Origin of the sequence: Pelosinus baikalensis (assembly GCF_020819555.1) — a bacterium.
GTDB classification, from domain to species: Bacteria; Bacillota; Negativicutes; order DSM-13327; family DSM-13327; genus Pelosinus; species Pelosinus baikalensis.
Genome location: NZ_JAJHJB010000034.1, coordinates 1 through 52,721 on the forward strand (window position 1 = coordinate 1; position 52,721 = coordinate 52,721).

The 52,721-nt window shown below is 40.7% G+C and carries 62 protein-coding genes; 8 read left to right on the forward strand and 54 right to left on the reverse strand.

Annotated elements, in window-relative coordinates; all coding sequences use genetic code 11:
- Nucleotides 1-155: 155 nt before the first annotated feature.
- From glyA to rpmE, 10 genes are all read right to left on the reverse strand, one after another.
- Nucleotides 156-1,391 carry a serine hydroxymethyltransferase gene (glyA, locus tag LMF89_RS19030; protein WP_229536461.1) on the reverse strand — a complete coding sequence of 412 codons (1,236 nt, stop codon included), beginning with the start codon at nt 1,389-1,391 and terminating at the stop codon, nt 156-158.
- Between the two features lie 18 nt (nt 1,392-1,409).
- A complete protein-coding gene (locus LMF89_RS19035) occupies nt 1,410-1,958 on the reverse strand; it encodes a TIGR01440 family protein (protein WP_229536462.1) in 549 nt (182 codons plus the stop codon).
- 20 nt (nt 1,959-1,978) lie between these two features.
- The gene (rpiB, locus tag LMF89_RS19040; RefSeq protein WP_229536463.1) at nt 1,979-2,416 is read right to left on the reverse strand and encodes a ribose 5-phosphate isomerase B; all 438 of its coding nucleotides are present in this window, start codon (nt 2,414-2,416) and stop codon (nt 1,979-1,981) included.
- Nucleotides 2,417-2,491: 75 nt separating this feature from the next.
- On the reverse strand, nt 2,492-2,974 hold the full coding sequence (locus tag LMF89_RS19045) for a low molecular weight protein arginine phosphatase (protein ID WP_229536464.1): 483 nt from the start codon (nt 2,972-2,974) through the stop codon (nt 2,492-2,494).
- A 48-nt stretch (nt 2,975-3,022) separates the two neighbouring features.
- A complete protein-coding gene (locus LMF89_RS19050) occupies nt 3,023-3,622 on the reverse strand; it encodes a manganese efflux pump MntP (protein ID WP_229536465.1) in 600 nt (199 codons plus the stop codon).
- Nucleotides 3,623-3,672: 50 nt separating this feature from the next.
- Entirely contained in the window at nt 3,673-4,722 is a 1,050-nt protein-coding gene (locus LMF89_RS19055; RefSeq protein WP_229536466.1) for an L-threonylcarbamoyladenylate synthase, read from the reverse strand.
- Between the two features lie 186 nt (nt 4,723-4,908).
- Entirely contained in the window at nt 4,909-5,775 is an 867-nt protein-coding gene (gene prmC / locus LMF89_RS19060; RefSeq protein ID WP_229536467.1) for a peptide chain release factor N(5)-glutamine methyltransferase, read from the reverse strand.
- A 1-nt stretch (nt 5,776) separates the two neighbouring features.
- Entirely contained in the window at nt 5,777-6,844 is a 1,068-nt protein-coding gene (gene prfA, locus LMF89_RS19065; RefSeq protein ID WP_229536468.1) for a peptide chain release factor 1, read from the reverse strand.
- A 149-nt stretch (nt 6,845-6,993) separates the two neighbouring features.
- Entirely contained in the window at nt 6,994-7,860 is an 867-nt protein-coding gene (locus LMF89_RS19070; RefSeq protein ID WP_229536469.1) for a DUF1385 domain-containing protein, read from the reverse strand.
- Nucleotides 7,861-7,941: 81 nt separating this feature from the next.
- Nucleotides 7,942-8,145, reverse strand: a complete 204-nt coding sequence (rpmE, locus tag LMF89_RS19075) for a 50S ribosomal protein L31 (RefSeq protein ID WP_007958807.1) — start codon at nt 8,143-8,145, stop codon at nt 7,942-7,944.
- A 404-nt stretch (nt 8,146-8,549) separates the two neighbouring features.
- Here rpmE and LMF89_RS19080 point away from each other — a divergent pair, with 404 nt between their 5' ends.
- The 4 genes from LMF89_RS19080 to LMF89_RS19095 all read left to right on the forward strand — a co-directional run bounded on the left by LMF89_RS19080 (nt 8,550) and on the right by LMF89_RS19095 (nt 12,201).
- Nucleotides 8,550-9,341, forward strand: a complete 792-nt coding sequence (locus LMF89_RS19080; protein ID WP_229536470.1) for a DeoR/GlpR family DNA-binding transcription regulator — start codon at nt 8,550-8,552, stop codon at nt 9,339-9,341.
- Nucleotides 9,334-10,281: a 1-phosphofructokinase gene (gene pfkB / locus LMF89_RS19085; RefSeq protein WP_229536471.1), complete on the forward strand. Its 948-nt coding sequence runs from the start codon at nt 9,334-9,336 to the stop codon at nt 10,279-10,281. Before LMF89_RS19080 ends, pfkB begins: the two co-directional genes overlap by 8 nt.
- Before the next feature lie 6 nt (nt 10,282-10,287).
- Nucleotides 10,288-10,734, forward strand: coding sequence for a PTS sugar transporter subunit IIA (locus tag LMF89_RS19090; protein ID WP_229536472.1), 447 nt, complete (start codon nt 10,288-10,290; stop codon nt 10,732-10,734).
- Nucleotides 10,735-10,836: 102 nt separating this feature from the next.
- On the forward strand, nt 10,837-12,201 hold the full coding sequence (locus LMF89_RS19095) for a fructose-specific PTS transporter subunit EIIC (RefSeq protein ID WP_229536473.1): 1,365 nt from the start codon (nt 10,837-10,839) through the stop codon (nt 12,199-12,201).
- Between the two features lie 136 nt (nt 12,202-12,337).
- Here the strand turns inward: LMF89_RS19095 and pth are convergent, their stop codons facing one another.
- From pth to LMF89_RS19150, 11 genes are all read right to left on the reverse strand, one after another.
- Nucleotides 12,338-12,895 (reverse strand): aminoacyl-tRNA hydrolase, encoded by a 558-nt coding sequence (gene pth / locus LMF89_RS19100; RefSeq protein ID WP_229536474.1) that lies wholly within the window; start codon nt 12,893-12,895, stop codon nt 12,338-12,340.
- Nucleotides 12,892-13,719, reverse strand: coding sequence for a polysaccharide deacetylase family protein (locus LMF89_RS19105; RefSeq protein ID WP_229536475.1), 828 nt, complete (start codon nt 13,717-13,719; stop codon nt 12,892-12,894). Before LMF89_RS19105 ends, pth begins: the two co-directional genes overlap by 4 nt.
- On the reverse strand, nt 13,712-14,374 hold the full coding sequence (locus tag LMF89_RS19110) for a GNAT family N-acetyltransferase (RefSeq protein ID WP_229536476.1): 663 nt from the start codon (nt 14,372-14,374) through the stop codon (nt 13,712-13,714). The genes LMF89_RS19105 and LMF89_RS19110 overlap by 8 nt, the downstream gene beginning before the upstream one ends.
- A 338-nt stretch (nt 14,375-14,712) precedes the next feature.
- Complete coding sequence (locus LMF89_RS19115) at nt 14,713-15,660, reverse strand: ribose-phosphate diphosphokinase (RefSeq protein ID WP_007958798.1); 948 nt, start codon at nt 15,658-15,660, stop codon at nt 14,713-14,715.
- A gap of 113 nt (nt 15,661-15,773) precedes the next feature.
- Nucleotides 15,774-17,135, reverse strand: coding sequence for a bifunctional UDP-N-acetylglucosamine diphosphorylase/glucosamine-1-phosphate N-acetyltransferase GlmU (gene glmU, locus LMF89_RS19120; RefSeq protein WP_229536477.1), 1,362 nt, complete (start codon nt 17,133-17,135; stop codon nt 15,774-15,776).
- A gap of 371 nt (nt 17,136-17,506) precedes the next feature.
- On the reverse strand, nt 17,507-18,718 hold the full coding sequence (gene ilvA / locus LMF89_RS19125) for a threonine ammonia-lyase (RefSeq protein WP_229536478.1): 1,212 nt from the start codon (nt 18,716-18,718) through the stop codon (nt 17,507-17,509).
- Between the two features lie 79 nt (nt 18,719-18,797).
- Nucleotides 18,798-19,607, reverse strand: coding sequence for a pur operon repressor (gene purR, locus LMF89_RS19130; protein WP_229536479.1), 810 nt, complete (start codon nt 19,605-19,607; stop codon nt 18,798-18,800).
- A 323-nt stretch (nt 19,608-19,930) separates the two neighbouring features.
- Complete coding sequence (locus LMF89_RS19135) at nt 19,931-20,689, reverse strand: nucleotidyltransferase family protein (protein WP_229536480.1); 759 nt, start codon at nt 20,687-20,689, stop codon at nt 19,931-19,933.
- A 99-nt stretch (nt 20,690-20,788) separates the two neighbouring features.
- On the reverse strand, nt 20,789-21,484 hold the full coding sequence (locus LMF89_RS19140; RefSeq protein WP_229536481.1) for a GntR family transcriptional regulator: 696 nt from the start codon (nt 21,482-21,484) through the stop codon (nt 20,789-20,791).
- Nucleotides 21,484-22,353 (reverse strand): 4-(cytidine 5'-diphospho)-2-C-methyl-D-erythritol kinase, encoded by an 870-nt coding sequence (ispE, locus tag LMF89_RS19145; RefSeq protein WP_229536482.1) that lies wholly within the window; start codon nt 22,351-22,353, stop codon nt 21,484-21,486. The genes LMF89_RS19140 and ispE overlap by 1 nt, the downstream gene beginning before the upstream one ends.
- A 6-nt stretch (nt 22,354-22,359) precedes the next feature.
- Nucleotides 22,360-22,830: a chemotaxis protein CheW gene (locus tag LMF89_RS19150; protein ID WP_229536483.1), complete on the reverse strand. Its 471-nt coding sequence runs from the start codon at nt 22,828-22,830 to the stop codon at nt 22,360-22,362.
- A 230-nt stretch (nt 22,831-23,060) separates the two neighbouring features.
- On the opposite strand from LMF89_RS19150, the gene LMF89_RS19155 reads away from it, so the two are divergent.
- Nucleotides 23,061-23,696, forward strand: coding sequence for a L,D-transpeptidase family protein (locus tag LMF89_RS19155; protein ID WP_007958788.1), 636 nt, complete (start codon nt 23,061-23,063; stop codon nt 23,694-23,696).
- Here the strand turns inward: LMF89_RS19155 and LMF89_RS19160 are convergent.
- The 3 genes from LMF89_RS19160 to LMF89_RS19170 all read right to left on the reverse strand — a co-directional run bounded on the left by LMF89_RS19160 (nt 23,658) and on the right by LMF89_RS19170 (nt 26,479).
- A complete protein-coding gene (locus tag LMF89_RS19160; RefSeq protein WP_229536484.1) occupies nt 23,658-24,449 on the reverse strand; it encodes a HipA family kinase in 792 nt (263 codons plus the stop codon). The genes LMF89_RS19155 and LMF89_RS19160 overlap by 39 nt on opposite strands.
- A gap of 305 nt (nt 24,450-24,754) precedes the next feature.
- A complete protein-coding gene (locus LMF89_RS19165) occupies nt 24,755-25,747 on the reverse strand; it encodes an SPOCS domain-containing protein (RefSeq protein ID WP_229536485.1) in 993 nt (330 codons plus the stop codon).
- A gap of 39 nt (nt 25,748-25,786) precedes the next feature.
- On the reverse strand, nt 25,787-26,479 hold the full coding sequence (locus LMF89_RS19170; RefSeq protein ID WP_229536486.1) for a DUF3794 domain-containing protein: 693 nt from the start codon (nt 26,477-26,479) through the stop codon (nt 25,787-25,789).
- A gap of 273 nt (nt 26,480-26,752) precedes the next feature.
- Here LMF89_RS19170 and LMF89_RS19175 point away from each other — a divergent pair, with 273 nt between their 5' ends.
- Entirely contained in the window at nt 26,753-27,067 is a 315-nt protein-coding gene (locus LMF89_RS19175; RefSeq protein ID WP_007958780.1) for a hypothetical protein, read from the forward strand.
- A gap of 223 nt (nt 27,068-27,290) precedes the next feature.
- Here the strand turns inward: LMF89_RS19175 and LMF89_RS19180 are convergent, their stop codons facing one another.
- The 11 genes from LMF89_RS19180 to LMF89_RS19230 all read right to left on the reverse strand — a co-directional run bounded on the left by LMF89_RS19180 (nt 27,291) and on the right by LMF89_RS19230 (nt 37,284).
- Nucleotides 27,291-27,989: a CAP domain-containing protein gene (locus LMF89_RS19180; RefSeq protein ID WP_229536487.1), complete on the reverse strand. Its 699-nt coding sequence runs from the start codon at nt 27,987-27,989 to the stop codon at nt 27,291-27,293.
- Nucleotides 27,990-28,354: 365 nt separating this feature from the next.
- On the reverse strand, nt 28,355-28,588 hold the full coding sequence (locus tag LMF89_RS19185) for a hypothetical protein (RefSeq protein WP_229536488.1): 234 nt from the start codon (nt 28,586-28,588) through the stop codon (nt 28,355-28,357).
- 102 nt (nt 28,589-28,690) lie between these two features.
- Nucleotides 28,691-29,518 (reverse strand): HAD family hydrolase, encoded by an 828-nt coding sequence (locus tag LMF89_RS19190; protein ID WP_229536489.1) that lies wholly within the window; start codon nt 29,516-29,518, stop codon nt 28,691-28,693.
- Complete coding sequence (locus LMF89_RS19195; protein WP_229536490.1) at nt 29,518-32,025, reverse strand: phosphoribosyltransferase; 2,508 nt, start codon at nt 32,023-32,025, stop codon at nt 29,518-29,520. The genes LMF89_RS19190 and LMF89_RS19195 overlap by 1 nt, the downstream gene beginning before the upstream one ends.
- Nucleotides 31,991-33,073: an HpcH/HpaI aldolase/citrate lyase family protein gene (locus LMF89_RS19200; protein WP_229536491.1), complete on the reverse strand. Its 1,083-nt coding sequence runs from the start codon at nt 33,071-33,073 to the stop codon at nt 31,991-31,993. The genes LMF89_RS19195 and LMF89_RS19200 overlap by 35 nt, the downstream gene beginning before the upstream one ends.
- An 86-nt stretch (nt 33,074-33,159) precedes the next feature.
- Complete coding sequence (locus LMF89_RS19205) at nt 33,160-33,885, reverse strand: TerC family protein (RefSeq protein ID WP_229536492.1); 726 nt, start codon at nt 33,883-33,885, stop codon at nt 33,160-33,162.
- 37 nt (nt 33,886-33,922) lie between these two features.
- Nucleotides 33,923-34,600 (reverse strand): TIGR00266 family protein, encoded by a 678-nt coding sequence (locus LMF89_RS19210; RefSeq protein ID WP_007938758.1) that lies wholly within the window; start codon nt 34,598-34,600, stop codon nt 33,923-33,925.
- Nucleotides 34,601-34,644: 44 nt separating this feature from the next.
- A complete protein-coding gene (locus LMF89_RS19215; protein WP_229536493.1) occupies nt 34,645-35,280 on the reverse strand; it encodes a tellurium resistance protein in 636 nt (211 codons plus the stop codon).
- A 176-nt stretch (nt 35,281-35,456) separates the two neighbouring features.
- Nucleotides 35,457-36,032, reverse strand: coding sequence for a TerD family protein (locus LMF89_RS19220; protein WP_229536494.1), 576 nt, complete (start codon nt 36,030-36,032; stop codon nt 35,457-35,459).
- 31 nt (nt 36,033-36,063) lie between these two features.
- A complete protein-coding gene (locus LMF89_RS19225; RefSeq protein WP_007958769.1) occupies nt 36,064-36,645 on the reverse strand; it encodes a TerD family protein in 582 nt (193 codons plus the stop codon).
- A gap of 21 nt (nt 36,646-36,666) precedes the next feature.
- The gene (locus tag LMF89_RS19230; RefSeq protein WP_007958768.1) at nt 36,667-37,284 is read right to left on the reverse strand and encodes a TerD family protein; all 618 of its coding nucleotides are present in this window, start codon (nt 37,282-37,284) and stop codon (nt 36,667-36,669) included.
- A gap of 279 nt (nt 37,285-37,563) precedes the next feature.
- On the opposite strand from LMF89_RS19230, the gene LMF89_RS19235 reads away from it, so the two are divergent.
- On the forward strand, nt 37,564-38,172 hold the full coding sequence (locus LMF89_RS19235; protein WP_007938753.1) for a DUF1836 domain-containing protein: 609 nt from the start codon (nt 37,564-37,566) through the stop codon (nt 38,170-38,172).
- A 230-nt stretch (nt 38,173-38,402) separates the two neighbouring features.
- Here LMF89_RS19235 and LMF89_RS19240 read toward each other — a convergent pair whose 3' ends face one another.
- The 10 genes from LMF89_RS19240 to LMF89_RS19285 form a co-directional block, all read right to left on the reverse strand.
- Nucleotides 38,403-38,537, reverse strand: a complete 135-nt coding sequence (locus LMF89_RS19240; RefSeq protein WP_369412648.1) for a sporulation peptidase YabG — start codon at nt 38,535-38,537, stop codon at nt 38,403-38,405.
- Between the two features lie 185 nt (nt 38,538-38,722).
- Entirely contained in the window at nt 38,723-39,154 is a 432-nt protein-coding gene (locus LMF89_RS19245; RefSeq protein ID WP_229536495.1) for a hypothetical protein, read from the reverse strand.
- Entirely contained in the window at nt 39,155-39,709 is a 555-nt protein-coding gene (locus LMF89_RS19250) for a type II toxin-antitoxin system PemK/MazF family toxin (protein WP_229536496.1), read from the reverse strand. It abuts the gene before it with no gap.
- Nucleotides 39,694-39,960, reverse strand: a complete 267-nt coding sequence (locus tag LMF89_RS19255; RefSeq protein ID WP_229536497.1) for a hypothetical protein — start codon at nt 39,958-39,960, stop codon at nt 39,694-39,696. The genes LMF89_RS19250 and LMF89_RS19255 overlap by 16 nt, the downstream gene beginning before the upstream one ends.
- Before the next feature lie 395 nt (nt 39,961-40,355).
- Nucleotides 40,356-40,493: a hypothetical protein gene (locus LMF89_RS19260; protein WP_229536498.1), complete on the reverse strand. Its 138-nt coding sequence runs from the start codon at nt 40,491-40,493 to the stop codon at nt 40,356-40,358.
- A 275-nt stretch (nt 40,494-40,768) separates the two neighbouring features.
- Nucleotides 40,769-41,269 (reverse strand): hypothetical protein, encoded by a 501-nt coding sequence (locus LMF89_RS19265; protein ID WP_229536499.1) that lies wholly within the window; start codon nt 41,267-41,269, stop codon nt 40,769-40,771.
- A gap of 745 nt (nt 41,270-42,014) precedes the next feature.
- Nucleotides 42,015-42,578 (reverse strand): YfgM family protein, encoded by a 564-nt coding sequence (locus LMF89_RS19270; protein WP_229534001.1) that lies wholly within the window; start codon nt 42,576-42,578, stop codon nt 42,015-42,017.
- 1 nt (nt 42,579) lies between these two features.
- On the reverse strand, nt 42,580-43,158 hold the full coding sequence (locus tag LMF89_RS19275) for an N-acetylmuramoyl-L-alanine amidase family protein (protein WP_229534002.1): 579 nt from the start codon (nt 43,156-43,158) through the stop codon (nt 42,580-42,582).
- Nucleotides 43,159-43,160: 2 nt separating this feature from the next.
- Complete coding sequence (locus tag LMF89_RS19280) at nt 43,161-43,499, reverse strand: hypothetical protein (protein WP_229534003.1); 339 nt, start codon at nt 43,497-43,499, stop codon at nt 43,161-43,163.
- Between the two features lies 1 nt (nt 43,500).
- Nucleotides 43,501-43,812, reverse strand: a complete 312-nt coding sequence (locus LMF89_RS19285; protein ID WP_229534004.1) for a hemolysin XhlA family protein — start codon at nt 43,810-43,812, stop codon at nt 43,501-43,503.
- Between the two features lie 488 nt (nt 43,813-44,300).
- On the opposite strand from LMF89_RS19285, the gene LMF89_RS19290 reads away from it, so the two are divergent.
- The gene (locus LMF89_RS19290; RefSeq protein WP_229534005.1) at nt 44,301-44,966 is read left to right on the forward strand and encodes a class I SAM-dependent methyltransferase; all 666 of its coding nucleotides are present in this window, start codon (nt 44,301-44,303) and stop codon (nt 44,964-44,966) included.
- A gap of 26 nt (nt 44,967-44,992) precedes the next feature.
- Here LMF89_RS19290 and LMF89_RS19295 read toward each other — a convergent pair whose 3' ends face one another.
- The 9 genes from LMF89_RS19295 to LMF89_RS19335 all read right to left on the reverse strand — a co-directional run.
- The gene (locus LMF89_RS19295) at nt 44,993-46,069 is read right to left on the reverse strand and encodes a hypothetical protein (RefSeq protein ID WP_229534006.1); all 1,077 of its coding nucleotides are present in this window, start codon (nt 46,067-46,069) and stop codon (nt 44,993-44,995) included.
- A 3-nt stretch (nt 46,070-46,072) separates the two neighbouring features.
- Nucleotides 46,073-46,690, reverse strand: coding sequence for a putative phage tail protein (locus tag LMF89_RS19300; RefSeq protein WP_229534007.1), 618 nt, complete (start codon nt 46,688-46,690; stop codon nt 46,073-46,075).
- 1 nt (nt 46,691) lies between these two features.
- The gene (locus tag LMF89_RS19305; RefSeq protein ID WP_229534008.1) at nt 46,692-47,861 is read right to left on the reverse strand and encodes a hypothetical protein; all 1,170 of its coding nucleotides are present in this window, start codon (nt 47,859-47,861) and stop codon (nt 46,692-46,694) included.
- 3 nt (nt 47,862-47,864) lie between these two features.
- Nucleotides 47,865-48,911: a baseplate J/gp47 family protein gene (locus LMF89_RS19310; protein WP_229534009.1), complete on the reverse strand. Its 1,047-nt coding sequence runs from the start codon at nt 48,909-48,911 to the stop codon at nt 47,865-47,867.
- Nucleotides 48,912-49,313 (reverse strand): DUF2634 domain-containing protein, encoded by a 402-nt coding sequence (locus LMF89_RS19315; RefSeq protein ID WP_229534010.1) that lies wholly within the window; start codon nt 49,311-49,313, stop codon nt 48,912-48,914.
- Between the two features lie 12 nt (nt 49,314-49,325).
- Nucleotides 49,326-49,712 (reverse strand): DUF2577 domain-containing protein, encoded by a 387-nt coding sequence (locus tag LMF89_RS19320; protein ID WP_229534011.1) that lies wholly within the window; start codon nt 49,710-49,712, stop codon nt 49,326-49,328.
- A gap of 6 nt (nt 49,713-49,718) precedes the next feature.
- On the reverse strand, nt 49,719-50,711 hold the full coding sequence (locus LMF89_RS19325; protein ID WP_229534012.1) for an XkdQ/YqbQ family protein: 993 nt from the start codon (nt 50,709-50,711) through the stop codon (nt 49,719-49,721).
- Entirely contained in the window at nt 50,712-51,200 is a 489-nt protein-coding gene (locus tag LMF89_RS19330; protein WP_229534013.1) for a hypothetical protein, read from the reverse strand.
- Nucleotides 51,193-52,721: phage tail tape measure protein (locus LMF89_RS19335; RefSeq protein ID WP_229536500.1), on the reverse strand; the 1,529-nt coding region annotated here is incomplete at its 5' end. The genes LMF89_RS19335 and LMF89_RS19330, both read right to left, overlap by 8 nt.

Below are 52,721 nucleotides of genomic sequence, written 5' to 3' on the forward strand. Positions count from 1 at the left end.
ATTGTGCCTTTGTGGTTCATAAAATCTCATCTTTTCCGCACCTAAAAACTTATACTTCTATGCTTATTAAAAAACCGAGATTATATTTTCATATAACCTCGGTTTTTAATAACATTATATAATTGTTCTATAAAACTTACCTTTGCTTGTCCATCTTAAGCGTACAGGGGATGTTTCTTACACAGTTCGCTGATTAGCTTCACTGCTTTTGCTTTCACAGCATCATCTGTAGGATGATTCAGCACCATGGCAATAATATCAGCCACGATCTCCATATCAGCTTCTTTCATACCGCGAGTCGTAAGTGCTGCTGTACCAATCCGAATGCCGCTTGTAATAAAAGGACTGGCTGGATCATAAGGAATCGCATTTTTATTTACAGTAACGCCTACTTCATCTAGTATTTTCTCGGCCTCTTTGCCAGTCATGCTCTGGGGACGTAAATCGACTAGCAATAAATGATTATCGGTACCACCTGAGACTAAGGTAAACCCTGCCTTTTTTAACCCCTCTGCTAGTGTCGCTGCATTTTTAACAATTTGCTGCTGATACACTTTAAATTCTTCTGATAAAGCCTCTTTAAAAGCAACAGCTTTTGCTGCAATGACATGCATCAAAGGTCCGCCCTGAATTCCCGGGAATATAGCTTTATCAACTTTAGCAGCCAATTCACTGCGGCACATAATCACGCCGCCGCGAGGCCCGCGTAAGGTTTTATGAGTCGTTGTTGTAATAATATCAGCATGTCCTACAGGAGTCGGATGCAGCCCTGCCGCTACCAAGCCAGCAATATGAGCCATGTCCACCATTAACATGGCCCCTACATCACGAGCAATCTTGCCGATACGTTCAAAATCAATAATCCGGGAATAAGCGCTGGCACCTGCAACAATCATTTTGGGACGGTGCTTTGCAGCAAGTTCTGCCACTTCATCATAATTAATTAAATGAGTTTGCGCATCTACACCATAAGGTACAATATTGAACCATTTGCCTGAGATGTTCACAGGACTGCCATGAGTCAAATGTCCGCCATGAGCTAGATTCATGCCCAGAATGGTGTCACCTGGCTGCAGAAACGCAAAATATACTGCAGTATTGGCTTGAGCACCGGAATGAGGCTGTACATTTGCATGTTCTACACCAAAAAGTTCTTTCACTCTGTCAATTGCCAGCTGTTCCACCACATCTACATGCTCACAGCCACCATAATAACGTTTTCCTGGATATCCTTCAGCATATTTATTCGTCAAGACGGATCCTTGAGCTTCCATGACTGCTTTACTAACAAAATTCTCAGAAGCAATCAATTCAAGCTTGTTTTCCTGACGCTGTCCTTCCAATTGAATAGCTTTAGCAATCTCTGGATCAAAATTAGTAAGTACACTCATTTTATTTCCCCCATATTTTTATTTATAGACAGACCGCGGACCACCAATCAGTTTTGGACGAGTGAGAGCTGCGGTCAAGAATGCTTTTCCAATATTCTTTAGCTGCAAACGCACTGGTACAGCTACTGCTTTTAAGTGCATACCAATCAAAGTATTGCCAATATCTAAACCAACATGGGCCTGAATATGCTCTACTACCACCGGACAGTCAAAAGAACTCATAGCCATAGCTGCTAATGCGCCTCCCGCTTTAGGAACAGGCATGACCATTACAGGCTCTAACCGATATGTTTCGGCAACGCACCTTTGCACCACCAATGCCCTATTTAAATGTTCACAGCACTGCACTGCTAAATGTACATCAAATTTTGCACAAACAGTCATTAGGCCGCTTAAAATAGCTTGGGCCACATCGGAAGACCCCGATGAACCAATTCGAGCGCCCATTACCTCGCTCGTACTACAACCAACGATCATAAGCTGCCCCGAAGCAGTTCCTGCTATTTGCAGCAACTCTGTAGCGGCTTCCATAGTCTGGCTTCGTATTTCCTCTATTTCGCTGCTCATGTCTTTCCCCCTAAGGATCATTATGATTCTAACTGAGAAATTTTTGCGACTCGATCACCATGACGACCACCGACAAAATCCGTTGCAAGCCAAGTTGAAACAATCATACGTGCCAATCCTGGTCCGATGACTCTCTCTCCCATTGCTAACACATTCGTATCATTATGTTCTCTAGTCATTTTAGCTGAAAAAACATCATGACAAAGAGCCGCCCGAATTCCTTTTATTTTATTTGCCGCAATGCTGATGCCAATGCCTGTACCACAAATCAAAATACCTCTAGTATATTGACCAGCCGCTACAGCTTCTCCCACTTTTTTTGCAATGTCAGGATAATCAACTGACGCTATGGAATGAGTTCCGAAATCTTCGAATGCAATGTTTTCTTCTGCTAATAATTTTTTAATCTCTTCCTTCAGCAGAAAACCACCATGATCACTACCAATTGCTACCAACATGTATAAACCTCCAGATTTTTTTTGCATGCAGAGTATCGATTCAGTCAAACACTCTCTTCGTCATTTTTTCTATACTCAACTCATTTTTCCTGCAAGTTCCAAGATTCTTCCCCAAGACTTTTCCAGAATCTTTTCTATTTCAACGGCACAGGCCTCATAAATAGCAGTATCTCCACCGTAAGGATCAGAGATATCTTTCTTTTCACCAGCAAACTCAGCCAATGTAAATACCTTATTCCATGCCTCAGGCATGATGGAAAGCACTGCTTCTTTATGACTGGTCGTCATGGTCAGCAACAAATCTGCCCTTACAATATCTTCTCTTGACAGACGACGGGAGCGGTGACCTAAGATATCAATTCCCCGCTGTTTCATGACACATTGTGCTCCCTTTGATGCCCGTCCCTCATTCCATGCGGCGATACCAGCAGACGCCACAGCAATCTGTTCCGCAACATTGCATTTTTCTATTTTGTCTTTTAGCAATACCTCTGCCATAGGGCTTCTACAAGTATTACCCGTACAAATAATTAATATCTGCAGCATTTTAATTTCCAACTGCCTTTCTGCTATATTATCGCACTACCTAACCAAGCTATTTTATTATCAATGCAGCATCGTCCATAGAATGTGCATCCCTAATAAAGCGAGTACAATTCCTCCGATACACTCCGCCTTGCCACCTATATAACGTCCTACTTTACGTCCTAAACTCAGCCCAAACAAGGCAATTAAAAAGATAACGCTTCCCAAAATAAAACTTAGCCTGACCAAATCAACATCCATCATACCCATACTAAATCCTGCGGCTAAGGCATCAATGCTTACGCTAGTTGCCAGCACCAACAAGGAAATACCTTGCAAGGGATGGGCTTTATTCTGATTTGGCTCAACAGCAAATAGGTTTTCTCTAATCATATATATACCCAAACCAATTAAAATCAATGCTCCTAAAATGCTGGCCCAATTTTCCATAACCAACAGAGGATATTCACTATGATAGCTGCCGAATCGTTCTACTACTGACCCCAGAAAATTACCAATATAATAACCTGTCAATATGAGAACAATATGAAATAAAGCAAAGACAACTGCTGCACGAAAGATAATCTTACGTCTCATAGGATTCATGCCAATAGGAACAGCCACTGAGAATAAATCTGTACCCAGGGCTGCACTTAACATCAATAATTCTAAACTCGTCATCAACCCCCACCTCCATTTATAATATATATGTGGGGGATATAGTGGATATGTTACCCTTTGATGATCCGATAGCCACTAGCCTTTCGCAGGCGATTCATGACTGCCAATCCTAAGCCCTCTTCGGAAATACCCTCTGCAAAAATCACATCCACAGAATGATCATCATAACTGCGTAGAGCCAGATATAAATTAGCAGCTATTTCTTCTACATTCTCCCGCATGCCATATACAAAAGGTATGGTGCCTATAGGCAATTTGTCAGCTGTCTGGGCAGAGATTAAGGCGCCCACTCTTTTTCCTTCTGCCAATGCTGCCGCAACTTCCTTTAAAAGCAATTCTAGCACTTGAGGGTATTCGCCTTCCACTAACACCATTGGTGCATCAGGAGCGTAATGAGTATATTTCATCCCCGGTGAGCGAGGTGCAAGTTCAAAACTCCCGCTAAGAATCGGGTCCATTTCTACTTCCCCTAATGTCTCCATCAGCATTTCCAAAGTGATGCCTCCCGGCCTTAGCAAGGTGGGCACTGGCGTTGTGCAATCGATAACCGTTGACTCCACTCCAATCTGACAATTGCCAGCATCCACTACAGCATCAATTTTGCCCTCCAGATCAACTAATACAGCTTGAGCATTAGTTGGACTCGGCCTTCCTGAAGTGTTTGCACTAGGCGCGGCAATCGGCGTACCCGCCAAAGCGATCAGCTCACGAGCAACAATAGAATCAGGCAGACGAATCCCTACAGTCTCTAACCCTCCAGTAACAATATCTGGCACAATTGCAGCTCTTCGAAATACAATGGTAAGAGGGCCTGGCCAATACGCATTCATCAAAACTTTCGCATTATTAGGAATATGGGCAGCAAGCTGTTTTAGTTCTTCTATGTGAGATATATGTAAGATTAAAGGATTATCTGAAGGTCTTCCCTTTGCTACATAAATATTGGCTACTGCCTTTTCATCCAGACCATTTGCACCTAACCCATAAACGGTTTCTGTCGGAAAAGCTACCAACTTGCCTTGTTTTAAGAGTTCCGCTGCCTGCCTTAGCACTCCCTGATCCGGCTTATCCTTATCCACTACAAAATATTCAGTATGCATAATAATCCCTACCTTTATGAAATAAAACATTTACTATACAAGGAAGAAAACACTAACGCATTCTTCAAAACATATAAACCGAATCGAACCACAAAGACGCAAAGGACACAAAGGGGTTATTTATATTTTTGCGTTCTCCTTTGCGTGCCACGATAGTGGCATTGCGTCTTTGTGGTTCATTCTCTTTTACACTCCTTCCAGCACCACAACACGCTCGATTCCGCCGTAGTCTTTTATGATGTCACTGACCTTATAATAGCCTGTTTTTTCTGCCATGTCAGCAACTAGCCGAGCTTGATCAATGCCAACCTCCATAGCAATGAAGCCATTGTCCGCTAGGTAGTTCCTGCCTTCTTGTACAATGCGGCGATAAAAATCCAAACCATCTTCACCGCCTGCCAAGGCTAAATTAGGTTCTTGCTGCACCTCAGGAGTAAGTCCCGGGATATCTCCTTCGGGGATATAAGGTGGATTTGATAAAATCGCTGTAAATTTTTGACCCTTAACCGGAATAAATAGATTTCCCTGATAAAAAGTCAGCCGTTGCTCTATTTGATGCTTGGCAGCATTTCTTTTAGCCACAATCAAAGCCTCTGGAGAAATATCTACAGTTGTCCCTCTCGCTGCTGGCAAGTTCTTCAACATGCTAATACAAATGGCACCACTTCCTGTGCCAAGATCTAAAATACAAGGTTCTTCCACTAGCGCAAGACGGCTTATCGCAGCCTCCACTAAAATTTCCGTATCAGGCCTCGGAATCAGCACTGCAGGCGTAACTTCAAAGTCTAACCCCATGAATTCCTTACTTCCAATAATATAGGCGACCGGCAAACGTGCAGCCCTTTGTTTCACAGCTGCGCGAAATGCAGCCAGCTCTTTATCCTCTAAAGGCTGATCAAAATGCACATATAAATACAATCTTTCTTTCTCTAGGATATGGGAAAGCAGTACTTCCGCATCAAGACGCGGATTTTCCACACCTTTATCCAAAAAGTACTGCCGAGTCCAATTTAAAATTGCCTGTACGGTCCAAACTTCTTTCTTATTTTCCATGTTATTCACCTTGCTGCATGCGCTGACTTTGATCTGTCGCTATCAAAGCATTAATGATTTCATCAATATCACCATTTAGGACAAAATCCAGTTTGTGCAAAGTTAATCCAATACGATGATCCGTTACCCTGCCTTGGGGGAAATTATAGGTACGAATGCGTTCACTACGGTCTCCTGTTCCCACCTGACTTTTCCGCGTTTCAGCCAGTTCAGCCCGATGTTCTTCTTCTGCTTTTTCTAATACCTTAGCACGCAGCACCCGCATAGCCTTGTCCTTATTTTTCAGCTGGGATTTCTCATCTTGACACTGTACAACAATGCCTGTAGGCAAATGCACAATCCGTACTGCAGATTCCGTTTTATTAACATGCTGACCACCTGCGCCGCTGGCACAGTAGGTATCAATTCGTAAATCATTTTGATTAATTACTACATCTACTTCTTCCGCTTCCGGCAATACAGCCACGGTTACCGTAGAAGTATGAATACGCCCGCCTGATTCTGTGGTAGGAACGCGTTGTACACGATGCACGCCACTTTCGAATTTCAAACGACTATAAGCACCATCACCATCAATGGTAAAAACAACTTCTTTAAAACCACCTAAATCAGGAGCATTGGCATCTAATAACTCCGTGCGCCATCCTTGGGTTTCTGCGTACCGAGTATACATGCGAAATAAATCACCAGCAAATAAAGCCGCCTCATCCCCGCCAGCGCCACCACGAATTTCCACAATTACACTCTTTTCATCATTTGGATCTTTAGGCAACAATAAAATACGTAATTCTTCACTCAGTACTTCATTCTGTGCTTTTAAGTCTGACAATTCTGCCGTAACCATTTGACGAAAATCACTGTCCAGCTTATCATTCAGCATTTCAAGGGCATCGGCAATACCTTGCTGAACCTCTTTGTATTCCCGAAATTTAGCCACGATAGGAAGCAATTTAGAATGGGCTTTCGTATGTTTTTGCCACTCTGCCATGTTGGCAATAACCGAAGGGTCACTAATTAAATTCTCCAATTCAAGCTGTCTATCTTCAATGGCCTGCAATTTATCCAGCATGGTCATTCTCCTCTAAAAACTTTTATTTTATATAAAATTAAAACCACGAAGGCGCAGAGAAAAAATATTTGAACCCTTTGTATTTCTTCGCGACCTTCGCGGTTCATTGCTTTTTTAAATAACGCTATCTATTCTATTGGTTCTATTAATTACATTTCTTCTATGGGACGAGCTGCTTCCAATGCTTTTATCGCGACTTCTAATTGATCATCGCTAGGTTCTCTAGTTGTTAGCTTTTGCAGCAATAAACCTGGCATAATAGCAATCCCCACCCAAGCGGCCTCACTCTTTCCTGCAAAACGAATAATCTCGTAGGCAAGACCTGCCACAAGTGGCATCAATATAATACGGGATACAATGCGAATCCACAAATCAGGCCAACCTAAAAAAGCGAACATAACAATACTTACGATCATTACGATAAATAAAAAGTTCGTACCGCAACGAGGATGCAACGTCGTATAGGTTCTAACATGCTCTACATCCAACGGTACCCCTGCCTCGTAAGCATGGATCGTTTTATGTTCCGCACCATGATATTCAAACACTCGGCGAATATCCTTCATCCTGGATATCCCAATTATATACACTAAAAAGATGGCTAAGCGCAGCACACCTTCCATTAGATTTAATAAACGAGGGTCCGTTATCGCACTATGAATATATTTGGCTGCATACGTTGGAATAATTACAAATAAAACAATGGCCAATCCCAAAGAAAACATCATGGTAACGGCAATTTCCTTATTTGATAATTCATCCCCTTCATCCCCAGCTGCCTGAGCAGAAAAAGATAAAGCCTTAAGACCCTGCACCAATGATTCAACCAATGCAACAACGCCCCGCAGCATCGGTTTTTTTAAAATGGGATACCGATCACTAACAGGTGTAAAAGCTTCCTGTTTTACAATAATTTCACCTGATGGTTCTCTGACCGCAGTAGCGATTATACCAGGTCCGCGCATCATTACACCTTCAATGACAGCTTGCCCACCAATACTAACTTTCGGTTTCATGGTATCCCTCCTTGTATTATTGTTTACATGCAGATGACAGATATAAATGTAGCAGAGCATTTCTGCTCTGCTACTCCGTTTTTAGGCCTGTTGACCGTAACGTTTATTGAATTTCTCAATACGTCCACCAGCAGTGATATTACGTTGCTGACCAGTAAAGAACGGATGGCATTTTGAGCAAACATCGATACGCAGTTCTTTTTTGATAGAACCAGTTACAAAAGTGTTGCCACAACCACACATTACTTTTGATTCACCATAATTTGGATGAATTTTATCTTTCATTTATTGCACCTCACTTTAAAGCACCTTGTAGCTTTTACCACATTATTATAGCATACCAATTTCTCCTAAGCAATATTGTTTTTCTGCTAATCACTTTAAATATTTTCCAAATCACTTCTAATTTCTGTTCGTTTTAAAAAAATAAAACATTTTGAACCGCAAAGTTGGAAAGAGCACGAAGAAATATATAATTTAAACCACAAAGACGCAGGACACAAAGGCCGCGGGCGGTGGCATTGTGTCTTTGCGGTTATCAAAATCTCATATTCTTTTATATAATTTTCAAAACAACATTCGTTCGTGATTGTTTTAGTTTATTTATGATTGACTTTTTGCAACGTTACTTTTATAATGAAATAAATCGAACATTACTGAAAATACAGTTTATTTGAAGAGGTGCGTATATGTTTGCTGAAGAAAGACGCAATAAAATTATACAAATGATCAAATCCGGGCAACCTGTTAAAGTAATTAACCTTAGCTCATTATTCGCTGTATCGGAAGCTACCATACGCCGCGACTTACAAGAACTTGAAAACTCAGGTTTTGTCCAACGAACCCATGGAGGTGCTGTTTCTTCCCAGTTAGGATCAGAGCTTAGTTTTCATGACCGGGAAGTATATTTCTTAGAGGAAAAGAGAGCTATCGCTGCTTTAGCCGCTAACATGGTACATGATGGTGAAACGATTTTATTAGATGCTGGTACAACCACTCGAGAAATTGCCCGAGCATTATGCGGAAAAAAATTAACGGTTGCAACAAACAGTATGGATGTGGCTTCTGTTTTTGCTGAGGAACCGGATATCGAGGTACTGTTATTAGGTGGTACTTGGCGAAAGTCCATTAATTCTCTCATTGGTCCACTTACCAATTCCATGCTCAAGCTCTTTTCCTTTGACAAAGTGTTTGTCGCCGCCAATGGAATCGACTGTACTTTAGGAGTCACAACAAAACATCTTGCGGAAGCAGAAACCAAAAGAGCGATGATTGCGGCCAGTCAATCTATTATATTAGTAGCAGATCATTCTAAATTTGAAAAAAGAACATTTTCTAAAATTTGCAATTTAGATGAATTATCTGCAATCATCACCGATAACAACATTAATAAAGATACCTTAGAAAGTCTGCGAAATTATACTCAGGTTATCATCCCTGAAAGCGCCAATTTAATAAAGGAGGTGAATCCCATTGAATAATACGCTCCCCATTGTAACCGTTACCTTAAATCCAGCCCTTGACCGCACCTTGCATCTGCCTAGCTTTACATTAGGAAAAGTAAACCGAGTGGATACGGAGCGTACAGACCCTGGGGGCAAAGGCATTAATGTAGCTAAGGTTATAACTGCCCTTGGACATCCTGTAGTTGTAACAGGATTTCTTGGAAAGAAAAATGCTTATACATTCCAAGACTATTTTAAACAGGAAAATATTGTTGACCGCTTCGTAGAAACCTTTGGAGAGAATCGCGAAAACATTAAAATCGTCGATACTACAACGGATGTGGTTAGTGAACTAAATTTCCCCGGCATGATCCCAACAGCAGCCGACTTGAAAAACCTACAAGACATTCTGCGCCAACTGGCTGTCAAACATAAATGGTTTGTACTTTCCGGCAGCCTGCCACTAACAGTCCCTACTGATATCTATGCAACATTCATCGAAATGCTGCATCAATATGATTGTAACGTTATATTAGATACCAGCGGCCCTGCCTTATCTGCAGGTATTGCTGCCAAACCTTTCGCAGTCAAACCCAATCTGCCGGAATTAAGCCAACTCATGCAGGCACCTATGGAATCTGATAAAGATATATTAGGAGCCGTAAAACAACTACTCCGTCAGGGAATCTCTCAAGTAGCAATTTCCCTAGGAGAAAAAGGTTCTTTAGTTGGTGATTGTCAGCAAATCCTAAGAGCTAAAGCCCCTGCGGTCCCTGTCAGCAGTACTGTAGGAGCTGGCGATGCTTTTGTTGCAGGCTTTAGCGTAGGGCAAGCACGCAGCTTATCTCTAGCCGACAGCATTCGTTTAGCATCCGCTGCTGCCAGTGCATCCGTGATACTTCCTGGCACGCAAGCAGCCTCTTTATCAGACGTAAATAAATTGATCAATAAAATAGAAATAGAAGAGTGGAGGTAATCAATTATGAATATACAAGAATTATTATCAGCCTCAAGAGTTAAATTCCATTTAACATCCAATAACAAATTGGACGTCATCAATGAACTTATTGAAGTTCTCAATCAAGATGGCAAGCTTTCAGATAAAGACAAATATACAGAAGCTGTGCTCCGTCGCGAGAAGGAATTTTCTACTGGAATCGGTATGGGAATTGCAATTCCTCATGCTAAAGACAGCAGCGTTAAAGAGGCGGCTTTAACACTAGGCATCTCAAAAGCGGGAATTGATTATGAAGCACTCGATGGCAGCCTAGCCCACATCTTTTTCCTAATTGCCGTCCCTGCTGAATCCAATGATGTCCACCTGAAAGTATTATCGTATATCTCTAGAAAACTCATGCATCAGGAAATCAGAGACCGTTTATTATCCGCCACCACTTACGAAGAAATATTAGCGGCCTTCAAAGACTAGACCAAACAAAAATCTGGTTTATAGCGGAGTTTTTCCACCAGACATAGCTCCGTTATAAACTCCTTATTTTCCCTAATATTATGAACAGAGGAGGATTGTATCATGAAATTATTAGCCATTACATCATGCCCAACAGGTATTGCCCATACCTATATGGCGGCGGAATCCCTGCAGATGGCTGCAAAAGCCATGGGAATCGAAATTAAGGTAGAAACAAGAGGCTCTGTGGGTGTAGAAAATGAAATTACCCCACAAGACATCAAAGAAGCTCATGCGCTTATCATTGCAGCAGATACCCAAGTCGACAAAGAACAATTCGCAGGATTACCTATTATCAACGCTCCTGTACAAGAAGCCATTAAAAATCCGAAAGGGCTCATTGAAAACGCGATTAACGCAAAAAAACTAAGCAACCCAGATGAGAAAATTATAGAGCCAAAAGCACCCGCGAAGACTAAGCAAAACGGCCTATACAAGCATCTTATGACTGGCGTTTCTTATATGATTCCCCTCGTATCCGCCGGCGGTTTAATTATTGCTTTATCTTTCATCTTCGGTATTGAGGCCTTTAAAGAAAAAGGGACATTAGCTGCAGCGTTAATGGATATTGGCGGTGGTGCTGCCTTTGCCCTCATGGTGCCACTATTAGCAGGTTTCATTGCCCACTCCATCGCCGACCGTCCTGGCCTGGTTCCCGGTCTTGTCGGGGGCATGCTGGCGACCCAAATCGGCTCTGGATTCCTTGGTGGCATTATCGCCGGTTTTTGCGCTGGTTATATTGCTTTATGGATTCGAAATTATGTAAAACTTCCTAAAAGCTTAGAAGGTTTAAAACCCGTGCTTATTATTCCTTTCTTCTCTACTCTACTGGTCGGACTTTTAATGGTTTATGTTATCGGCACACCTGTCAAAGCCATTATGGATCTCATGACACAAACATTAAAAGGCATGACTTCTGCCAATGCAGGATTCCTGGGACTTATCCTCGGTGGAATGATGGCCTTTGATATGGGTGGTCCTATCAATAAAGCTGCTTATGCCTTTGGCGTGGCTTTATTAAGCAGCAGCGTGTTTGAACCAATGGCTGCCATTATGGCTGCTGGCATGACACCTCCTTTAGGTTTGGCCTTAGCTACCATTCTGGCTAAAAACAAGTTTACGCTAGAAGAACAAGAGGCTGGCAAAGCAGCCTCTGTTATGGGCATATCATTTATTACAGAAGGTGCGATTCCCTTTGCTGCAGCAGATCCCTTCCGGGTTATTCCCGCAATTGTAGCTGGTTCTGCAATTACAGGGGCATTATCCATGCTGTTTAATTGTGCTTTACGCGCACCTCACGGTGGCATTTTTGTCCTCTTAATTCCAAACGCCGTAAGTAATCTCGGCATGTATGTTGCTGCCATTGCCATTGGAACGATTATCACGGCTCTTCTGATTATCCTCTTAAAAAAGAGTCCTGCTAAATAAGACTAATAATTTATATTCAAGTTTTTTGGACACAAAGACACAATGCCGCAGTAGCGGCATTGTGTCTTTGTGGTTCATAATTACTTATATTGTTCACTTATCAGCTTATAGGTAACGAAGCAGCCTTGTTTTCTGATCATTTATTATGCAAATTCATAGCCTTATTCATGCCTTGTTCAAGGATACTCTCCGTTGCATCAGCAGCCTTTTCAATGGCTGCTTTTAATAAGGACTTTTCTTCAGCAGTAAATGAACTCAGAACATAGTCCACTACCTGCCATCCTGCAGGAGGACGACCGATACCTACACGAACGCGGGGAAAAGAATCCTTACTTAAATGTGTTAATAAAGACTCAATGCCCCGATGCCCTCCTGAACCCCCTTTCATTCGTAAACGCAAGCGACCTGTAGGCAAATCCATATCATCAAAAATAATAATAATGTCTTCTACCGGAACCTTATACCAACGAGCCAGTTCTCCCACGGCCACGCCGCTTAAATTCATATATGTCTGAGGCTTAACCAGTAATATGGTGTCATTTCCTTTATATTCAGCAACCAATGCCTCTCTTTGATTTCTCCATCTATCAATACCTAAGCGCTGAGCCAATTCATCAACAACCATAAAACCTATATTATGGCGAGTTGCGCTATATTGTTGCCCTGGATTACCAAGGCCTACTACGATTTTCACCCTTTCACGTCCTCCGTTTTTTCCAGGATTTCATCTACAGTTACAAAGGTATACCCTTGTTCCGACAGAATTTGAATAATACGTCGCGCCGCTTCTACACTTTGTATACGAGAAGCCTGAGACGTTATACCATCTCCGTCATGCAGAAGAATAATGGAACCATTTTTTACTTTCTTTACAGTACGCTCCACAATAACATCCACTCCCGGATTGGTCCAATCACGACTCATAACAGACCACTCCACAACCTTCAAGTTACGTTCTGCCATCATCTCCATAACTACAGGATCACGAAAGCCATGAGGCGGTCTCATAAGGTGCGGTTTTATACCTGCAGCTGCTAGAATCGCCTTATTTGCATTATCGATTTCTTCTGCAATAACCTTGCGATTGGCTTTTAATAAGTCAATATGATGATAGGTATGATTTCCAATCTGGTGTCCCTCATCAGCAATACGCTTCACCAGTTCAGGATATTTATCAACATTTTGCCCAACTACGAAGAAAGTAGCAGGTACATGATATTCTTTTAGCACATCCAGTACTTGCTCTGTATATGGCGGGTACGGACCATCATCAAAAGTAAGGGCTACCACCTTCTGCGTAGTTTTAGTATTAGAAAACACTCTGCCAAACACATGATTTTCTGGCAGTACAGCACTCAACGTTAAAAAAATACCCGCCGTAATCCCCAGTATGGCTAAGCTCATTCCTATACGCATAGGCTTCTTTAAAACATTACGATAATCTAGCACTAAACCAGCTATTACGATTATGGTTAGTAGTCCCAGCATATTAATCAATCGTATATTTAGATCAAACATGATGACGCTCCATTTCTTTAAACATAATCAACCACTTGCCCTGAGAATCTTCTGTATAACCAGCAGGGATAAAACCCCATTTTTTATATAATGAAAGAGCAGCAACATTATTAGGCCGCACTTCCAAACGCACGAGGGTTGCCTTCTTTTGGTAGAAATATTTAATTGCTTTGTCTAAAAGCTTACCAGCCACCCCTTGCCCCCGAACCTCCTGTGCTACAGCAATGGATAAAATCCGAGCATTGGCCCTTTTCATAGGAGTTACAGCAGAAGAGAGAAAGGCTATTTTATTCATGACAATCACCTTCACAGGGTGCAAGCCGAAACCGTACTGTCCCGTTAGCCAGCGCCACGCCCATAGTAGCAAATGCCCTCTTGATAATGCCCTGAACCATAAATTCGATAATTGTGTGGGGGCGAAGCAGTAACCAACCACTTTTCCTGATAAAGTGCGAGCCACTAATGCAGCCTGGGGTTCTGCCTGGTATACTAATGTAAATACATCCTGCATGGCCTGTGGTTTTGGCAACTTTCCTCCGCAATGATGCCGTACACTCTCATCAAAACTTGCGGTAAATAAAGCTGCAATAGCTGATATATCAGCGACCCCAGCCTGCTCTATGCTTATTTCTCCATTTGCTCCCCACTGCTCCATTATCATCACCAACCTTACTGGAATTATATCATATGATAGACAGAGAAAAAACATCAGAAACAGATGTTGGAATATCTTACTTAACCTCAGGTGGGTGCTGAACAATAAGAAAAATACTTACACATCTTTAAAAACATAAAACGAATCGAACCACAAAGACGCAAAGGACACAAAGGGAGTTATTTATAATTTTTTGTGCACTCCTTTGCGTGCCGCGAGCGGCGGCATTGCGCCTTTGTGGTTCATAAATTCTTATATTTTCCACCTACGAAAATTATACTTTCTAAGCTATTAAAAAAGCAGGACGCATGATGCGCCCTGTTTCTTTGCAATATAGATTATTCGTCAAACATTCTACTTACTGGAAGTTCACCAAAAATCCTAAGAATGGCCTCACCCAAAAGAGGCGCAATCGATAATACCCTTATTTTTGCATTTTCTTTTTCTGGAGGTAAAGGAATCGTATTGGTAATTACAAGTTCTTTAATCGTGGATGCTTCAATGCGAGCTACAGCAGGATCACTTAAAACCCCATGTGTACAACAGGCATAGACTTCCTTTGCACCAAATTTGACTAATGCATTAGCACCCTCTGTCAAGGATCCAGCCGTATCTACAATATCATCAATCATAACAGCAGTTCTTCCTTCTACATTACCAATCAAATTCATGACTTCTGCTACACCAGGCATGGGGCGGCGCTTTTCAATAATTGCAATCGGTGCATGCAGTCGATCTGCTAATTGTCTCGCACGTGTAACGCCACCTAGATCCGGCGATACAACAATCAGATCATCTAAATTCTTAGAACGAACATAATCAGCTAATAAAGGCACACCAGGCATATGATCTACAGGAATATCAAAGAACCCCTGAATCTGCCCTGCATGCAAATCCACTGTCAAGACACGATTCACTCCAGCGGTCGTCAATAAATCCGCAATGAGTTTCGCAGAAATGGGTTCACGTCCCCGAGTTTTGCGATCTTGCCTCGCATAAGCATAATAAGGAATTACCGCCGTAACTGTACGCGCGGAAGCCCGTTTAGCAGCATCTACCATAATTAAAAGTTCCATCATGCTGTCATTCACAGGATTACAAGTAGGTTGCACAATAAATACATCTTTACCGCGCACACTCTCATCAATGATGACTTGCGTCTCTCCGTTGTTAAAATGCCCCACAAAAGCATTCCCCATAGTAAGACCCAAATGGTCAGCAATTTCCTTGGCCAACCCTGGATTGGCATTACCGGAAAAAATCCGCAATCTCTTCATATCTTCCATTGTAAAACGTTACCTCCTGATTATGCTTTTTGTCACAGATACATCTATCATAAACGCATTAAAGGGCTACTATCGATTCTCTAATGCTACCTATTTTCTTATAAATAACAACACTATTTCTTGGTTACCCAGCCCTCAATATTGCTTTGGCGAGATCTGGCTACACCCAAAGCATCTGCTGGCACATTCTTCGTAATTGTTGAACCCGCAGCTACATAAGCACCTTTCCCCACCGTCACAGGCGCTACCAAATTGGTATTACAACCAATAAAGGCTCCATCCTCAATTTTAGTGCGATTCTTGTTCTTACCATCATAATTTACGGTTATGGTGCCTGAGCCAATATTAACCTTGTCTCCCATATCCGTGTCACCAATATAGCTTAAATGAGGAATCTTACTCCCTACTCCAACTTGGGAATTCTTCACCTCTACGAAATTACCAATTTTAACACCCTTTGCTAAAACCGTATTGGGCCGCAAGTGAACATAAGGACCCACTACCACATCATCACCTACTTCGCAATCATGGGCATAGATAAAATGCAAGGTAGCGCGATCGCCAATCTTACTATTTTGAATACGACTATTCGGTCCGATCTGACAATTGTCTCCAATGACCGTAGTTCCTTCAATCCATGTAAAAGGATAAATCACAGTATCAGCACCGATAGAAACTTCCTGGTCAATAAAGGTACTGTCAATATCCATGATGGTAACACCATGATCCATTAATTCTTTTAGCTTCCGTTTTCTGAAGATTTTTTCTGCTTCTGCTAATTGCATGCGAGAATTAATGCCAAGTGTTTCCTGAAAATCATCTACGCCCACAGCCCACACCTTAGCATTAGACGTTGCTAATATACCAATTACATCGGTTAAGTAATACTCGCCCTGCATATTATCACAATTGGTATTCTGCAATGCTTCAAACAAAGCAGCACGCTCAAAACAGTAAATCCCTGTATTAATTTCATTAACAGCAAGTTCCCTGCTATTGGCATCTTTTTGTTCTACAACCTTTAAGACTTGTCCGCTGGCATCACGAACCACACGTCCATAGCCCGTTGGATTAATCATGTGAGCTGTTAACACCGTAGCCGATGCTTTGGCGGCTTTATGCTCAGCAAAGAGTCTTTTTAGCGTTTCTCCTTTCAGCAAGGGTGTATCACCACATAACACCATAACCGTCCCATCAAATTCTTGCAAAAAATCCCTGGCCTGCATAACAGCATGGCCTGTTCCTAGTTGTTCCTTTTGTACAACAAACTCAGCTTGCTTTCCTAACGTTGCTTCAACACATTCTGCTCCAAAGCCAACTATCACAACTTTTTCTTTAGCTCCAGCCATATGAGCTGCATCCAGCACATGCTGCACCATTGGCTTACCACCAATCTGATGTAACACCTTGGGCAAGGTTGACTTCATTCGTGTACCCTTGCCTGCCGCTAAAATCACCGCTAGTAAATCAGACATTAACCTTCCTCCTCCATCCAAACTCGATCCTTCTTAAAGAAGACTTGATTGGCGATGGAGTTTTAACCCACCGCCAGTCGAAGCCGCACTTATCGGAACTTCACTTAATCATTGGTAATGAATTTTGTATCCACTCCCCCAAACTTCTTTAATTTTCGACATCAATTTCAACATTCCTGCTAAAATAATAAAGTTTAATTATAATGAATATTCTAGTACCTTGACAAAGTTATATTTTGTTTATCTTGAGGATCTTTTTCCGCCCAGCTTCGTTGTCGTCACCTTACATATAGCCGATATGCGCGGCTCCTTCGCCTCGCAGGACAAAAAAATCTCCCCAACCTAACCTCAAATTTAACTCAGTCAAGGTACTAGATAATCTTAGCGCTATACCCATGCTCACGTAAATTGGTTAAAATCTGCTCCGTATGCAGTGCATCCCGTGTCTCTAAGCTAATCTCGATAATCGCCTGTCCGATTGGCACATTCTGTTCTACCCTATCATGAAAAACACCAATTACATTCGCCCTTGAATTTGCAATTACCGTTAATAATTGTTGTAATAAACCCGGCCGATCTGTAATCTGCGTCGAAATCTTAATACGGCGGCCAGCCTTAACCAGTCCCCGTTCAATAATACGAGAAATGAAATTGACATCAACATTTCCTCCAGACACCACACTAACCACTTTGCCATGGGCTGGAATTTTATGATTCAGTATAGCAGCCAGAGCAATGGCTCCCGCACCCTCTACCATTAACTTTGCTCTTTCCAACATCATTAAAATGGTACTAGCAATCGCCTCATCATCCACTACAACAATATCATCCACATACTGCTCTACAATAGGGAAAGTAATGTTCCCGGGTATCTTAACGGCAATACCATCGGCAATTGTCGTAGCGTCTGGCGTACTTTTAAGCACATGAGCATGTTTCGACATATACATCGCCGGAGCACCTTGGGCTTGCACACCATAAATTTTCACATGGGGTGCCAACTCTTTTACAGCTAACGCAATCCCCGCAATCAATCCGCCACCACCTATGGGAACTACTATGGCAGAAACATCTTCAAGCTCCTGCAGTATTTCAAGCCCGATGGTCCCTTGCCCGGCAATGACCGCTTCATCATTAAAGGCATGAATAAAAGTCTGTTTCGTCTCTACTTCTAATTCCTGGGCTTTATGAAAAGCATCATCATACACCGTTCCACTCAGAACTACTTCAGCGCCATACCCCCGAGTCGCCATCACCTTAGCTAAAGGTGCGATCTCAGGCATTACAATCGTTGCCTTTGTTTCCATCATTCTGGCAGCATAAGCTACCCCTTGTGCATGATTACCTGCAGAAGCTGCAATAACACCCTTTGCTTTTTCCTCCGACGTTAGAGAATGGATCTTATTATAAGCACCGCGCAATTTAAAAGACCCTGTTTTTTGCAAATTTTCTAGTTTTAAATATACATCATAACCAGCCATGCCGCTAAATGTAACACTTTTATCCAGAGGCGTATGATGAATCACATTGTACATTGCTTGATGAGCTTGTTGAACATCTGCCAAACTAATACTTTTTTGCATATCACTTTTCCTCCATATGTAAGAGCATCCTTATTTTTAACTCGTTTCCCCAATTTATGAATCGATATACAATTCTTTCCTACAATACGGGTCGAATATCAATCATCTTAGTATGTTGCCCAACATCGTGGAGCATCAATAATGCTAAATAATCTTCTATTAATTTCTTTTCTGGTTCAATGGTTGCGATGAGTACACCTGTACCTACCACTTGGGCCCCCACCTCATTTGCTAGATCAATCATTCCCTGAGCTGTGCCTCCAGCTTTCATAAAATCATCAATCACCAGTACTTTAGAACCGGACGGCAATGCCCGTCTGGGCAGAGACATGGTTTGAATCCGTTTCGTAGAACCCGATACATAGTTAATACTTACTGAAGGTCCCTCTGTAACTTTACTCCCTTGCCGCACAATGACCAAAGGCAGGCCAAAAGCCCGAGCAGTAGAAAATGCCAGGGGAATTCCTTTCGTTTCCACGGTCATAACATAATCAGGGGTTACACTCGAAAATCTTGCACTGAAAATTTCGCCAGCCTGCATCATTAATTCAGGCGTGAATAAAACATCCGACATGTACAAGAATCCTCCAGGTATAATCCTGTCCGGATCAGAAAGCTGCTTTGCCATCTGCGTCAACATATGATTGATGCGTTCCTCCGAAGGATATGGGACATATTTTACGCCACCAGATGCACCCGACACGGTTTGCACTGTTCCTAATCCGAATTCCTGCATTGATTGTTTTATTGTTACCATATCTTCACTTAAAGTTGACTTTGCTGTACTAAACAAGTTACTAAAGTGTCCTAATGAAAATAAATGCCCCGGCATATCCATTAGCATTTTGGTCAGGGCTACGATTCTTTCTACTCTCCGTACCTTAGTCATTACTTTTTATCCTCCATCATGAAAAACACCGAATATTATTGTATTTTTTAATATTTTCATTCACTTTCTCCGTAAAAAGTGAAATACCTGCAAGATATGTACTTTTTTTATATTATATCACTATTTTTGAAAAAACTATAAAAAATAAAACATTTTGAACCGCGAATATGCGAAGATAACGAAGAATACGAAGTAGACATGATTGAACCACAAAGACGCAAAGGGCTTATTTTTTTGTGCACTCCTTTGTGTGACGCAGCAGCGGCATTGTGCCTTTGGTTATAAGAAAAGACTTGGCGTATGCCAAGTCTTGCTGGTCTATATTATATACGGAAAGAAAAGGTAGTTCGTACCAACTCTAAGTCACTAGGTTTGTCTACATCGATCCCCAACTCAGGATAGCTGGACTGAACCACAGAGCCGGTAATACCTAGTAAGGTCTCTACTCTTTCTTTTACTTTAGTCAAGCTTAATGTGCCCAGTAAAAATTGCAAAATAAATCCCCATCCTAATAAGCAGCAAAGTTTAAATGGATTCTTGCGATTATTAATCAGTCCTTCAGCTACAGTCAAGCATTGAGGTACAATTGCAGGATTCACCAAAAAAATATTACCGCCAGTATAGGTTCCGTCTTTAAATCTCACATACGTACGTTTGCTTCCCGGATAACATTTATTATTGATCTCTTTACTCACAATCGGATAATACAAATCCGCCTCTACCTCGTCACATTGACGAAGAAAATCAGTAATGGCATCTGGTGTTAAAAGAGGAATATCAGCCGTAACGATTAATACCTTATTCTCGTGCCCAAGAGCCTTGATCCCCAGTTGAATCGTTTCAATAAGGGTATGGCCTCCCTCAAGTAATATGGTATCTTCAGGAAAGGTACATTTTTTTAATTGTGGAATTGGTCCCATGATAAAAATCCGTTTCACCTGGAGGGAAGCAGCCAATGCATCTGCCACAAAGGTCACCATAGGCTTACCAGCTATTTCAATCATCGCCTCATACGACTGAGATGAAAACTTACTCAAATGTTCATTATTTTCACCGCCAGCCAGTATAATGGCATCATACATATAACCCAAACCTCCCATGCGAATCTGCGTATAAATACAGAAGACTTGATTATCAGGTAAAGCACAAGTCTTCTATATACTATCCTAAAAACCTAAAAACTATTCTTCACTCGAATCCGCTCCGCGTTCCAGCATATTTTTTAACAAAACTTGTTCCGCATTCGCCATATGTTCTCCGGCAAACTGCTGAGCTAAAGCCACATTGCGCTGCCCTAATGATTCTACCATGCGAGTATGTTCTGCAAACATCGCTTTGAGTCGTCCTGGATATGACATAGACAATGAGCGAAAACGGGTCAATTGCTCCCGCAAATTGTTGATAATACCCACAAGGCGTTCATTGCGGCTGGCCCGATATAAAATATCATGAAACTGGCTATCGGCTTCTACAATTTTTTCCATGTCATTGTGTTCAATATAGCCGCCAATTTCCACCAGCAAACGCTCCATCTGCTCAAGCTCTTCTTCTGTAATACGCTCTGCAGCCAGTCCTGCGGCTAGAATATCCAAAGAAGTACGCACTTCAAATACTTCCGTAATATCTTTAATGGAAAGATCGGATACGTACGTACCACGACGGGGTATCATGACCACAAATCCTTCCAGTTCCAATTTACGAATGGCTTCCCGTACAGGAGTGCGACTTACCCCTAGTTCTTCAGCTACTTGAATCTCCATCAAGCGTTCACCAGGCTGCAAAACACCTGAAACGATTGCACTACGCAAGGTCTCACACACCACTTCCCTGAGGGGCTGATAACTGTCTAATTTTATTGGCAATAATCGGCGTTCCATTATACTCCCTCACTTCTTCCTACTGTTTTAGTAACAAATATGTCAGCAGCACATTGACTTCTAAGCTTCTGTGCAATATATTCTGCCTTTGCCTGATCTTCTGCCAGACCAAAAACAGTAGGACCGCTGCCTGACATTAAGCTAGCCAATGCCCCATGTTGCATCATAGCTTGTTTCAGTTTTCTTATTTCAGGATGGACTGGAATGGTTACAGATTCTAAAACATTACACAATCCTTTGGCTACTCCCACTAAATCCCCCTGATCCAGACTGGATTTTACTCCAGCCGTATCCGGATGAACCTTCACATTCTGACCTTGGTACTGACGATATACCCAGGCAGTAGAAACACTTACAGAAGGTTTTGCCAATACTACAAAACAAGGCTTAATATCAGTAAGAGGCTGGAGAATTTCGCCCCGCCCTGTAGCTAACATGGTTCCTCCTTTTATACAGAAAGGCACATCAGAACCTAACTTACTTCCTAATCGTTCCAGTTCATGGGTGGTTAGGCCCAGCTTCCATAAACGATTCAGTCCTAATAAGACACTAGCAGCATCCGTACTACCGCCCGCCAAGCCAGCAGCCACTGGAATTTTTTTATCAATAAAAATATGTACACCGCTTTTCACTTGGCAAGTCTCTTTTATAAGAGCAGCTGCACGATATGCCAGATTTCTCTGATCACAGGGCAAACGAGCAATTGTAGCTGCAATACTAATATTACCCGTTGGTCTTTCTTCTAAACGTAGCATATCGGCAAGATCGATGGCTTGCATAATCATTTCTACCTGGTGAAATCCATCTTCTCTCTTATAAAGAACATCTAACGTTAAATTAATTTTTGCATTTCCCTTTACCGTTAACATACTCATCTACTCATTTAATTGCTTTACAGCAATTTCTTCTTGCGCTGTTAAAACTTGATTACTATCCAATAAAATAATTAAGCGATCGTCAATCTTACCTACGCCATTAATATAACGAGAATCTACAGCGATGGAAGCAGGAGGATCCTCTACATCTGCAGCACTTAGCCGCACGACTTCTGTCACTGCATCAACGGTCACACCTACTGTTTGTCCATTAATTTCTACAACGATAATACGTGTATCATCATTATGCTCTGTAACTGGCAATTGAAACCTTTTTCTTAAATCGATAACAGGGATAATACGACCTCTAAGATTAATAATTCCCTCCATAAACGAAGGTGTCTGAGGCAATTTGGTGATTGGCAATAAACGGTTAATTTCCTGAACTTTCGTAATCGGAAGCCCATATTCCTCACTGGCCAGCTTAAATGTGACCAACTGCAATTCATCTTCTACCTTTATATCTTCCATATGGCAATACACCTCCATAATTCATCAAAAGATCAAATTTATTATTATATTCGATATTATAGCGGTGTTTGCCTGCAAATACCAGTAATATTTTATACAATTATTTTACCCAATTTCTTTATTTTGCATGTACTCCTCATTACTCCTGCAAGTTCTTGCTTTAAGATGCATGGCACCAGCCAAACTCTACTTACATATAATAACTAAAGATCTTGCAGGAGGTGTATGTTATGAATGTTCGTACACTCTATTTATCTCACAGGTTAGCATCCATTGCCTTTGAAGAAGAAAGTGAGCATCCCCTCATTGGGGAAATACAACAATTGTTGCTCCATAAGAATCTATACCAGGGACCGATTCACCAGAAGTATGATACCCAGACCATTCGTGGAATCACCTTATTTCAAGAAAAAGAAAACTTACCCGCAACTGGCATCGTAGATCCTCTTACCTATTGCCGTTTGCATCAGGCAACTACCACTACCATTACCACCTTATCACCAGCCGCCAAACGAGCGGATTTCTCTTTGCCAAGGGCTAATATTCTAATTACAACCTCATCTCGTCAACTAACACTATTTAATGGCAATACACCAATGCATCAATATCCGGTAGGTATTGGTAAACTAACAACTCCCACGCCACTGGGAAATTATGCGATTGCACTCAAAGTCATGAATCCTGGAGGCGTCTTAGGAACTCGCTGGTTAGGTCTCAATTATGATTCTTATGGAATTCATGGCACAAATCGCCCCTGGCTGATTGGCACCATGGTTTCAAATGGCTGTATTCGCATGCATAATCAAAACGTAGAACAAATCTATCCTTTAGTAAAAGTGGGTACGCCTGTTTACATCCGGAATTGACTGGCATAAGCGTAAAACAATCTGATCCACCATCTGACATCTCCGGAGCATATAATTGAGGAGTGCATCTCGTTCCTCAATTTTAGGCAGCCATTCCTGGGGGATCGAGTCTACTAGCTGGACTAAATCTTCTTTTTTAATCTCCCTAACTCTAGCAGCATAAGGGCTAAAATCCCCAGAAGTAAAGAAATAAGTCAACAGCCAGCCATATGCTCTACGCCGATTTACAACAATTTTTTCTGCCAACTTTTCTAACGTTTTGTTATTCCATCGTCCACGTACAAACAAATGGGAATTATCGATAGCGTATAGCACATAAGCAGAATCTTGTAAACGTACCAACAAATTTTTACGGTTCTTTGTTCGATCAATATTATGAAACATATGATCAAACAACATCACTCCTGCCATCGCACTCTTATTGCTTGCCTTAGATAAATTCGTTCTTACAACATATTTATTACTCGGTATGTATCTACTTGCAAAATGAGTTTTAGCCCGTATGCCAGTGCCTCTCAGTGATTTATGTCTTTGTAAAACCTGTTCCTCAATCTGAATCAAATCACTTGGAGGGAAACACAGCTCCATACGTTCCCCAAACCAGCAGGCTATATATTCATTGACCAACACTTTCGTACCCATGGGATTATTTTGTAATTTAACGACATAAATATTGCCATCATCAGCACGAAACACGCGGGGTACGGTTACTCCCACTCCCACTGAGCCAAGATATTCAACAGCAGTAAGCACTCTTTTCCCCCCTCATTTTTAAAAATATGACAAATCAATCCGTTTTTAAAAGCACATGATACACTATATGCTCCTACCCTAAAAATTATTTCATAAGAAAAAACGCTGAGCTTTTAAAACATGTAAAACGAAAAGGAACCACAAAGACGCAAAGGACACAAAGGGTTTTATTTTTTGTGTCCTCCTTTGTGGTTCATAAAATCTTATATTCTTCCACCAATACAGTCTATACTTTCTCTACTTAGAACAAACACCGCACAATCTACTTGATCGCAAGCAGATTGTGCGGTATTTTAATGCACTCATTACCCTTTGGGGGCTGTCGGTACAGTACCATTTCCAGTATCCGCTAGCCAGCTAGCAACCCATCCAGTAGTACCGCCAGAAAGAACTACTTTGTACCAGCCAAAAGCCTGTTCTTTAATCGTTACTCGTTCACCCTTATTGACCTTCGTTACTACAGGGAAATTGGTCCCTGGACCTGTCCGGATATTAACAGAACTACCCGTGATCGTAGCTGTACCACTAATCCCCATCTTAGTTCCAGCAGTCTGAGGGATTCCAGGACCTGTTACATACATATTTTCATATTCACCATTTCCTGATCCCGTTATAAAGGCGTTTTCATAGCCAACAGCCTCAATGTCCCCGCCACCAGTCTGAGATGCAGAAACAGTATAATCGTCATCACCCATATTACCAGAAGCATAACTGCCGCTTTGAGAATTAGCACTATTGTATTCGATTTGACCATATTCAGTGATTGGTGTTAACCCATATACGTCCATTTCGGTCATGGCTATAACCCGTGCCCAAAATTTTAGAACAATGGTGATATGCACTTGGCGTCTATTATGATGTCGATGAAAATCATAATCTACATACTCAACAACAACATCTGCAGTAGCATCCATACCAGGTTCTGCGCCCTCAATTTCAATATCCCGGGTAAAGCGTACATGCCTTCTTTCAAACGCGTGAACTGGCTGATTTGGTAAATCCGCTACATACATAACTTTAACTTCCAGGTCACCACGTATAATAACTTTGTTTCGAATAACGTCTACACTATCTATATCTACATCCTTGACATACACATCTATGATTTGTTCTATATCCGGTTTTGGGTCAGGGACTATCATATCAAATTCTACAACCTTTTGTTTCATCTCTGCACCTAGAACCTGTTCCACAGAAATAGTTTCCGGTCCTGGCTCTGGGCATCCGCACATCATATTTGAATCATCAATTGCTCTTTTGCCATCTACATCAGAATCTTGCTTTACTTCATCACTCATTAAACTCCCCCCCTTTTTAGCAAATTAGTAGCGTAGTAATCATCCTTTAGGCTGAGTAGGCATAGTTGCATTGCCGCCGATTTGCACTTGGCGATCAGCCATAACTTTGGCAACAATTTTAAGCACTACAGATACATCAAATTCTCGAGTCCATCTGTGATGATGGTGATGGTGGTGGTCATCACAATCATCATGATGATCATCACAATGATCATCACAATCATCGTCACAATCGTCGTGGTCATGGTGATGGTGGTGATCTTTGCAATTACCATCGTTGCAATTATCATAATCACCATATTTGTACTTGTAGGCACGGCTATGACAATCTACATCATAATCGACAAATTCTACAATAACATTTGCATCTGCATCCATACCTCTACGTGCGCCAGGGATTTCAATATCCTGAGTCCATTTAAAATGTTTAATTTCAACAGCATGCACTGGTTGGTCAGGCAAATATGCTACATAGATCGCTTTAATTTCAAATTCCCCGCGTACAATTACCTTATTATGAATAACATCAACACAATCGATACATACATCTTTGACAAAAACATCTACAATTTGCTCAATAGCTGGTTTTCTATCTGGTACAACTACATGAATATCCAATACCTTTTGCTCTTCAGCCGCGCCGATTACCTGGCGAACGATGATAGTTTGCGGTCCCGTTTCGGTACCTAATGTACATTGATTATAACCTAGACGTGTATCTTTTTCATCCACACATATCCCCCCCCTTTTATGTTCTATTTATATATATGCCAGTAAGATATTTTATGTGCAAAAAAGAGTTTTTAAAAGATCTTCCCTGTTTTATCCGATGACTAAACCGCTCTAAAACTCCTTTCTACAAGTGGGAGTTAAGAGCGGCTAAGTCTTCTTTATCCCCATCAATAATTTACTATTTTGAAATTGCAACATAACACTTTTACCTTGATGCGCATAGAATATAGCAACCCAATATCAGATTTTTAAATAAAAGGAGGATCTAGTTCAATGAATTATCCTAAATATGATTGTCATAAACCCAAACCAAATCATTGCAAAATGGATGACAATGACGATTATGATGACTGTGAAATGCCTTGTATGAAAGAAAAGCCTGACCATGATTGCTATTCTACGATGTGCTCTGATATGGACAAAATGAAATGTAAAATGGAAAAAGAATGTGTTAAAACCTATAAAACATATTACAAACTGTATCGAGTATGCCAATATAGACTTTATAAGTTATGTCCTTGCTGTGGTCATGAGTTTGATTATCATAGGCATCGCGGCATGTGCCCAAAATGCGGCGTTTCGATCTAAGCTTTCAATCCCGCTATACTATAGGAAAATTTAAAAACAGACAAAACATTTACCGAACCACAGAGGCGCACCAGAACACAGAGAAAAAATAGTTATCCTCAGTGTCCTCTGCGTACTCTCTGCGCTCTCTGTGTTCAATATGCCTTCTAAAACTTATACATCCTAGTATATGTACCATTAAAAAAAGGGACCCTACAGCCACAAAAGCCGTAGGATCCTTTTTTTATTTACCAATAAACTCTTGTACCACATAAGCTGATCCGTTGCTATTATAACGAACACCAACACCAACCTCTGTGTAATTCTTATTAAGAATATTTGCCCTGTGTCCAGAGCTGTTCATAAAGGCAGTTTCCGCAGCAGTCACATTATTATTGATTGCTAGGTTTTCGCCTGCATAGGTGTAGCTGATACCAGCATTCTTCATTCTATCAAACGGAGTCTGACCCTCAGGATTATTATGGGCGAAGAAATTACGATCAATCATATCTTGCGCATAATTTCCAGCAAGACTTGTTAGCTGCGAATTCGTTTTTAAAGCACTCAAGCCATTTTTAGCTCGATCAGCATTTAGCAACTCAACAGCAAGCTTTTGATCTGCTGTCACATTCTGACTGGAAGAATTCGTATTTGAAGAAGTGTTCGTTGAAGTATTTCCAGACGTTGTATTGCTATTGCTATTTTTACTGGATGAATCACTATCATGACTATTATGTCCCGCAATTAATGCAATTGCGCCAACGGCTAAAAGCCCTCCCAACAAATTTTTATTATCCTTACTCTTCTCTTCCTTAATCACAGCAGCAGTTTCTGGTTCAGCTGCAAAAGCGGGGGTAGCAAAAATGCTGCCAAAGGATGTCGTAATCAAGGAAACTGTCATGAATCCCAGGGTTGCCATGCTGCATAATTTATGGTTTCTCAATACAATTACCTCTCTTTCTAGTTTACATAATATTTTTTTCTTTTTGGATACGATTATATATATTCGCTTTTTTATTGATAATTCCTGTTTTTCATCCTTGGTAATGTTTACATAACTATAAATATTATTTAAACATAAAAGATTTTGAACCGCGAAGATACGAAGATTATGACGTAACCACAATATCCTGAAATAAAACAGATTAAACGAATCGAACCACAAAGACGCAAAGGACGCAAAGGGTTTATACTTTTGTGTTTCCTTTGTGTGCCGCATCGGCGGCATTGTGCCTTTGTGGTTCATAAATTCTTATATCTTTTATGGGTAAAAAAATAAAACAAGCGACATCTGCCGCTTGTTTTATCTTAGGTAGCATTGATTCTACGCTTTTTGCTTTTCCACAGTTGCTTGTATCCTGCCCATCCATTTAGTACTGCAAACAATGCTGCCCCACATAGTGCTAGACCATTTAAAACTTGGCCTTTAGCCACTACAACCAGACCAGCTACCATTGCCACTATGCCGATTACCAGGTGAACACCGAAATGCAATCCCCAGAAAGGCCAATATCGCCATAAACGAATTTCTTTCCCTCCCACGACCTCACCCCTTTTATATATGATGAAGCATCACTATAATTTCATGAGTCATATGGCATAGAAGGTACTATCCCTAGCGCAGACATGGTTATGCTTCTATCCTTAGGCCTGCATTTTATAAGCAGTAAACTGACTAACATAATCTAAAATTTCCCCTGCCGCCAAAATACCAGCCTGATTTGTAAACTGAACGGATGAAATGGGCAGCGTTCCCCTAGAATAGCTTTCCCAGACTTCCCCATGTCTCGGCGCGATTGCGTAGTCAGCCTGCTCTAGCATACACAGATCTAATAGAGAATCGCCCGCAGCAATAACCGTCTTTTCTTCTAATAAATTTCGTATATATAACACAGCATCCCACTTGTTTACTACCGCCGGTACCAGATATAATTTTCTGCCCTGTAATGATATTTTCCAATTTTGAGATTTTGCCCATAAAGAAAAACTGGCAAGCTCCTCTGTTGGTATGTTCTCCCGCTCAACTATACAGTAATGAAAGCAATCATCTGCCAATTTTAAAGATCCGGCCCATGAAGCATGGCTAATCTCACCAAACTGAGACAGTATGTCTTGAGTACACAAACACATTTGCGACACATTGCTTTTTACTTTTTGATTCCACTCTTGGTCTATTACACCATTTACAAGTACATTTCCACCATTACTTACCACTCCATAGGCAGGAAGAATTACATCGCGAAATAAAGAAATGCGCCGGTATTGTTCTATCGTACGTGTTGTCACAGGAACAAAGGAGGCTTGAGAAGCCAACTGCAAAAGATGTTTGATCCCATGATCGGTCATATAGGAGATATCCTTACCATCATAGGTTTCAACTACACTCATTGCTGGCAATTTATGATTAGGCAATAAGCGAAAGGATCGGGCAGAGTAGATGAGTGTTTGATCAAGATCACTGGCAAATAACATTAGTCTCCTCCCATCGTTTTAATCAAACCGCAGCAAGAATACGACATGCCAGTAAATTCTTCCACTGCCACACCTCGGTCTTTTGCTAATAAGAGAATATGCTGCAAATTAGGATTCTCTTTGTTATCGATTAGTATTTTCCAAGGAACGCGCCGTAATAACACTCGGGTAGTTTCACCCACGCCAGGTTTGATCAGGTTAATATCAGGCAAATTAAATGTAACTTGTAACTGCTTTATTGTATTCAGCCCTGCCCAAGTAGGTACCTGTAAGTCATGAATATGTTTTCGGGCCATCTGGCTGGCTTTATGGGCAATCAGAGGATACTTGTCTACTATGGTATCAATAAATAGCAGAGAAACATCTTCCTTGATCCATTCTTCATAGAACCTTGCACCATGAAAGTCAGTTTCATCAATCAGCTCTGCCACATGGACAGTACGGCTCACTAACCCTGATACAGTAGAGTTTAAGCAGGCGCTGGGAATCAAAAAGTCTTCTCTTGTCCCATACAAACGTACACAATGCCCCGGATCTGCTAAAACAGCTAAATCAGGTTCTACTGTTTCTCTATATTTTTGATTAAAAATAGTACATGCTTCCATGAGTTGATTCGTAATGGCCCCCTTACCAGTCCAGCCATCGATAAACTGTATGGTGGCATCAGGATGCTGCTGCCTGATATAGAGTAAAGCATTTTCATCAATACCTTTATCACGAATAATGGAAATACTGTAATGAGGCAATGAGATACCAAATTGTTCCTCTATATAACGCTTAATTAAGATTCCTATAGGTGTCCCTGCACGAGCCAGTGACACTAAGACAAGGCCAGTCCCCTTAAGATGGATAATCTGCTCTGCCACACTACCAGCAGCCAAGGCAATTTTCTCGGCAGTTTCCTGCAGCACGTGTTGAAATAAAGTCATATATTCAGGTTTAGGCTGATATTCTACAGGCAGCATTTCTGAATAATGCCTGCCACCTTGTATCGCAGCCTCTCTGATTTGATTATCCAGTTCAGGAACAAGTCCACTAATGTTTTTAAGCAGGAAAACAACATCCCTGGGGTTGTAGCTGCCAATAGGTTTAGGATGAGGAATCATCGGTCTGATCAAATAGCGACTAGCACAGGTTACAAGATAAATCCTACTCACGCCAATTGGCGCTAGGGCCTGCAATAAAGGCTCTAGATCTTTATCCTCTACTTCTCTTTCAAAAAAGATAAAGATGTCATCGTAGTAATCAGAAGGAATATTATAGACATAATTAGCAATGGAACCATCCTCTGGATTGGCAAAACAAATCGCCTGCTGTACTCCATAGTTTTCCCGCTGCACTGGATAAATCGGGCTTCTGGTGGTGGACTGAACACTCACCCCTTCCCCCATATAGCCCGCGATGCGAAAGGGAATATACATAAACTCACCTGTTCCCAGGCACAAGGCGTTTTTGCCCTGTCTTTTTTGTTTCAGCCAATTGCCGATTTTGCAATATGCTTTTTCTAAATCATTCTTCTCCTGAGTGGTAATACCAAATCGCCCTGTGGCATGCAAATAAGGAATATTATTTTCCTCAGCCTTCGTATTCAACGAGGAAAAATTATTCACCATACCTAAATCATCTTTGATGATCAATTTCTCTACAATAGGCTCTTTATGTTTTTGAGCAGCATATGAAAAAGGTTCCTGCCCATCGGCCATAGGTTCTCCCTCTACTGCAATCTCCCCGGATAACAAGGAAATGGTATGAATTTGTATTTGTAGTTCTTCTTGGGCCTCAAGGTACTTTTGTTTATCGGCTTTTGAACGCCAATCCAAAAGAGAGAGTACGGCATACTTCTTACGAGGATATTGCTGCTGAATGGCACGAATGAAATTTAAGGCTGATTTACCAGTAGTAATCTCATCATCGACTAATACGATTGTTTCGTCATTGTCAAACCATTCTCTTTCAATCCCATAACAATAATGATCTACGGCGTGACTATGCTCTTCTGCGAAATTCAATACCATATCGGCACCTACGATATTGTCTCTGGTTGTGTGAATGTACTTAGCGTTCTGGGCAAAGCAGCTAAAAACGCCATGCCCTAAAGCAGTTGCCGTTTCTGCAAATCCGATAAATAATATTTTTTCCGGCAGGGGCAAGGGATTGCTCTTTATATATTCCCAAGCCGTTGTCATGAGGGATGAATTCGTGAAAGCCTTAGAAAAATCACAATGCTCCTCAAAATCCCTTTGCTGATACATCACACTGGCATAGCGTGATGCTAAAGCCCCACCCCCTAATAAGGGAATCAGTGGATGAACCGGAATGTGCTTTCCCAATATTTTACTGACAAACAAAAAGCCGCGTTTTGTATTTTTTCGCGCGGCCATAAGAAATAAATTATCGATAGGAATGTTGTAAGCATTCGTAACAACATGTACCTCAACCTTTAAATTTTCCAAAATATCATAGGAATGCACATTAGGTAAGCAAGCTGGTAAAGTTATGTTGTTCATGAAACACCCCATATATTTTTGATTTTATCATTATTTTTTGCGCCCAGCGCGTATGAGGCTTGATTTCATTCATTTTATTCCCATAGGCACTAGAAACAACTCCTACATCCCCATGAGATTCTGCCAGGATGCTGCATGCATCCATATATTCTTCATGGGTAACGACACATAAGGCCTGTACGGGTTTGATATGACTCGGATGAATAATCGTCTTACCGATTAATCCATTGGCTTTGTCTAAAACAATCTCATGCAATAAACCATCCATGTAACGATTCAAAAGTGCATCCCGCATCTTTTCCCCTGCTTGCCCCAAATTATCCGTAAAAGGACCGTGGCGCAATAAAGGCTTTAAAACCCGCTCACTAGAATAAAACTCCCAAACAGGACCCGATACCACATAACCACTATCTAAGCGAGTAAAGACATTAATAATATTGTCAATACAGCTGCGAATTACGGAAATATCATAAATCGTCATATCGGGGCTGCGCCTTAAACCAAATAGACCCGAAAAATCCGTTGCACCAATACGCACATTCAGTACTAGTTCGCGATAGGAATCCAGCAATTGCTTCACCTCGAGCAGGCTTTTTTGCCTGCTCTCCATATACATAATCTCTGGTGACTCCAAAATAGGCATTCCATAGATGGGCTTTGTCTGGCATTTATTAATCTTATCAAGAGCCTCAAAATAAAGACCACCATTCTTTGCTGTAAACTTTGGAAAAACAAAACCTGTTAATAAGGCTACATTTTGCCCTAGCAAATGGGTAACTCGCCACATTTGTTCTACATCCCGTATTCGCACAAAAATAAGTGGAATATCAGCAGCCGTGATACTGCCTTGGCTGAGGGCTAAAGCGAGTTGCTGCATCTGATACTTCATCATACTCTCCGCCTCTGATACCTCATTATCACCAATCGCATCTTCCAGACACAGAACCATGGACATTAAACCTTTTAACTTGCCGCTAATCACATCTTGTGCAATGGTTTTACGAGTAGCAGGCATATACAAGGTTGCACCCAAAGCGTACTCTAACAAAGACTGGTCATCTATCCTTATCAATTGGGGTGACAAATAAAAGATAGCTTGCTCCTCTTCAGGAGAAAGGTAGTTGAAGTAGCGCATTATGAAGTACGTTTACGTAAATGATGGACCACAAAAGTACCAAGGAATATGACAATCAACGTAGAGAAAAACACGACTTGGCTGACATGATAATTAAAAACAGATGCCATCATTTTCGCACCAATTATACCAATTATAACATACGCTGTAGTTTCCAGTTCAGGATAACGTTCAATCAGCGTCAAGAAAATCTGCGCCACCCCTCGCATCATCATGACCCCGAAAATCCCCCCCAGGTACAATACCCATACCTGATCACTAACCCCAAAAGCAGCCAACACACTGTCAATACTAAAAGCAATATCCATCATCTCAACGGCTAATACAGTACGCCAAAAACCATGGGGCGCTTCTGGAACTGCTGTTTCATCATCTTCCTTATTCTTTTTCATAAAGAACTGAATTGCCATCCACAGTAGATATAAAGCACCAGCAGCCTTTATCCACCAGATCTTAATTAAATAGGTTCCCACCCCAATGGCAATAAAACGAAAGAGGTATGCACCTAAAATACCATAAAACAATGCCTTTTTCTGCTGATCTTTCGGCAAATGCTTTACCATAATTGCCAGCACTAAAGCATTATCCGCTGATAAAAGCCCTTCCAAAACAATCAGGCTGCCAATAATGGCCCAGTTCATTGGATTATAAATAACTCCGAGAAACTCCGTCATATTAAAAAAATGGGAATAGTTCCCTAAAATTCCTGTAATAAATTCAATCATTTATTGATGCTCCTCTTAATCCTTCAAATTTTATTATTTACTTGGCAGGAATCAGGCTTTTTGCCCACTCACCAAAGGCTTTCGGATTTCGCGTCTGAATCAAAACTACACCCGGTCCTTTAAAACGGCAGACCAGCATTTCCCCCGATGTAAAACTAGATATCCAACCGGATGTTGCCTTTTCAATTTTATAATCCATATAATCCGGCCAGGCAACCAGATGATTATTATCAATAATCCGTTCTTCTCCCGCCTCCAGATTAATGGCATGAATCGCTCCATAGGAGTTTAAAAATACAGTTCCTTTACCACTTACTTTCAGTGTAAAAAAGCCCTCTCCCGAGAACATCCCCTGCATTAAATTCTGCATTTTACTAGAGACTTCAATTCCCGTAGAACCAGCCAAAAAGCCATCTTTTTGCACAACCAAACTATAACTGCCATCTAAATCGACATCGATAATATCACCAGGTATGGATGGGGCTAAGGTAACTTCACCAGAACCACGCCGTGCAGTAAGAGTCTGAAAGAAAAACTTTTCTCCTGCCAGCATCCGCCCAATACCACCTAAAAACCCGCCTTCCATTTTACCTTCCACATCAATACTTGTGGACATCGACACCATAGCATCCGATTCTGCTTTTAAAAAATCGCCCTGCCTTAATTGAACTTTTAATAATGGAAAAGCACCCGGATATAAAATCTCGTAATCCACAATAAACCTCCACCGTAAATCAACTGTTCTTGGTCATTTCATCACTATTTTTTACCAGCAGTCCAATTAAAGCCAAAACCATAGGCCTTATCCAGCTCTTTATGACCGCCAAAATATCTTTCCAGTTTTGTCACAACTAATTGTTGATTTTTATTTTCAATTTTTATTAAACCACACATGATTTTACCTTTATCCGGATTATCGAGACGAATGATAATATCAGCACCGCTTTGCTGCTTGACCGTAACTACACCTTTAGCTGATTCCCAATTAGGTGCTCCTTCATAGATGTAAGCAAAGACGATAACAAAATCCAATGCTTCCATTTTGGTGAATCGTAAGTTCTCACCATCTGCACTCTGTCCTGTTCGATCGTCTTTATCCAAAGCGATATAGGGAGAAGAGGATAAAGAGCCAAATAATTCACCCAATGCCTGAATCACACCCTGACTGCCATCTTTTAAACGATACATACAACCTAAATCAAGATCGAGAGTGGATTTAGACAAAAAGGAAAACATACCTTTTTTCTCTATCGTTGAATCCCATTGCAAATTAACTCGCAGCTCCCCGGTTTTCTTCGTCAGATCAATTGCATGAGAGTCGCCGCTTTTGGTAAGGTTGATTGCTGCTGGAATTTTAGTTTTCTTCGTCATGTCGATTTTATCAAAAAAGCTCATATCCATAATCCTTTCTATCCGTTTATCAATTCGACTTTATTGCACTATACCACTATCACAGCATAAGGTAAATAATGGAAAACACAAAGAATACAAAGCAGACACCAATCCTCTTTGTATTCTTTGTGTCCGCGGTAGCGGCCTAACGCCTCGTGTCTTTCTATAGCAGCTGCTATTTAACCTTCAAAATACTTGTCAACAAATCCTTGCAAACCAGAATTGTATCCTTGTCCTACAGCTTGAAATCTCCATTGACCATCTTTTTTGTATAACTTGCCAAACTCAATGGCTGTTTCTTTAGAGAAATCTTCATCCAGTTCATATTTCGCAACTTCTTTATTTGTGTCTTGATCATAAAGGCGAATAAAGGCATTGCTAACTTGTCCAAAATTTTGTCTTCTCTTTTCTGCCTCATGGATAGTAACGACAAACACCAATTCATTAATAGCACTATCTACTTTGGCTAGTTCTACAAGAATGGTTTCATCATCTCCATCGCCCTGACCCGTAAGATTATCACCAGTATGCTTAACTGCACCGTCAGGAGAAGTTAGGTTGTTATAAAAGATAAAGCTTTTCTCACTTGGTATTTTCCCATTTGCCCCCAACATGAAAATAGAAGCATCTAAATCAAAATCAACTCCTGTATCGGTGCTGTTTGTATCCCAACCTAAACCTACACCAACTTTTTTCAAACTAGGTGCTTCTTTAGACAAATTGATTCTTTCACCTTTACTTAAATTGATACCCATAAACTACCTCCTAAATTAAATTAAAATTCTATTAAGCGACACTTAAGCCAAAATTTGTACAAAGTGCCGATAAACCGCCCTGGAAGCCGCTGCCGATAGCATTGAATTTCCACTCACTGCCATTGCGATAAACTTCTGCTAAGACAATCGCCGTTTCAATGGAAAAATCTTCTCCTAAATCATAGCGAATGAGCTCTGCACCTGTTTCTTCATTGAGTACGCGAACGTAAGCATTGCCAACTTGTCCAAAATTTTGTTTACGAGCATCCGCATCGTGAATGGTAATGGTAAACGCAATTTTTTGCACATCAGCAGGAATTTTCGAAATATCAATTTTGATTTGCTCATCATCCCCGTCACCCACACCGCTGCGGTTGTCACCGGTATGTACCACTGCTCCTTGTGCCCCTGTTGGGTTATTGTAAAAGACAAAATCCTTCTCATCTTTCACTTTTCCAGCTTCTCCAAGAATAAATGCAGAAGCATCTAAATCAAAATCATGACCGCCATCGTACTTATTGGTGTCCCAACCTAAACCGATAATAATATTCTTTAAACCAGGATTACTTTTTGTTAAATCTACTTTCTGTCCCTTACTTAAGCTCACTGCCATTTCATTACCCCCTGTTTATTATTAACTATATCGCTTAACTACAGCACTAATCGAAAGATCCTGCGTACTCTCGCCAAGAGCGGCAAACTTCCACTCTCCTTGATGGCGGTACACTTCGCCCACAATCAGTGCCGTTTTACCAGCATAACTTTCCGTCAAATTATAACGGGTTATCTCTTGCATGTCCGATTTATTCACGACTCTAATAAAAGCATTTTTAATCATGCCAAAATCTTGTTTGCGCTTCTGGCAATCATAGATATTGACAACAAATACGATTTTATGAATATTTGCTGGTACCTTTGGTAACTGGATTAAGACTTGTTCATCATCACCGTCACCGCCGCCTGTACGATTGTCCCCCAAATGGGTAACACTGCCGCAAGGACTTTTCAAATTATTAAAGAATACAACATTTTCTTTGCTAGTAAATTTCCCATTGGCATCTAACAATAAAACGGAGGCATCGCAATCAAATTCAGCCTTTTTACCACCACCAAATAGACCACTTAGAAATCCGCCACCATTACCACCAGACTGCTCCACCGGATCCCAGCCTAGGCCAACAATCAACTCGGAAAGTCCAGCATTGCCTTTGGTTAAATCAATCTTCTGACCCTTTTGTAAACTAATTGCCATAACTAACCCCTTTCATGTCAAAATCCCATTACGTGGTTTTGTCCATGTAAATTTCTAATATACATATAATATCACGTAGTTTTAAAAACTACAATACTTATTTTATATTATTTCTAGATGTAGTTGTCACAATTCAACATATTTTTCTATTTTTTTCTTCATCGTAATCTGTTTTCCTATTAGTATTCCACTATCTAGTAATTATATTCATATAATATAATTATAATAATTTTGACATCTAGCATTAAAAAATATTATAATACAAATGAGGTGTATAACATGGAAATAACAAAATCAGTTTTAGAAGGCTTTGCCACAAAATTACTCGATAATGAATTAAAAGTGGAAGATATCCCTTCTATTAAACAATATGCAGACCAAGTAACAGAATTACTAAACAGCAAACTGAACCATCGCCGTAAAGGAGATGAAACCAGCGTTGCAATCACGAAAGCAATGATTAATAATTATACTAAGAATGGTTTACTCAACCCCTCAGACAAAAAGAAATATGACAAAAATCACATTATCCTGCTAAGCCTAATCTACCACCTCAAACAAGTTCTTTCTCTAGATGATGTGAAAACCATCTTTAATCCAATTTTAAGAACCCTAGGTCATCCAGAAGAAAAAACATCCATTATTGCCCTTGATGATATTTACAGAGCATTTTTAGAGTTTCAAAAAGAAGAGTACTTCGATGCTTGTAATGATTATGAGGATCGCTTTAATAGAGTTTGCGAAAAAATCAATAATCCCTTCGAGAACAACGCAAATAAAGATATGGTAGAAAAATTTCTAACTGTATTACTGCTGGTAGCCGAAGCTACTGCCGCAAAACAGCTCGCCGAAGAAATGATCGATACCTATTTTAAAGTGCAAGACTGAAAAGACATAAACGAACAATCATTCTTTTTTGGGTTCGCTTCACAAAAACATATAAAAAGGAACCACAAAGGCGCAAAGGACACAAAGGGGTATTTACAACTTATTTTTTTGTGTGCCTCAGCAGCGGCATTGCGCCTTTGTGGTTCATAATTTCTAGACAATTAAGAAAGCCTTGCAATGATTTTCAGCATCATTGATAGGGCTTTCTTTTTCTTCACATAAGTATTAAATTAATAAGGCGTCTTGGGTAAGCCTAATCTAAATTTCCCCCGTGTTTCAATCCCTCCCACGCCATCGGCACCTGTTACGGATGCAGTGATGGCATCACCGATATCAACCGTTCGATTGATGGGAGTTATGCAAATGCTATTTTTTTTATAAGCATATACGAAAAACTCCCCAGCTTAGGAACTAGGGAGTTCATTTGTTTTACTTTTAAAGAATACAATCATAATATGGTATTTTTTTGGGATAAAGCTGTTTTTCTTGAAGATCTTTTTATTCCAAAATAAAAAACCTCTTACTCAATTAAGAGTAAGAGGTTTACATGCTATTCATTAACTAGTTTATTAACCAATTTAATAATTTTTTGCCCTGCCTCAAATAAGAAGTCTATCGACTCTTTAAGATCTTCTTCAGATCGTTTATCATCAGTCAACCATGCCATCATGCTTCCAAGCCCTTTTACAAGCTCATCTAGACTTTCTAAGTATAAATCTATTATTGCTTTATCTACTTCTCGTACAGCTTTGTTTTTAATGTCAATTGATGAGACAAGCACATTTGCCGTTTTAGTCAATTTTTTAACTTCTGTAATGATAGTAGTTGTAACGTCATCGTTCAATTCTTCGCTATTAATAATGCTCTGTAAGTAAGATACTAATTGGTTCAACGATATTGAGATTATCGGTAAATATTTAAGAAGAGAATTGATTACATCCTGTTTGGAAAGGACTTCATCTCCTTTATAAGAGCGTTCCATTTATAATCCCCCTCCACAGTTTGGACAATATTTGTATGTATTCGGACTAACAACTCCACATTTTATGCATTTTATTCTATGAATTCGTTTACATCTTGCACATAAAAGCCCGTTTGGTCGAAGTGGGACACCGCATTCATTGCAAGCTTCCAGTGCAAATGCATGTTTAATTGCATTCTCAATGGCATCTATTATTTGCTTATCCTCACATTTTCCAACCACGCCTATTAGTCTATTTTTACTTATTGTTCGAGCGTGATTACATAATAAGACGCCATCTTGGGGGGCGAAATAATGCCCTTTATCTTTTAAATCACTAATTCCATTAGCGTCTTGCACGACAGATTTAATCGGGATTGAAATATTAAAAGGACCAACCCTTACTTTTTCTTCTTTTCTAGTCATTGGGATAACCATAACTACCGATGCCGTTTCATTCATTAGCGTGTTAGAAATAATCAGAACCGGTCGGCATCCTCCTTGTTCGGATCCTTCAACCGGTTCTAAGTTCGCCCAATAAATTTCCCCTCTTATAGGTATCAACACACATGACATTTTTCTATCTCCAATGTAATTTTATCTGCCTCGGCAGAAATCTTTACGAACTTTTCAGCAAAATAAGTATCTTCATCTACAGCCGACGCATAAGCTTGTTCCAATTCGTTCATAAACTCAAGATCTGCTTTTGCTTCTTTAATTATATGAGAACAATATGAATATAATTTTGCAGTAGCCATTGTTAAACCCATAGACGTCGCAGCTAGTTTCAAAAATAAATTAGGGTTAGCCTCTAGCGTTTTTGCCATATCTAACACTCTCCTTTGTAGCACTATTATCACCTCTTTACATTTTTTTGTCAATACTATTGTTATGAAAGCCTATGCAATCTGAATATTATTATGCCCAAACAATACTCAAAGTAAAAAAAACATCAGGAAAGTTCTTTGTACAAATAAATTCATTTTCCTATCATTCTTTATCCGTACATGTAAATCGAATTGTGGATAGGTATGAAATAAAAAGCTACCTTACTCATTTAAAAGCAAGGCGACTTTTGTGTGGATAACTTTTATTATATTGCGGTACCATCCCAGGGACATTTCACATTGGCAAGCGCTTGTCGATTTACTAAAATATAAAAAATAACTTATCTGTTTTCCTAGTATAGTTTCTAGACTACCTATGCGGGCTAACCTAAAAGTTATCTATGACAATCATCTTCATCAGCCAATTCACGAGCTATTCGAAGGAGCTCGCGTTCTATTCTTTCTATTTCTTCGACTTCACATTCTAATCTTTCTAATCTATTTTCGTCTTCATGGCAATTTCCGTGTGACATAAATTAATACCTCCTATGATAATATAATATGTTTCTGAGGTGTTAAAGATGAAACCAACCAACGCTTTTTCGATATTTTCAACCAAATAAAAAGCACCGCCTACCTAAGTAGACGGCTCTTTTGTTTGTGGATAGCTTTATTTTAATTAAGAAAATATTACCTAACCCATTACCGCTAAAATGCTATTCTGCGCTATTTTCGGCTGCATTTTTAGTAAAAATTTCTTGCATGACACCCAAAATGGAATGTTGCTTATAACAATGAGACAATACAGCTAATTAGCTCTGATTACATAGCACTGAACACCTTCATATTCATAACCATTACTTCCTTTACCAAGCTCATCAAAATTCGTGGTATAGAAGTGATCACCTGTTGAACTATTGTAGTACCGGTGCAAAGCTCTCGTCTGCGGATGGCGTGAACTATAAACATAACCTTCGATACCTTCGTACACATAAGAAGCATTCCCTTTACCAAGCTCATCAAAGCTTGTAGTGTAGAAGTGATCTCCGCTTGAGCTGTTCAAGTATCTACGTAAGGGAACCGTACCCCGGTGACGAGAGGTGTATACATAGCACTGAACACCTTCATATACATAACCATTACTTCCTCTACCAAGCTCATCAAAATTCGTGGTATAAAAGTGATCACCTGTTGAGCTACTATAATACCGGTGCAAAGGCTCCATATTCGGATGATGCGAGGCATAAACATTTAAGCCTGGCAACAATAATAACATACCTACCAGAATAAAAATAAAATTTTTCTTCATTATTCAACGTCCTTTTAGCGTAATTTACGAATGAGATTGTTCAAGAATAATTAGACTAAAAACCACTAATCTGCTTATCTATTTTTATGACGAATAGAAATTTTCAAGTTACATAAAATTAGCCATAACATCATCATTAAAATCAATTGTTGGATGAACCAATTGCAATCCCAATAAAAAAAACGGTAATGCACGCATTTCATTTTCATGGCGTTTATTTCACACTTTTGTCGCTTGTGTCAACCGCAATCATTCTCATGGGAATGTTGGTACATGGTGATTGATCCATTACCATTATGTAGTGGCTAAGCTTCTATGGCTGATGCGCTAAAACCTATTTGCATCGTACCTAGCATTGTGAAGATGGTTACTTTTTTAACTAGATTTTACATAAGAAACCACTCCCCCTAATTTGTTATTTTAAGCATAACATGAGTATATGACAAAATTGTGACTGAATAGAACCTTTAAATTTCCAGGGGATATTTCTTATATGATTGAAATATCTATCTTATACACAAGAGACCATGTGTCTGTATAAATATTGTGTGATCCATGTGTATTTAACATAAGTAATACAACTGAAAACGAAGCCAGTAGTGCGTCTACTTGTTAATTCTAGCTGCGATAACTGTACACCTCACTTTATATATTGCAATAGGCATAATTAAGTAAATTTTGCTACTGAGCATATAAAAAAACTGCCTTACTCATTTTATAGAGCAAAGCAGTTTTTTGGAGATTATTAACGTGTGAGCAAATATCCCCCTGCAGCAGTACCAAGTATCCATCCAATCCGCTCCTTCTTCCGAGCGGATTTTTCTTTATCTATTTCCTTTTTATTTACTGCAGCCTGCTTCTCTAGTTCCTGATTAGCAATTAATCTTGCTTGAGCATTTGCCATGTCGGTTACGTCTATTTTAGTAGTAGAAGATGTAGAAAATCTAAGCTCTCCATTCTCGCCTATTTTAACGTCAGGCTGTCCAGATACATTGGGAACCTCAACCTCTTGACCATTCACTATTGCAATAACCTTACCTTGACGTTCCACAAATTGCAGAATAGCCCCCTCCTGGCTAGGGGATTGTACGGCAACCTCTCTAATGGTCTCGGTTTTAGTATTTATGATTTGTGGGGGCAACGTAACAACTGTTTGCGTATTGGCTTTCTGAGCTTGCTCAATGATGTGTTGCTTCCACTCCTTGTATTCAGCATTACCAAAATAAAACAGGACTAGCAATACTGCTAGCCCCAAGATATATTTCCAGTTGTTTGCGATAAACGACTTGCTTGCATCTAGATTGATCATATTAATACCCTCCCACATAATCAGTGATGCCCCTAGCAATCGCCCTAGCATACCGATCTTGCCAAGTCGGATTTGCTAACAAGGCGTTTTCTTCTTCATTGGAGAGAAATGCAGTCTCGACCAAGCATGCTGGTGCATCGGTATAGACAAGTACATAAAATTTACTTTCCTTATCCGGATCGCCATCTGAGTAATCAGCTCGTCCTGCTCGATCAGGAAACTCACCAGCAACCTGGTTAAATATTTTTGTTGCTAGGATATCCCCCTGGGTCTGCCCTGGGGAAGTCCAAACCTCGTAACCTTGTGCCGATGAACTACCTGCACTATTGCAGTGCAGACTAACAAATAAGTCAGCTCCCCAAGAGTTTGATAAGTTAGTACGATAACTTAAGTCGTCAGTTTCTGGCTGCTCATCCTGGGTTCTGGTCAACAAAACTTCATACCCCACTGCTTGCAGGTACCGCTGGACCATAAAAGCCATTGATAAAACCACGTCTGATTCTCTGAGTCCTGTAAACGGTGATACTGCGCCAGGGTCTGTTAATCGCCCTGCGTGTCCTGGATCAATTACAATACGCATAATTATTCCCCCTCATGTAAATTTGGTGTATTGGTTGCTTTCTGCATTTTTCGTATGGCTGCTACCTCAGCATCGATGATCCAGCCGATCAGTGCACCAGGTACCAAAATGCGGCGCCACCCTAAAATGTCATTAATCTGCTGGATTGCTACCCTTCGTTTTTCAATATTCTCCATGTTGTCTGCAAACCGATCTAGCTCAAAAACAATACCTCGAATTGATTCTTTTAGCCTGCCATCTTTTAGTTTCGCAAATATCACGAACAGTCCCATAGCTAAAAGATTAGCCGCTAGGATTATCCCAGCGGCTACATAAGCAATTTGTAATTCTCTTGTAATCAATTTAATGCCCCCTATTTAAAACAAAATTTACCATAGTAAATACAACCCCAATTACGGTACCGACAATTGTGGCGATCAGTCCTGCAGAGGCCCGTATACCATCGATACGATGATGGGCCGATTTGCTACTTTCCGTCACGGCCACGATCGCTTTCCCTTGTTCCTTAATCTCATTCTGACACGTAGGACATGCTTGCAATAAAGAATCCTGTTTGGTTTCTACTCGGGTAATTCGTTCTAGCATCTCGCGTGATATTTTGGTCTGATCCCTGATATGATGCTCCAGCATCTGCTTTAACTCTCGTTCATCCATCCTCTCACCTCTTCATCAAAATAAAAAAATACTGACCAAACGTCAGCAAGGTTCACGGGATCGGTTCATATTTCACCTCATAAAAAATAGAGCCTCAAGGCTCCTACTTATTACGACCACAATCTCAATCTGTGCATAAATACAAAATCATGCTATAATTTTACATAATCGGAAATTATTATTATTTTAATAAAGGAACGGTGACTTTAATTGATAAATCAATGTCAAATTTGCGGTAATATAGAAAACAACTCCTTTCATATTGCGAATGAAATGCAATTAGGATTAATGGACGAATTCACGTACTTAGAATGTGGGAATTGCGGCTGCGTACAATTAATTAACATTCCTGCCGACTTTTCAAAATACTATCCAAAAGACTATATTTCTCTTATTGCATCTAAACCAAAAACAATATGGAAAAGATATAAATTACGCAAGAAAACATTACATTTTCTTAACTACCCTACATTAATTGGCAAATTATTATGCTAGGGAAAAATAAACCGAATTATATAACATGGGCTAAGAAAACACAGATTAATCCTTCGTCAAGGATACTTGATGTTGGATGTGGTATAGGAAACCGATTACGCGAAATGCTAGACGCTGGATTTACAAATTTAACTGGTGTTGATCCTAATATTAAACAGGACATTGTTTATGAAAATAAAGTTAAAATTTACAAATCAGAAATATTTGATATTAATGATAAGTTATTTGATTTAATTATGTTACATCATTCATTTGAACATATGTCGAATCCTGAGCAAGTTTTAAATAAAATATATGACCTTTTACCTCCTAATGGACATGCGCTTATTCGCATACCTGTTGCGTCAAGCTATGCATGGCGACATTATAATATTAATTGGGTGCAATTAGATGCACCTCGCCATTTATTTTTACACACTGTTAAAAGTATCGAATTGCTTGCTAAAAAAGCAAAGTTTACTATAAAGGATATAATATGGGATTCATCTGAATTCCAATTTACAGGTAGTGAAAGCTATACAAAAGGAGTTCCTTTAAATAAGCTTAAAAAATCAAATTTTTCACAAAATGAAATCCATCGATATCGTGAGAAGGCGCAAGAATTAAACCTAAAACATGATGGTGATCAGGCATGTTTTTATTTACAGAAGATAATTTAAATTAATAGAGGAGCTACTTGCTATGACTAATTACCAAATGCATAATAATCCGCTGATGCCAGATTTCCTGCCCCTTTATTATCCCACCTATCTTCTTTCACGCTAAAGCCTGAAATATTCTTACTGTCCTTTAAGACACGCCAAATATATGCGCTTTCTCCTATCCAGTCGGGCTGACTAATTATAACATTTTTACAAACCGTCGGAAATTGTACAGGAAAAGCGATCGCTGCACCTACAGTATGGCTCCCCATGGAGCCCAAATTGCCAGTAATTGTCCCCCATATTTCCATATCCCCATTCGACCACTTGCGCCAATAATAATTTACGCCACTGCCAGACGACACAATAGATGCTGCTGTTCCTGCAGTTGTCGTTATTGACAGGTTACCCGAACCATCAAAATTGCCAGCTCCTGTAACGGCTCCAGTTAATGCAATTTGTCTTGCACTCGCTAACTTTGTCGCAGTTCCTGCGTTGCCACTAACGCTAGTCTGCGCCGGATGCACATGCCCTTCTCTTGCAAATTTACCATTATCTGTACCGGCGTTGGCAGTTCCAGCAACAACCGGCGCAGCACTAGACGCCATAGCGTGACCGTAATTAGCAGCAGTTGATACTCCGTAAGTTGTCGCAGTTGATGCATGGGCAGTCGGCGTCATACTACTTGGCGCACCGTTTATATTAGAGTAAGCAATCTTTGGTCCTTGGCCGGTCGTCCCATTATGACTGTGACCGGACGTACCAAATAAGGTATTAATAGTGGCTAATGTAATTGCCGGTGCATCATACCAGTTTGTCGCACCAGTGATTGCCTTAATCCTCCCTGCAAGCCAGGACAGCAATTGCGTGATTGTCCCCGCATTAGCAGGTGACGCTAAAGCCTGGTTTACTGTTCTGCTGCCAATTGCAGTATCATCAGCAGCACCAGCTGCAAGTCCGGCATTAGTTATCTTTGGACCATTCCCGGCAGTTCCGTTGTGATTATGACCAGTTATACCAAGTTTTCCGTCGATAATATCCATATTCGCATTCAAATCTGTAATATCAACAACGTCAGTACCATCCGGTTTATTTAAATTCAAATTTGGTGTTTGTTGCATATTCTATCCTCCATAAGTTCGTATTTGGCTCCACGTACGTGTGCCTGCTTCATTCCAAATCAGTGGTTTAAGCATGTTCCATACCGTATAGGTGTAACTGATTTCATAGCCCAAATGCGCTGGCTTGATCTCATTCAACATAGCTAAAAATCCCGCCATGTTAGGCGGGATTCCCAAGACACCTATAAACTTTACTTCGAATCGATATTCTTCCGGATACTCAATCACATCTACCTCGCCACCGGAAAAGGCAATAGCAACACTCTTGATTCTCTCTTTGGTAGACGTGCCGGATCCTCTTAATTTGGCTTGAATGATTTCACGGCGGCGGACGTAGGAATTACTTCTGTCAGTAGCAAGCCCTAATTCATATTCCCAATAATCTAAGCCCCATGTGGCTGTCTTAATGAAAAACTGATCTAATAGATTCGGCAAGGCGTAATAGCGCAATTCCCCGATATCTTCGGCAATCGTGCCTTGCAGTTTAAGCATTTCAGGAGATTCCCAATAATAGCGTGGCAGATATCGCATCAGATCGGGTATTTGGTATTCCGGCTGTTCTTTACCCGCTTCCAAGTCACCATAGATGAAGGAAGAATATAAAAGTTTTCCGTATGCCATATCACACCCCCTTAATCTGGTTCCATGTTAATCCAGCTGGCAAGGGATTCGCAGCAATTGCCTGTTTTACCCGCAAAGGCGTCATGTATTTTACATTGCTTGTACCTGTTTCAGCTTCCGCTTGTGTGGCGATATCCATAACCGGAGCATGCACGGTCTGGCTATGATCATACGCTATTTTACCCCTATCGCCTCGATAAGCTGTTGCGGATGTTTCTCCCAGCGCCAAAGAAGATTTTCCTGTCCATGCTGTTTTCTCAGTATCTGTGACGAAACGGTAATCCGCACTTTGCGTAATAACTGTTGCAAGGAACTTGCCGTTGGCATCCAGACGTAAAACTTTATTAGCCGTAGCCACTGTTACGACTTCGGATGCAGCCAGTTTCTGACCGATGAGATTAGTTATCGTAGCTGAAAAGTTAGGATCGTTACCCAAGGCATTAGACAGCTCATACAGCGTGTCGAGCATTTCCGGTGCGCCACTTACAATCGCAGCAATACTTTGGTCAATGTAGTTGGTGAGTGCTGTTCGCAAGGCTTGTAAACGGTTAGCCGTATCATGGGCATCAGTCACATTCGCTGTATGGGTATTCAGATTACCTTGTACAGCATTGGTCTTAGTTGTAGCATCACTAGCTGCTGTGGCAATTGCTACATTCTTGGCAACATCTGCTTTAGCCTGTGCACCTGCTGGGGTTTCAGCGCCAATTTGCGTTACAGTTACATTGTGTGGGTTAGTCTTGTTATTTGTATGAGTAGTCAGGCGAGTATCAAGACCATGTATGGCTAGATCATTCGTCACTTTATACCGCTCCACTTCCGTTTGCGTGGCTGTCATGGATTGCTGCAGCACATTGACATCATCAGCCTCCACGGTATCCCCTGGAGTTTCATAGGTCACATAAACCTTCGCCACATCGGCAAACACCTTGATATGTCGGCGCCAAGGCGTTTCCGAAGGAACCGAGATAATATAATTTATGACCTCTTGTCCAGTCAGCTTGGAACCAGTGTATACTCTAATCGTTGTATTGGTAATGTTATCGTGGGCAAGCAGACCTTCATATTTTCCTGCCGTAAGCGGTAATTGTTCCTCAATCACGTAGACGCTGCCGTCTGTTTTTTTGTTTAGCTTGGCGTCAAATTGATCTATTTGATTCGGGTAAGCCATACGCTACACCTCCAGGTCAATATTGCCTAGTACCGGGATTTCCTCGCCGGACAGGGTAATATTAGCGGCAGCGCCATTAAGTTTTAGTTCACTGTAATCATCCACGCCAGGAATAGCAAACAGTAAAGTGCCTATACGAGCATGGCTGACGTAAGTACTGGAAAAGGCAATTTCCTTTAAGTATCCGTCAACAGCCGATAAGAAAGCATCATACACAGCTTGCAAAGCATATCCAGGAGCCATGACGATTTTTGCTGCCACATTAATGCTCTTGCCAGTTGCCGATACTACTGTTACCGTAGCACCAATAGGACGAACAGTTTCGATATATTCAGCCACTGTTGTAACAAGGGCAGGTATAGCAGGTTGAATATCTGAATCGGCAATTGCTATTTTAACTGTTCCATTACCTTGCCAAAGCGGGAATACTTTTGCATCACCAACACCAGCCACCTCACGCGCCCATTGTTTGTAATGATAGATATTGCCAGAGGTAATTGGCTGCCGTACCCTGAAGTGATACCGTTCCTTCAAGGACGTGTCTGTTTCCTCCTCTTCGCCCTGTGTGATAATATCCGCCAGTTCAGCCTTAGCCAAACCAGGAATATAGTTAAGCGACAAAAGTTCACCATACGGTCGATTACCCGCATCACCAGAAACTTCACATTGTAGTGAAAATTGTCCTACACTTAGCCTTTCGACAGCAACATAATTTATCTCTTCCAACATAAAACGTGAACCGATTGGAATATCCATGGGTACATCATTAGCAGTATACAAAAAAGCCTTACGTAAGGCATGAATAGCTGGCTGTCGGTCAATTCCCATTTCGGTTGTGCGCATTTCTAAGTATTCTTCGTGTGCTGTATCTGCAAAGGCGCGTTCTAAAACTTTATCAAATTCAATGTAGGCTTTCTCTAATTCTTTGGCTGCTGGAGCCAGCGCATCATAAATGATGCTACCTTCGCGCTTATCAATCGTATCTGGCACTCGAGCAAGCATCTTGTTTATGATCTTTTCATATGTCATTTCACTATATATGCGTGCCACTTATATCGCCCCCTCAATGGCTATGATTCCGGCAATGGTATCCACGGTAAATCCGGCGAATATTTCATCTCCATTGGGTTTTATATCAAAATCATAGACCTTGCTTATCCGACTGTCATAAATCAAAGCTTCGGTAATCATCCGCTTAACCTCGGATCGCAAAAATTCATTGGAGAATCCTTTGCCCATCAGATTCCTTACTTCACATCCATAGGCATCTGTATAGATCGAATGATTGAATCTTATGGTAAAGATGGCCTTACGGATAAACTGCTCTATCGCTTTCCGCCCGTCGATCATACCGCCGATTTTACCTGTATCGAAGTCCAGCGCATAAGTTTTTGACGGTTGAATAGTCAGAGAGGTAATCACCGGCACCGTAATATCAGGCGTTAATGCCATGTTCTCCCTCCTTTAGTACTGAACAATTCGGTCACATATCCAGTATTTTTGACCACCAGCAAAACGTATGACCATTACCCTTTCACCAGCAGCAAGTTCATTTAAAAATTCCAGCTCTGAATTATCCAGTACAATACTGGTTAGGTCGTGCTGATGCGGTCCTTCCCCTCTTAAGGTTTCCTCATCCGTAATGTCTGTCGATGAAAGCTTCACCTTTCGCTTATGCTTTGTCAGAAGTTCGGCAACCACAATCAGCTCTTTAGGTATGACAAGATTGCCATTCCCTTTAAGCCTTATCGATAGACCTGGTGGAGGTGTTAGGACAACCGCCTCAAATACTTCTACCGGATTTCCACTGGCCGCGACATCTTTGGCAGCCTGTTTAATTAGATCAAGCAAATTACATCACTCCGTTTTTATTTCTACTTCTGGCAGTTCATCAGTCTCTGATAAATCAATGTTCATGGTATGGCTGTTACCTTTAAAAACATGAGTATCACTGTCAACATAGTACCCTTGCCAGATATTCATATCTCTGATGATCAAATGTATGGCCGTACCGGTTAACACGCCAGTATCACCTATACAACTAATAGACAATTTATTCATGACCTTACCTTTATCAGCCATAGCCTTATTGACACGCTCCTGGAGCTGAGCAGAATTTAGCTTATCAGTCACTTTTTCATAGTATTGAATCGTACCGATATCAGCTGCAAGGCTATCATTTTTAGCCTTGATCGTGATTGCCGACTTTTCTTCACCGGCTACCATTACAACCGACGTGGCCGAATCTTCAATACTGGTATCCAATGTGAAATCAAGTAAATTGACCTCATCTTCAATGACAATATAGTTTACCTGGTCAAGCTTTTCAGCCAGATAAATATTGCCTCCGGAGCTGCCAAGATAAAACCGCCGGCCGGTCTGTTTGAACGTGGCATAAATAGCCTTATAAGCAATGTCGTATAATGTTTCCCCATCAACTACCAGTGCTGGTATCCGATACTCTGTGTCTTTGATCTCACCCATTGGTATTTGATAGTCACCACACAACCGCTGGATAATTTGCGTTGCTGTTTGATTCGTAAACACGTAGGAATTTTTATTTTTCACCAGGTAGATCATTTGATCGTAAGCCTTGATCGACTGGTTAAAGGACTTATTTTTACTCTGCGTAAATACAGTGCCTCTAAAATATTCCGCCGTTTCATTCATAAACAGCAAAGTATGACCTTCTTGAATTAGTAGCCATTCATGCAAGCCCCGGCCAGTATTAATCAGTGTAATATCCAGCGATCGAGGAGCTGTACTCTTTGCCCCTTTCCAGGTAATGGACTGCACATAATCGCTTATATCGTGCTGAGCCTCTTTAGTTATCCATAGTACTTTATACACTCATATCGCCCCCGGCCTGGTTGGTTTGGTTTCATATACTAGCACACCATTGACATCTTTTAGCACCCGAGGTGTAACGACCTTATATTCTTTTAGTGACAAAGAGTAATAAAGGGTACCGACATCACCGGCACGCTCTGAATAGGAAAACTCCTCAATGGAACAAAGATAATTGATTTCTGTTTCTGTAACAATGAAGCGAATTGGCTTGTAACTTGCCCGCCATTTATTAATCACTTCTACATAATAAGCTGGCTCTTTCAACTGGCCGTCTGTGACATTCAAATACGGTCCAGGCATTAAAGGAAAAAAACATTCAAAGCCGAAGGTCATTGCCTTCGGCTTCTGTAATATGGTAACCTCACCTAAATTAAAAACGTCAGTACTATCATTTTGAGAACCTTGACCAACGGATAATTCAGGCGGATTTACAGGTAACTGCAGAGTTTCTATGCCATTATCAAATGTCAGCCACAATTCTTTAGACATCGTAGACACCTTCCCCGGAGCTATTTAATTGTTCTAGCAGATATGCTTCTACTTGTTTTACAACCTTTGAGATATCACTTTGATTATTGATCGTGACATTACCAAAGAGACTGCCAACATTAACTCTGTTGTCATTGGATGTATTGCTGGATGATGTCGACGTATTCATGATCTGCTGGGTCTTTTCAGGCGATAACTTCCGATATTGCTCCGCTTCTCTAGCAGTAAGGACCGCCTCTCCCTGGTGTAGCTCTGCAATATAACCGTCAAAAGGAACATTTGCAAGTCCATTTGCATGAGATCCATTAATTATTGATCCAGCACTAACTCCAGCATTAGCTAAATCACCAAGATTTGTACTTTGTTGACCACCAAATATGCCAGTGACTTTGTTCCATACATTTTGAGCAGCATCAACAAGTCCACCGATCAAACCAGAAAAACCATTGATGATGCCATTGGCAAAATCTGCCCCAATGTTAAAGGCACCCATAACCAAACCTATAAATAGATTGGTAATATTCTCAACTAAATTATTGAGAGTTTGAATGATAGTAGCTGCCCCTCCGCTAAAGTCACCCGTTAGGATTTGGAAGAATCCTGTTACCATCCCTAACACATAGCTCAGGGCCGTGTGAATGACCATGCCAATGGTACTAAAGATAAAGGAGATAATATCTCCAATCAAGCCAAAGAACGTGGCAAACATCGTATAGATAAATTGTAGGGATGTTATGATAAAAGGTCCTAGATAGCCCCATACTGTTGTAACATAATTTACAACGGCATTGAACATATTCATGATGAAAGTAGCCACGGTACCGGTGATATCTCGAATGCTCATAAAGTTGTTTTTCCAAGCCTGGGCTAATTTCGATACTACGAACCCAACTACTAAAGCAATGGCGATTAAGGGAGCCATGGCCGCTACATTGGCAGTTGCTGTAGCCCAGGCAGCGGAGGCCCAAGCAAAGAAGGCGGGTAGCAAGATCGTTGCGATAACCGCTGCAAATACAGGACCATACACATCAAAGTTATTGGCCAAGTATTCAATTTCATTACCAATCCAAGAAAAAGCGGTCATCACAGCAGCTAGAATTGTAGGCATGTTGGCCGTAATCCAACCGCCAAATCCATTGAGCGCGGGGAGTAGTTTATCCCCTAACGGTACCAATATCCCTGTCTCTAATTGCCTGCCAATCCCAGAAATTGCAGATCCAAAGTCCTTATACTTTACGGCGTTGATTTGCTGCAAAGTATCTGCAGTCGAATTTGCTATACCAGAAGTATCTCCCAAAGCCAGTACCGCTTTGGCGCCTAGATCCTCAAACATCGTGCCAAACAATGCTACGCCAGCCGTATTTTGTGCAACTGGATCTTCCATACCGGCTAATGCCTTAATCACGGTTTGAAATGCTTCTTGTGCTGCAGGACCCCCCTGGGCAAATGCCATAGTCATCTGATCTGCATCAAGCCCCATGGCTGCAAATCCTTCAGCACTAGATTTTGATCCATCTTTAG

Bases quoted from the DNA above. Each gene is read 5' to 3' on its own strand.
- glyA (WP_229536461.1), bottom strand. From the start codon at position 1,391: ATGAGTGTACTTACTAATTTTGATCCAGAGATTGCTAAAGCTATTCAA.
- LMF89_RS19035 (WP_229536462.1), bottom strand. From the start codon at position 1,958: ATGAGCAGCGAAATAGAGGAAATACGAAGCCAGACTATGGAAGCCGCT.
- rpiB (WP_229536463.1), bottom strand. From the start codon at position 2,416: ATGTTGGTAGCAATTGGTAGTGATCATGGTGGTTTTCTGCTGAAGGAA.
- LMF89_RS19050 (WP_229536465.1), bottom strand. From the start codon at position 3,622: ATGACGAGTTTAGAATTATTGATGTTAAGTGCAGCCCTGGGTACAGAT.
- LMF89_RS19055 (WP_229536466.1), bottom strand. From the start codon at position 4,722: ATGCATACTGAATATTTTGTAGTGGATAAGGATAAGCCGGATCAGGGA.
- prmC (WP_229536467.1), bottom strand. From the start codon at position 5,775: ATGGAAAATAAGAAAGAAGTTTGGACCGTACAGGCAATTTTAAATTGG.
- prfA (WP_229536468.1), bottom strand. From the start codon at position 6,844: ATGCTGGATAAATTGCAGGCCATTGAAGATAGACAGCTTGAATTGGAG.
- LMF89_RS19070 (WP_229536469.1), bottom strand. From the start codon at position 7,860: ATGAAACCGAAAGTTAGTATTGGTGGGCAAGCTGTCATTGAAGGTGTA.
- rpmE (WP_007958807.1), bottom strand. From the start codon at position 8,145: ATGAAAGATAAAATTCATCCAAATTATGGTGAATCAAAAGTAATGTGT.
- LMF89_RS19080 (WP_229536470.1), top strand. From the start codon at position 8,550: ATGTTTGCTGAAGAAAGACGCAATAAAATTATACAAATGATCAAATCC.
- LMF89_RS19090 (WP_229536472.1), top strand. From the start codon at position 10,288: ATGAATATACAAGAATTATTATCAGCCTCAAGAGTTAAATTCCATTTA.
- LMF89_RS19095 (WP_229536473.1), top strand. From the start codon at position 10,837: ATGAAATTATTAGCCATTACATCATGCCCAACAGGTATTGCCCATACC.
- LMF89_RS19105 (WP_229536475.1), bottom strand. From the start codon at position 13,719: ATGTTTGATCTAAATATACGATTGATTAATATGCTGGGACTACTAACC.
- LMF89_RS19110 (WP_229536476.1), bottom strand. From the start codon at position 14,374: ATGGAGCAGTGGGGAGCAAATGGAGAAATAAGCATAGAGCAGGCTGGG.
- LMF89_RS19115 (WP_007958798.1), bottom strand. From the start codon at position 15,660: ATGGAAGATATGAAGAGATTGCGGATTTTTTCCGGTAATGCCAATCCA.
- glmU (WP_229536477.1), bottom strand. From the start codon at position 17,135: ATGTCTGATTTACTAGCGGTGATTTTAGCGGCAGGCAAGGGTACACGA.
- ilvA (WP_229536478.1), bottom strand. From the start codon at position 18,718: ATGCAAAAAAGTATTAGTTTGGCAGATGTTCAACAAGCTCATCAAGCA.
- purR (WP_229536479.1), bottom strand. From the start codon at position 19,607: ATGACTAAGGTACGGAGAGTAGAAAGAATCGTAGCCCTGACCAAAATG.
- LMF89_RS19135 (WP_229536480.1), bottom strand. From the start codon at position 20,689: ATGTATGATGCCATTATACTGGCTGGCGGTGAAAATAATGAACATTTG.
- LMF89_RS19140 (WP_229536481.1), bottom strand. From the start codon at position 21,484: ATGGAACGCCGATTATTGCCAATAAAATTAGACAGTTATCAGCCCCTC.
- ispE (WP_229536482.1), bottom strand. From the start codon at position 22,353: ATGTTAACGGTAAAGGGAAATGCAAAAATTAATTTAACGTTAGATGTT.
- LMF89_RS19150 (WP_229536483.1), bottom strand. From the start codon at position 22,830: ATGGAAGATATAAAGGTAGAAGATGAATTGCAGTTGGTCACATTTAAG.
- LMF89_RS19155 (WP_007958788.1), top strand. From the start codon at position 23,061: ATGAATGTTCGTACACTCTATTTATCTCACAGGTTAGCATCCATTGCC.
- LMF89_RS19165 (WP_229536485.1), bottom strand. From the start codon at position 25,747: ATGAGTGATGAAGTAAAGCAAGATTCTGATGTAGATGGCAAAAGAGCA.
- LMF89_RS19175 (WP_007958780.1), top strand. From the start codon at position 26,753: ATGAATTATCCTAAATATGATTGTCATAAACCCAAACCAAATCATTGC.
- LMF89_RS19190 (WP_229536489.1), bottom strand. From the start codon at position 29,518: ATGTTATTTGCCAGTGATCTTGATCAAACACTCATCTACTCTGCCCGA.
- LMF89_RS19195 (WP_229536490.1), bottom strand. From the start codon at position 32,025: ATGAACAACATAACTTTACCAGCTTGCTTACCTAATGTGCATTCCTAT.
- LMF89_RS19205 (WP_229536492.1), bottom strand. From the start codon at position 33,885: ATGATTGAATTTATTACAGGAATTTTAGGGAACTATTCCCATTTTTTT.
- LMF89_RS19215 (WP_229536493.1), bottom strand. From the start codon at position 35,280: ATGAGCTTTTTTGATAAAATCGACATGACGAAGAAAACTAAAATTCCA.
- LMF89_RS19220 (WP_229536494.1), bottom strand. From the start codon at position 36,032: ATGGGTATCAATTTAAGTAAAGGTGAAAGAATCAATTTGTCTAAAGAA.
- LMF89_RS19225 (WP_007958769.1), bottom strand. From the start codon at position 36,645: ATGGCAGTGAGCTTAAGTAAGGGACAGAAAGTAGATTTAACAAAAAGT.
- LMF89_RS19230 (WP_007958768.1), bottom strand. From the start codon at position 37,284: ATGGCAATTAGTTTACAAAAGGGTCAGAAGATTGATTTAACCAAAGGC.
- LMF89_RS19235 (WP_007938753.1), top strand. From the start codon at position 37,564: ATGGAAATAACAAAATCAGTTTTAGAAGGCTTTGCCACAAAATTACTC.
- LMF89_RS19245 (WP_229536495.1), bottom strand. From the start codon at position 39,154: ATGGAACGCTCTTATAAAGGAGATGAAGTCCTTTCCAAACAGGATGTA.
- LMF89_RS19250 (WP_229536496.1), bottom strand. From the start codon at position 39,709: ATGTCATGTGTGTTGATACCTATAAGAGGGGAAATTTATTGGGCGAAC.
- LMF89_RS19255 (WP_229536497.1), bottom strand. From the start codon at position 39,960: ATGGCAAAAACGCTAGAGGCTAACCCTAATTTATTTTTGAAACTAGCT.
- LMF89_RS19260 (WP_229536498.1), bottom strand. From the start codon at position 40,493: ATGTCACACGGAAATTGCCATGAAGACGAAAATAGATTAGAAAGATTA.
- LMF89_RS19265 (WP_229536499.1), bottom strand. From the start codon at position 41,269: ATGAAGAAAAATTTTATTTTTATTCTGGTAGGTATGTTATTATTGTTG.
- LMF89_RS19270 (WP_229534001.1), bottom strand. From the start codon at position 42,578: ATGATCAATCTAGATGCAAGCAAGTCGTTTATCGCAAACAACTGGAAA.
- LMF89_RS19275 (WP_229534002.1), bottom strand. From the start codon at position 43,158: ATGCGTATTGTAATTGATCCAGGACACGCAGGGCGATTAACAGACCCT.
- LMF89_RS19285 (WP_229534004.1), bottom strand. From the start codon at position 43,812: ATGGATGAACGAGAGTTAAAGCAGATGCTGGAGCATCATATCAGGGAT.
- LMF89_RS19290 (WP_229534005.1), top strand. From the start codon at position 44,301: ATGCTAGGGAAAAATAAACCGAATTATATAACATGGGCTAAGAAAACA.
- LMF89_RS19295 (WP_229534006.1), bottom strand. From the start codon at position 46,069: ATGCAACAAACACCAAATTTGAATTTAAATAAACCGGATGGTACTGAC.
- LMF89_RS19300 (WP_229534007.1), bottom strand. From the start codon at position 46,690: ATGGCATACGGAAAACTTTTATATTCTTCCTTCATCTATGGTGACTTG.
- LMF89_RS19305 (WP_229534008.1), bottom strand. From the start codon at position 47,861: ATGGCTTACCCGAATCAAATAGATCAATTTGACGCCAAGCTAAACAAA.
- LMF89_RS19315 (WP_229534010.1), bottom strand. From the start codon at position 49,313: ATGGCATTAACGCCTGATATTACGGTGCCGGTGATTACCTCTCTGACT.
- LMF89_RS19330 (WP_229534013.1), bottom strand. From the start codon at position 51,200: ATGTCTAAAGAATTGTGGCTGACATTTGATAATGGCATAGAAACTCTG.